The 55,323-nt window shown below is 74.1% G+C and carries 49 protein-coding genes and 2 pseudogenes (2 of these 51 only partly in view); 31 read left to right on the top strand and 20 right to left on the bottom strand.

The features are described 5' to 3' along the window. The 3 genes and pseudogenes from ACIHEJ_RS00250 to ACIHEJ_RS00260 form a co-directional block, all read left to right on the top strand. Positions 1 to 223 carry the 3' end of an MFS transporter gene (locus ACIHEJ_RS00250; protein ID WP_400130866.1) on the top strand. The gene continues 1,175 nt to the left of window position 1, outside the view, so 223 of the gene's 1,398 nt are visible here — the last part of the coding sequence; the start codon falls outside the window, past its left edge; it ends in the stop codon at positions 221 to 223. Between the two features lie 7 nt (positions 224 to 230). Continuing rightward, the gene (locus ACIHEJ_RS00255; RefSeq protein WP_400130867.1) at positions 231 to 815 is read left to right on the top strand and encodes a hydrolase; all 585 of its coding nucleotides are present in this window, start codon (positions 231 to 233) and stop codon (positions 813 to 815) included. A 124-nt stretch (positions 816 to 939) separates the two neighbouring features. Next, positions 940 to 1,402, top strand: a pseudogene (locus tag ACIHEJ_RS00260) (glycosyltransferase family 2 protein); the annotation flags it as partial. Here ACIHEJ_RS00260 and ACIHEJ_RS00265 read toward each other — a convergent pair. Both ACIHEJ_RS00265 and ACIHEJ_RS00270 read right to left on the bottom strand, forming a co-directional pair. Continuing rightward, the gene (locus tag ACIHEJ_RS00265; RefSeq protein WP_400130869.1) at positions 1,395 to 1,580 is read right to left on the bottom strand and encodes a hypothetical protein; all 186 of its coding nucleotides are present in this window, start codon (positions 1,578 to 1,580) and stop codon (positions 1,395 to 1,397) included. The pseudogene ACIHEJ_RS00260 and the gene ACIHEJ_RS00265 sit on opposite strands and share 8 nt — an antisense overlap. Before the next feature lie 118 nt (positions 1,581 to 1,698). Continuing rightward, positions 1,699 to 2,067 (bottom strand): DUF6479 family protein, encoded by a 369-nt coding sequence (locus tag ACIHEJ_RS00270; protein ID WP_400130871.1) that lies wholly within the window; start codon positions 2,065 to 2,067, stop codon positions 1,699 to 1,701. A 114-nt stretch (positions 2,068 to 2,181) separates the two neighbouring features. Between ACIHEJ_RS00270 and ctaD the strand changes: the two genes are divergently transcribed. Then, positions 2,182 to 3,846: a cytochrome c oxidase subunit I gene (gene ctaD, locus ACIHEJ_RS00275; protein WP_400131747.1), complete on the top strand. Its 1,665-nt coding sequence runs from the start codon at positions 2,182 to 2,184 to the stop codon at positions 3,844 to 3,846. Next, a complete protein-coding gene (locus ACIHEJ_RS00280; RefSeq protein ID WP_400130873.1) occupies positions 3,843 to 4,226 on the top strand; it encodes a cytochrome c oxidase subunit 4 in 384 nt (127 codons plus the stop codon). Before ctaD ends, ACIHEJ_RS00280 begins: the two co-directional genes overlap by 4 nt. Here ACIHEJ_RS00280 and ACIHEJ_RS00285 read toward each other — a convergent pair. From ACIHEJ_RS00285 to ACIHEJ_RS00295, 3 genes are all read right to left on the bottom strand, one after another. Further along, positions 4,162 to 5,592: a cytochrome bc complex cytochrome b subunit gene (locus tag ACIHEJ_RS00285; protein WP_400131749.1), complete on the bottom strand. Its 1,431-nt coding sequence runs from the start codon at positions 5,590 to 5,592 to the stop codon at positions 4,162 to 4,164. The genes ACIHEJ_RS00280 and ACIHEJ_RS00285 overlap by 65 nt on opposite strands. A gap of 71 nt (positions 5,593 to 5,663) precedes the next feature. Beyond that, a complete protein-coding gene (locus ACIHEJ_RS00290; protein WP_400130875.1) occupies positions 5,664 to 5,939 on the bottom strand; it encodes a hypothetical protein in 276 nt (91 codons plus the stop codon). A 69-nt stretch (positions 5,940 to 6,008) separates the two neighbouring features. Then, positions 6,009 to 8,471: a SpoIIE family protein phosphatase gene (locus ACIHEJ_RS00295; RefSeq protein ID WP_400130876.1), complete on the bottom strand. Its 2,463-nt coding sequence runs from the start codon at positions 8,469 to 8,471 to the stop codon at positions 6,009 to 6,011. Positions 8,472 to 8,682: 211 nt separating this feature from the next. Here ACIHEJ_RS00295 and lanKC point away from each other — a divergent pair, with 211 nt between their 5' ends. The 4 genes from lanKC (at position 8,683) to ACIHEJ_RS00315 (ending at position 15,215) form a co-directional block, all read left to right on the top strand. Beyond that, a complete protein-coding gene (gene lanKC / locus ACIHEJ_RS00300; RefSeq protein ID WP_400130878.1) occupies positions 8,683 to 11,283 on the top strand; it encodes a class III lanthionine synthetase LanKC in 2,601 nt (866 codons plus the stop codon). 49 nt (positions 11,284 to 11,332) lie between these two features. Continuing rightward, the gene (locus tag ACIHEJ_RS00305; RefSeq protein WP_400130880.1) at positions 11,333 to 11,446 is read left to right on the top strand and encodes a SapB/AmfS family lanthipeptide; all 114 of its coding nucleotides are present in this window, start codon (positions 11,333 to 11,335) and stop codon (positions 11,444 to 11,446) included. Between the two features lie 110 nt (positions 11,447 to 11,556). Continuing rightward, complete coding sequence (locus ACIHEJ_RS00310) at positions 11,557 to 13,356, top strand: ABC transporter ATP-binding protein (RefSeq protein ID WP_400130882.1); 1,800 nt, start codon at positions 11,557 to 11,559, stop codon at positions 13,354 to 13,356. A gap of 80 nt (positions 13,357 to 13,436) precedes the next feature. Further along, positions 13,437 to 15,215 carry an ATP-binding cassette domain-containing protein gene (locus tag ACIHEJ_RS00315; RefSeq protein ID WP_400131751.1) on the top strand — a complete coding sequence of 593 codons (1,779 nt, stop codon included), beginning with the start codon at positions 13,437 to 13,439 and terminating at the stop codon, positions 15,213 to 15,215. On the opposite strand, the gene ACIHEJ_RS00320 is transcribed toward ACIHEJ_RS00315, so the two are convergent. Continuing rightward, the gene (locus ACIHEJ_RS00320) at positions 15,216 to 15,824 is read right to left on the bottom strand and encodes a LuxR C-terminal-related transcriptional regulator (protein WP_400130884.1); all 609 of its coding nucleotides are present in this window, start codon (positions 15,822 to 15,824) and stop codon (positions 15,216 to 15,218) included. A gap of 317 nt (positions 15,825 to 16,141) precedes the next feature. Here ACIHEJ_RS00320 and ACIHEJ_RS00325 point away from each other — a divergent pair, with 317 nt between their 5' ends. Then, positions 16,142 to 18,292 (top strand): SpoIIE family protein phosphatase, encoded by a 2,151-nt coding sequence (locus tag ACIHEJ_RS00325; protein ID WP_400131753.1) that lies wholly within the window; start codon positions 16,142 to 16,144, stop codon positions 18,290 to 18,292. Between the two features lie 126 nt (positions 18,293 to 18,418). Here ACIHEJ_RS00325 and ACIHEJ_RS00330 read toward each other — a convergent pair whose 3' ends face one another. Beyond that, positions 18,419 to 19,861 carry a S1 family peptidase gene (locus tag ACIHEJ_RS00330; RefSeq protein WP_400131755.1) on the bottom strand — a complete coding sequence of 481 codons (1,443 nt, stop codon included), beginning with the start codon at positions 19,859 to 19,861 and terminating at the stop codon, positions 18,419 to 18,421. 199 nt (positions 19,862 to 20,060) lie between these two features. Here ACIHEJ_RS00330 and ACIHEJ_RS00335 point away from each other — a divergent pair, with 199 nt between their 5' ends. The 5 genes from ACIHEJ_RS00335 to ACIHEJ_RS00355 all read left to right on the top strand — a co-directional run bounded on the left by ACIHEJ_RS00335 (position 20,061) and on the right by ACIHEJ_RS00355 (position 27,068). Then, positions 20,061 to 20,474, top strand: coding sequence for a PaaI family thioesterase (locus ACIHEJ_RS00335; protein ID WP_400130885.1), 414 nt, complete (start codon positions 20,061 to 20,063; stop codon positions 20,472 to 20,474). A 427-nt stretch (positions 20,475 to 20,901) separates the two neighbouring features. Next, positions 20,902 to 21,117, top strand: coding sequence for a type A2 lantipeptide (locus ACIHEJ_RS00340; RefSeq protein ID WP_400130887.1), 216 nt, complete (start codon positions 20,902 to 20,904; stop codon positions 21,115 to 21,117). Between the two features lie 101 nt (positions 21,118 to 21,218). Continuing rightward, positions 21,219 to 22,025 carry an HlyD family efflux transporter periplasmic adaptor subunit gene (locus ACIHEJ_RS00345; protein ID WP_400130889.1) on the top strand — a complete coding sequence of 269 codons (807 nt, stop codon included), beginning with the start codon at positions 21,219 to 21,221 and terminating at the stop codon, positions 22,023 to 22,025. Continuing rightward, positions 22,022 to 24,241: an NHLP family bacteriocin export ABC transporter peptidase/permease/ATPase subunit gene (locus tag ACIHEJ_RS00350; RefSeq protein WP_400130891.1), complete on the top strand. Its 2,220-nt coding sequence runs from the start codon at positions 22,022 to 22,024 to the stop codon at positions 24,239 to 24,241. The genes ACIHEJ_RS00345 and ACIHEJ_RS00350 overlap by 4 nt, the downstream gene beginning before the upstream one ends. Before the next feature lies 1 nt (position 24,242). Then, positions 24,243 to 27,068 (top strand): NHLP bacteriocin export ABC transporter permease/ATPase subunit, encoded by a 2,826-nt coding sequence (locus tag ACIHEJ_RS00355; protein ID WP_400130893.1) that lies wholly within the window; start codon positions 24,243 to 24,245, stop codon positions 27,066 to 27,068. A 31-nt stretch (positions 27,069 to 27,099) separates the two neighbouring features. On the opposite strand, the gene ACIHEJ_RS00360 is transcribed toward ACIHEJ_RS00355, so the two are convergent. After that, positions 27,100 to 27,960, bottom strand: coding sequence for a ribonuclease BN (locus ACIHEJ_RS00360; RefSeq protein ID WP_400130894.1), 861 nt, complete (start codon positions 27,958 to 27,960; stop codon positions 27,100 to 27,102). 83 nt (positions 27,961 to 28,043) lie between these two features. Here ACIHEJ_RS00360 and ACIHEJ_RS00365 point away from each other — a divergent pair, with 83 nt between their 5' ends. Beyond that, on the top strand, positions 28,044 to 29,171 hold the full coding sequence (locus ACIHEJ_RS00365) for a galactosyldiacylglycerol synthase (RefSeq protein ID WP_400130896.1): 1,128 nt from the start codon (positions 28,044 to 28,046) through the stop codon (positions 29,169 to 29,171). Between the two features lie 41 nt (positions 29,172 to 29,212). Here the strand turns inward: ACIHEJ_RS00365 and ACIHEJ_RS00370 are convergent, their stop codons facing one another. The 3 genes from ACIHEJ_RS00370 to ACIHEJ_RS00380 are packed head-to-tail and all read right to left on the bottom strand — an operon-like array spanning position 29,213 to position 31,807. Continuing rightward, the gene (locus tag ACIHEJ_RS00370) at positions 29,213 to 29,992 is read right to left on the bottom strand and encodes a polysaccharide deacetylase family protein (protein ID WP_400130898.1); all 780 of its coding nucleotides are present in this window, start codon (positions 29,990 to 29,992) and stop codon (positions 29,213 to 29,215) included. A 33-nt stretch (positions 29,993 to 30,025) separates the two neighbouring features. After that, on the bottom strand, positions 30,026 to 30,952 hold the full coding sequence (locus ACIHEJ_RS00375) for a DMT family transporter (RefSeq protein ID WP_400130900.1): 927 nt from the start codon (positions 30,950 to 30,952) through the stop codon (positions 30,026 to 30,028). A gap of 6 nt (positions 30,953 to 30,958) precedes the next feature. After that, complete coding sequence (locus ACIHEJ_RS00380) at positions 30,959 to 31,807, bottom strand: SDR family NAD(P)-dependent oxidoreductase (RefSeq protein WP_400130902.1); 849 nt, start codon at positions 31,805 to 31,807, stop codon at positions 30,959 to 30,961. A 165-nt stretch (positions 31,808 to 31,972) separates the two neighbouring features. On the opposite strand from ACIHEJ_RS00380, the gene ACIHEJ_RS00385 reads away from it, so the two are divergent. Next, on the top strand, positions 31,973 to 32,266 hold the full coding sequence (locus ACIHEJ_RS00385) for a hypothetical protein (protein ID WP_400130904.1): 294 nt from the start codon (positions 31,973 to 31,975) through the stop codon (positions 32,264 to 32,266). Between the two features lie 89 nt (positions 32,267 to 32,355). Here the strand turns inward: ACIHEJ_RS00385 and ACIHEJ_RS00390 are convergent, their stop codons facing one another. After that, a complete protein-coding gene (locus ACIHEJ_RS00390; protein ID WP_400130906.1) occupies positions 32,356 to 32,883 on the bottom strand; it encodes an SRPBCC family protein in 528 nt (175 codons plus the stop codon). 53 nt (positions 32,884 to 32,936) lie between these two features. Further along, the gene (locus ACIHEJ_RS00395; RefSeq protein ID WP_400130908.1) at positions 32,937 to 33,257 is read right to left on the bottom strand and encodes an ArsR/SmtB family transcription factor; all 321 of its coding nucleotides are present in this window, start codon (positions 33,255 to 33,257) and stop codon (positions 32,937 to 32,939) included. Between the two features lie 203 nt (positions 33,258 to 33,460). Between ACIHEJ_RS00395 and ACIHEJ_RS00400 the strand changes: the two genes are divergently transcribed. The 5 genes from ACIHEJ_RS00400 (at position 33,461) to ACIHEJ_RS00420 (ending at position 37,266) form a co-directional block, all read left to right on the top strand. Further along, a complete protein-coding gene (locus ACIHEJ_RS00400; RefSeq protein WP_400130910.1) occupies positions 33,461 to 34,972 on the top strand; it encodes an MFS transporter in 1,512 nt (503 codons plus the stop codon). A gap of 145 nt (positions 34,973 to 35,117) precedes the next feature. Next, positions 35,118 to 35,294 carry a hypothetical protein gene (locus ACIHEJ_RS00405; protein WP_400130913.1) on the top strand — a complete coding sequence of 59 codons (177 nt, stop codon included), beginning with the start codon at positions 35,118 to 35,120 and terminating at the stop codon, positions 35,292 to 35,294. A 63-nt stretch (positions 35,295 to 35,357) separates the two neighbouring features. Beyond that, positions 35,358 to 36,401 (top strand): iron-containing redox enzyme family protein, encoded by a 1,044-nt coding sequence (locus ACIHEJ_RS00410; protein ID WP_400130915.1) that lies wholly within the window; start codon positions 35,358 to 35,360, stop codon positions 36,399 to 36,401. Beyond that, positions 36,402 to 37,076: a HemK2/MTQ2 family protein methyltransferase gene (locus tag ACIHEJ_RS00415; protein WP_400130917.1), complete on the top strand. Its 675-nt coding sequence runs from the start codon at positions 36,402 to 36,404 to the stop codon at positions 37,074 to 37,076. It abuts the gene before it with no gap. Beyond that, positions 37,057 to 37,266, top strand: coding sequence for a CDGSH iron-sulfur domain-containing protein (locus tag ACIHEJ_RS00420; protein ID WP_400130919.1), 210 nt, complete (start codon positions 37,057 to 37,059; stop codon positions 37,264 to 37,266). Before ACIHEJ_RS00415 ends, ACIHEJ_RS00420 begins: the two co-directional genes overlap by 20 nt. A gap of 195 nt (positions 37,267 to 37,461) precedes the next feature. Here ACIHEJ_RS00420 and ACIHEJ_RS00425 read toward each other — a convergent pair whose 3' ends face one another. Then, positions 37,462 to 37,896, bottom strand: coding sequence for a protease inhibitor (locus ACIHEJ_RS00425; protein WP_400130921.1), 435 nt, complete (start codon positions 37,894 to 37,896; stop codon positions 37,462 to 37,464). A gap of 414 nt (positions 37,897 to 38,310) precedes the next feature. Between ACIHEJ_RS00425 and ACIHEJ_RS00430 the strand changes: the two genes are divergently transcribed. Next, positions 38,311 to 39,006, top strand: a complete 696-nt coding sequence (locus ACIHEJ_RS00430; RefSeq protein WP_400130923.1) for an alpha/beta fold hydrolase — start codon at positions 38,311 to 38,313, stop codon at positions 39,004 to 39,006. A 60-nt stretch (positions 39,007 to 39,066) separates the two neighbouring features. Here ACIHEJ_RS00430 and ACIHEJ_RS00435 read toward each other — a convergent pair whose 3' ends face one another. From ACIHEJ_RS00435 to ACIHEJ_RS00445, 3 genes are all read right to left on the bottom strand, one after another. Continuing rightward, the gene (locus tag ACIHEJ_RS00435) at positions 39,067 to 40,791 is read right to left on the bottom strand and encodes a ricin-type beta-trefoil lectin domain protein (protein WP_400130926.1); all 1,725 of its coding nucleotides are present in this window, start codon (positions 40,789 to 40,791) and stop codon (positions 39,067 to 39,069) included. A gap of 468 nt (positions 40,792 to 41,259) precedes the next feature. Further along, positions 41,260 to 41,637, bottom strand: a complete 378-nt coding sequence (locus tag ACIHEJ_RS00440) for a toxin Doc (protein WP_400130928.1) — start codon at positions 41,635 to 41,637, stop codon at positions 41,260 to 41,262. A gap of 3 nt (positions 41,638 to 41,640) precedes the next feature. Further along, on the bottom strand, positions 41,641 to 41,880 hold the full coding sequence (locus ACIHEJ_RS00445; protein ID WP_366011577.1) for a hypothetical protein: 240 nt from the start codon (positions 41,878 to 41,880) through the stop codon (positions 41,641 to 41,643). Between the two features lie 165 nt (positions 41,881 to 42,045). Between ACIHEJ_RS00445 and ACIHEJ_RS00450 the strand changes: the two genes are divergently transcribed. Both ACIHEJ_RS00450 and ACIHEJ_RS00455 read left to right on the top strand, forming a co-directional pair. Further along, positions 42,046 to 42,555: a methylated-DNA--[protein]-cysteine S-methyltransferase gene (locus ACIHEJ_RS00450; protein ID WP_400130930.1), complete on the top strand. Its 510-nt coding sequence runs from the start codon at positions 42,046 to 42,048 to the stop codon at positions 42,553 to 42,555. 14 nt (positions 42,556 to 42,569) lie between these two features. Next, positions 42,570 to 43,292 carry a 2OG-Fe(II) oxygenase gene (locus tag ACIHEJ_RS00455; RefSeq protein WP_400130932.1) on the top strand — a complete coding sequence of 241 codons (723 nt, stop codon included), beginning with the start codon at positions 42,570 to 42,572 and terminating at the stop codon, positions 43,290 to 43,292. A 147-nt stretch (positions 43,293 to 43,439) separates the two neighbouring features. Here the strand turns inward: ACIHEJ_RS00455 and ACIHEJ_RS00460 are convergent. Further along, a pseudogene (locus tag ACIHEJ_RS00460) lies at positions 43,440 to 44,415 on the bottom strand (DUF4982 domain-containing protein); the annotation flags it as partial. 352 nt (positions 44,416 to 44,767) lie between these two features. On the opposite strand from ACIHEJ_RS00460, the gene ACIHEJ_RS00465 reads away from it, so the two are divergent. After that, a complete protein-coding gene (locus ACIHEJ_RS00465) occupies positions 44,768 to 47,149 on the top strand; it encodes a SpoIIE family protein phosphatase (RefSeq protein ID WP_400130933.1) in 2,382 nt (793 codons plus the stop codon). A 160-nt stretch (positions 47,150 to 47,309) separates the two neighbouring features. Here ACIHEJ_RS00465 and ACIHEJ_RS00470 read toward each other — a convergent pair whose 3' ends face one another. After that, positions 47,310 to 47,897 carry an RNA polymerase sigma factor gene (locus tag ACIHEJ_RS00470; RefSeq protein WP_400130935.1) on the bottom strand — a complete coding sequence of 196 codons (588 nt, stop codon included), beginning with the start codon at positions 47,895 to 47,897 and terminating at the stop codon, positions 47,310 to 47,312. Between the two features lie 9 nt (positions 47,898 to 47,906). On the opposite strand from ACIHEJ_RS00470, the gene ACIHEJ_RS00475 reads away from it, so the two are divergent. From ACIHEJ_RS00475 to ACIHEJ_RS00495, 5 genes are all read left to right on the top strand, one after another. Further along, positions 47,907 to 49,298: a serine/threonine-protein kinase gene (locus ACIHEJ_RS00475; RefSeq protein ID WP_400130937.1), complete on the top strand. Its 1,392-nt coding sequence runs from the start codon at positions 47,907 to 47,909 to the stop codon at positions 49,296 to 49,298. Positions 49,299 to 49,469: 171 nt separating this feature from the next. Then, on the top strand, positions 49,470 to 50,171 hold the full coding sequence (locus ACIHEJ_RS00480) for a DUF4232 domain-containing protein (RefSeq protein ID WP_400130939.1): 702 nt from the start codon (positions 49,470 to 49,472) through the stop codon (positions 50,169 to 50,171). 200 nt (positions 50,172 to 50,371) lie between these two features. Then, the gene (locus ACIHEJ_RS00485) at positions 50,372 to 51,610 is read left to right on the top strand and encodes a hypothetical protein (protein ID WP_400130941.1); all 1,239 of its coding nucleotides are present in this window, start codon (positions 50,372 to 50,374) and stop codon (positions 51,608 to 51,610) included. A gap of 63 nt (positions 51,611 to 51,673) precedes the next feature. Next, positions 51,674 to 52,927 (top strand): arsenic transporter, encoded by a 1,254-nt coding sequence (locus ACIHEJ_RS00490; RefSeq protein WP_400131757.1) that lies wholly within the window; start codon positions 51,674 to 51,676, stop codon positions 52,925 to 52,927. 29 nt (positions 52,928 to 52,956) lie between these two features. Beyond that, a complete protein-coding gene (locus tag ACIHEJ_RS00495; protein WP_400130943.1) occupies positions 52,957 to 53,448 on the top strand; it encodes a universal stress protein in 492 nt (163 codons plus the stop codon). A gap of 1 nt (position 53,449) precedes the next feature. On the opposite strand, the gene ACIHEJ_RS00500 is transcribed toward ACIHEJ_RS00495, so the two are convergent. Beyond that, positions 53,450 to 55,323: the 3' portion of an RICIN domain-containing protein gene (locus ACIHEJ_RS00500; protein WP_400130944.1), read on the bottom strand. The gene runs 199 nt beyond the window's last position; the window shows 1,874 of its 2,073 coding nt (coding positions 200–2,073); its start codon lies beyond the right edge, outside the window; its stop codon occupies positions 53,450 to 53,452.

Genomic DNA, 55,323 nt, shown 5'->3' on the forward strand with positions numbered 1-55,323 from the left:
GGAGCGCATCGCCTCCGCGGCCGGGCTGCTGCGCACCTTCATGTACCTCGGCGCGCTGGGCGCGTCCGCCGCCACGGCGGCGTTCTACCCGCACCGCGCCGACACGGCCGGGCTGCACGGCCTGGCCCTGTTCATGCTCGCCGGCTCCGCGTTGCTGCTGGCGGCGACCCTCCCCGACCGTTCCCTCGGCCGGAACACCCCCCGAACCCCTCGAAAGGCCTGACCGACCCATGTCGCTCACCACGCTCGCCCCCCGCACCGCCCTCGTCGCGATCGACCTGCAGAACGGCATCGCGGCGATGCCCGTCCAGCCGCACACGGCCCCCGACGTCATCTCCCGCACGGCGGAGCTCGCCGACGCCTTCCGCGCGCAGGGGCTGCCCGTGGTCCTGGTCCGCGTCTCCTTCGCCGCCGACGGCGCCGACGCCGTGCCCGGCCGCACCGAGCGCCAGGCCCGCGGCCTCGCCTTCCCCGAAGGCTGGGACGTCATCGTCGACGAACTGTCCGGCCACCCCGGCGACATCCACGTCACCAAGCACAACTGGAGCGCCTTCCACGGCACCGACCTGGACGTGCAGCTGCGCCGTCGCGGCATCACCCAGATCGTGCTGACCGGCATCGCCACCAGCATCGGCGTGGAGTCCACCGCCCGCGACGCCTACGCCCACGGCTACCACGTCACCCTCGCCACGGACGCCATGGCCGACGCCGACGCCGAGGCGCACGCGAACAGCGTCGAGCGGATCTTCCCGCGGCTCGGCGAGAGCGGCACGACCGCCGAGGTCCTGGAGCTGTTCGCCAAGACCCGCGACTGACCGGCAGGCCCGGCTCCCCATGCGCGGGTACCCGGCCCCTCGCGCGAGGGGCCGGGTCGGCATTCGGCCACGCGCACCGTGCCACCGAGGCAACGGCAAGCGAACAAAGGGGGCTTGGAGCCGGATGCCGGTCAAGGTCAGCGTCATCGTTGCCGTCCACAACCCCGGCCCGTACATCGAGGAGTGCGTCGCCTTGCTGCTGCGCCGGTCGCTGTCCCCCGGCGACTTCGAAGTGATCTTCGTGGACGACGGCTCCACGGACGCCACCCCGGCCCGGCCGGACGCGCTCGCCGCCGCGCACCCGCACGTCCGCGTCATCCACCAGGAGGACTCCGACTGGTCCGGCACGCCCCGCAACGTGGGCATCGAGGCCTCGCGCGGCGAGTTTCGTGATGTTCGTCGACAACGACGACCGGCTCGACGACGAGGCCCTGGAGCGGATGTACGACCACGGGGTGGCGTACAAGGCCGACGTGATCGTCGGCTGGACGGCCGGGAAGGGGCGTCCGGTGCCGGTGGAGCTGTTCCGCCCCGACCACCCGCACGCCACGGTCGCCGACGCGCCCGCCTCCCCGCCGCTCAGTCCTCGCCCCGGACGATGTTCTCCTCGGCCGGGATGCCTTCCTGCCGGTCGCCGGTGCCGTCCAGGACGGCGGGAAGGCAGGTGCGCACCCCGCGGTCCCGCCGTCGGCGAGCCTGGGCCCAACCGGTCTCGGTGCGGGACGGAGCGGGTTTCTCGCTGGACTGCGCGGTCACGTCCTTCATCTTCTTTCTGCGTCGTCCTGAGCCGGTCGGGGCCGGTCCGTCGGCCCCCGACCGGGCCCGTGTGCCTGCTGTGCCGGGCCGGGTCCCCGCGACGCCCGCCCGCAAACCCGGCGGCCCGTCAGGTCCGGCCGCCGCCTCCGCCGCCGAAGGAGCCACTGGACCCCGGTGACCAGCGGGGACGGCGCTGGTCGTCGGCGCGCTTGGTGCCGACGTTGCCGAGCTGGTGGGGCGTGAGCCGTTCGCTCTCGTCCGCGGCCCGGGGCACCTGGTCGGACTGACGCATCTCGCGGGTCTCGCGGACCGGACCGGACGGCGGCACGGTGGGCTGCTCATGGGGCCGCGGCGGCGCCGGTTCCCGCTCACGGACCTTGATGCCCAGCCGGAAGGCCCAGATCAGTCCCGCGACACAGGCCACTCCGGCGATCAGGATGAGGACGTATCCGAACACCTGGGCACCGGCGGCCGCTTCGTACGTGGCAGAAGTCATGAACGCCGGGTACCCGTCCGAGCGGCGGATACGACAGGCGGCGCGCAGGGCGTGGCGCGGGCGAGCCCCTGGTCACGGCGAGTAGCGTCGGCCGGGATGACCGAACTACCGAACATGCCGGAGACCCACGAGATCGTCGCACGGTACACGGCCCCCGCCCCGCGGCCCGGCCGTGCCCTGCTGCGCTGGGCCGGCACGACCGATCACAAGGTGATCGGCCGGCTGTACATGGTCACGGCGTTCTGCTTCTTCCTGCTCGCCGGGCTGCTGGCGCTCGGCATGCGCGCGGAACTGGCCCGGCCGGGACTGCAGTTCCTGAGCGAGCAGGGCTACGACGAGTTCTTCACGATCCACGGCACGATCATGATGCTGCTGTTCGCGACGCCGATGTTCGCCGGGTTCGCGAACGCGGTGATGCCGCTGCAGATCGGCGCGCCGGACCTGGCCCTGCCCCGGCTGAACGCCCTGTCGTACTGGATGTACCTGTTCGGCGGGCTGATGGTGGTGTCGGGGTTCCTGGTGCCGGGCGGTGCGGCGGCGTTCGGCTGGTTCGCGTACGCGCCGTTGAACAGCGCCTACTTCTCCCCCGGCGCGGGCGGTGACCTGTGGGCGATGGGCCTGGTGGTGAGCGGTGTGTCCACGACCCTGACCGCGGTCAACTTCATCACCACGATCGTGTCCCTGCGTGCCCCGGGCATGACCATGTTCCGGATGCCGATCTTCACCTGGAACGTGCTGTTCACCTCGATCCTGATCCTGCCCGCGTTCCCGGTGCTGGCGGGCGCGCTGCTGGCGCTGGAGGCGGACCGCAAGTTCGGGGCGCACATCTTCGACGCGGCGAACGGCGGGGCCCTGCTGTGGCAGCACCTGTTCTGGTTCTTCGGGCATCCGGAGGTCTACATCGTGGCGCTGCCGTTCTTCGGGATCGTCTCGGAGATCCTGCCGGTGTTCTCCCGCAAGCCCCTGTTCGGCTATCTGCCGATGATCGGGGCGACGATCGCGATCACCATGCTGTCGGCGGTGGTGTGGGCGCACCACATGTTCGCGACCGGCGCGGTGCTGCTGCCGTTCTTCTCCATCATGTCGTTCCTCATCGCGGTGCCCACGGGCATCAAGTTCTTCGCGTGGATCGGCACGACGTGGCACGGCTCGCTGTCGTTCGAGACGCCGATGCTGTGGTCGCTGGGTTTCCTGGTGTCCTTCCTCCTGGGCGGGCTCAGCGGGGTGCTGATCGCCTCGCCGCCGCTGGACTTCCATCTGACCGACAGCTACTTCATCGTGGCGCACCTGCACTACGTGCTGTTCGGCACGGTGGTGTTCGCGATGTTCGCCGGGTTCTACTTCTGGTGGCCGAAGTTCACCGGGAAGATGCTCGACGAGCGGCTCGGCAAGCTTCACTTCTGGCTGCTCTTCCCCGGCTTCCAGCTGACGTTCCTGGTGCAGCACTGGCTGGGTGAGGAGGGGATGCCGCGCCGGTACGCGGACTATCTGCCGACGGACGGCTTCACGTTGCTCAACAGCATCTCCTCCGCGGGCGCGTTGCTGCTCGGTGTCTCCACCCTTCCGTTCCTCTACAACGTCTGGCGCACGGCCGTCAGGGGCGAGAAGGTCACCACGGACGACCCGTGGGGGTGGGGGCGCGGCCTGGAGTGGGCGACGTCCTGTCCGCCGCCGCGGCACAACTTCGTGGCGCTGCCCCGGGTGCGCTCGGAGTCGCCCGCCTTCGACCTGCACCATCCGGAGGCCGAACAGCCGGCCGGGGAGGAGAGCGTCCGGTGAAGGCGGAGGCGATGCTGTTCGGCGGGGTGGCGCTGTTCTTCGGCGGGTCCGCCGCGCTGTACGGGGTGTGGTCGGGGGATCCGACGGGCACGGTCGCGCTGGTGGTCGCGTTCGGGATGGCGGCCCTGGTGTCGTTCTTCTGTCTGATCCAGTACCGGCGGCGGGGCACGCGCGCGCAGGACCGCACGGACGCGGAGGTGGCGGACGCGGCGGGGCCGGTGGCGTTCTTCCCCGACGAGAGCCCGTGGCCGATCGTCACCGCGCTGGGTTTCGCCGTGGCGGCCGGCGGGGTGGTCTTCGGGCTGTGGCTGTTCCTCATCGGCCTGGGGATTCTGGCTCGTGGGGTGTTCGGGATGGTGTTCCAGTACGCGCACCGGTGAGCGGCCGGCGCGGCGCACCGGGCCGGAAGCTCTCGACGGGCTCATGGGCGCTGTCGTAGCCGCCGCTGACGCTCTGCCGGATCTCGCCGCTCGGCACGCCCTCGGAGAGGCGTTCGCGTTCGGCCTCGGTCAGGGCCCGGCACAGCCACCGGGTCACCAGGAAGGCGAGGACGGGGGCGACGACGAGCGCGATGCGCAGCACCCAGGTGATGGCGTTGACGGAGATGCGGAAGGTCTGCGCGATGATGTCGTTGCCGCCGGCCAGCAGCAGCACGCCGTAGAACACCGTGCCCGCCACGCCGAGCCCGGTGCGGACCGGGCGTTCGCGCGGCCGGTCGCACAGGTGCTGCTCGTGGTGCCACTCACCGGTCAGCCGCTGCTCGGCGAAGGGGTAGACGTACAGGACGGCGAAGAGCAGGCCGGGCAGGACGACGGCCGGGAGCAGCACGTTCCACATGAGGGTGTGCCCGGCGACGTTCGTCTCGAAGGGCGGGACCATCCGCAGCGCGCCCTCGAGGAAGCCGACGTACCAGTCCGGCTGGGAGGCGGTGGAGACCACGTCGGAGCGGTAGGGGCCGTAGGTCCAGATCGGGTTGACCTGGGCGATGCCCGCGAGCAGCACCAGGACGCCGAAGACGGTGAGGGACAGACCGGCGGAGGAGGCGGCGAACTGCGGGACGAGGGGCTTGCCGAGGACGTTGCGGTTGCTGCGGCCGGGGCCGCGCCACTGGGTGTGTTTGAGGTGGAAGACCAGGATCAGATGCACCGTGACCAAGGCGATCAGGGCGCCCGGGAGCAGCAGGATGTGCAGCGGGTACAGGCGGGTGATGATGTCGTGGCTGGGATACTGGCCGCCGAAGGCGAAGAACGCCACGTACGTGCCGACCACCGGCAGGGACAGCATGATGCCCTGGGCGATGCGCAGCCCGGTCCCGGACAGCAGGTCGTCGGGGAGCGAGTAGCCGGCGAAGCCCTCGGCGAGGGAGACCACGAAGAGGGTGAGCCCGATCGCCCAGTTCAGCTCGCGGGGCCGGCGGAAGGCGCCGGTGAAGAAGATCCGCAGCATGTGCAGGCCGATCGCGGCGACGAAGACCAGCGCGGCCCAGTGGTGGGTCTGCCGCATCAGCAGCCCGCCGCGCACGTCGAAGCTGATGCGCAGGGTGGAGTCGAACGCCTCGGACATCCGCACCCCGCGCAGCGGAGCGTAGGAGCCCGCGTAGACGACCTCCCGCATCTCCGGCTCGAAGAACAGGGTCAGCCACACCCCGGTGAGGATCAGCACGACGAGGCTGTAGAGGGCGAGTTCGCCGAGCAGGAAGGACCAGTGCTCGGGGAAGGCCTTGCGCAGCAGCGAGCCGCCCTCCATGAGCGGCAGCCGCGCGTCGACGGCCCGGGCGAGACGCTCGGCGCGGCGTTCCCCGCGGCGGCCGGCGCTCGTCACGTCTCGTCCGGGGCCGCGGCTGCGCGTTCCACCTCCGCCTCGACCTCGGCACGGGGCCGGCCGCTCTCCTTGGCGTACTCGCTGACCGCGGTCTGCACCTCGCGGGCCAGGTCCCGCCAGGCGCGCAGCGCGGTCTCGTAGGTGCCCGACTGGGCGCCGGTCATGCGCCGTTCGGCCGGCGGGCCGTAGGTCTGCCGCAGGTCGTCGACCGTGGTGTGCGCCGCCTCGGCCGCCCGCTGCTTCTGCACCAGTTCTTCGAAGGTGTGAGCCACACCAATCGACCCTAGGCACCCGGTTCGGGATGCGCCCGTCGAATCCGCCGCGAAGCACCCGTGTGGCGGTCAGCCGCCGGACACGAGGTCCGCCCAGACCTGTTTTCCGCCGCTGACCGGGATCGTGCCCCAGGCCACCGACACCGCCTCCACCAGCAGGATGCCCCGGCCGCCGGTGGCCTCCCAGCCGATGCTGGCGGGTTTGACGGGGCTGCGCGGCGAGGAGTCGGCCACGCCGAGCCGCAGCCGGTGGTTGACCAGGCTGAGGTCGAGGCGGACCGGGCCGCCGGTGTGCACGAGGGCGTTGGTGACGAGCTCGGAGACGACCAGCAGGGCCGCGTCGAAGGTGTCCTGCGGGACGCCCCAGGTGCGCAGCGTGCGGCGGGTGAAGCGGCGGGCGTGCCGGACCGCCTCGGGCACCCGCCACACGGTCCAGCTCTCGCGCAGCGGACGCACCGCCATGCCGTCGTAGCGCAGCAGCAGCAGGGCGACGTCGTCGGCGCGGTGAGCGCCGGTGAGCAGGGCGTCGGCGACCAGCCCGAGGTGCGCGGGGTCGGCGGCGGACAGCTCGCGGGCGAGCCGGTCCATGCCGGCGTCGATGTCGGCTCCGGGGGCCTCCACCAGGCCGTCGGTGGTCAGCGCGAGCACCGTGCCGGGCGCCAGCCGGAGCGGGGTCATCGGGAAGTCGGCCTGGCCGAGCACACCGAGCGGCGGGCCGCCCTCGGCCTGCACGATCTCCGCGCTGCCGTCCGGGTGGCGCAGCACGGGCTGCAGATGACCGGCGCGCACGCACCAGGCGGTGCCCAGCTCCATGTCGACGTCGACGTAGGCGCAGGTGGCGAAGAGGTCGGTCTCCATCTCCAGCAGCAGCCGGTTGGCGTGGGCGACGACCACGTCGGGGGGGTGTCCCTCGGCCGCGTAGGCGCGCAGCGCGGTGCGCATCTGGCCCATCAGGGTGGCGGCGCCCGCGTTGTGGCCCTGGACGTCGCCGATGACGAAGGCGACGTGGTTGTCGGCGAGCGGGATCACGTCGTACCAGTCGCCGCCTACCTCCAGTCCGGCGGTGGTGGGCAGGTAGCGGGCGACGGCGATCCCGCCGGGCAGCCGGGGCAGCCGGCGCGGCAGCAGGGTGCGCTGGAGCATGCCGACGAGTTCGTGCTCGGCGTCGAAGGCGTGGGCGCGCAGCAGGGCCTGGCCGGTCAGGCCGGCGCAGGCGGTGAGCAGGGCGCGCTCGTCGGCGGCGAACTCGTGCGGGCGGTCCCAGCCGATCAGGCAGGCGCCGGCCATCCGGCCGCCGGCGGGCAGCGGCAGTACGGCGAGGCCGCCGGGGCCGACCTCGGCCAGGGGCGGCTCCAGCGGGCTGCCGGCCGGCCAGATCCGGGCGCGGCCCTCGCGCAGCGCGGCGGCGAGGGTGGGCATGGCGCGCACCGGCGCGTCGGGCCACTCGGTGCGCCACTCGCTGCGCCACACCTCGGGCCAGGCCTCGGGTTGGGGCGGGTCGAGGACGGTGACGACGAGCCGGTCGTTCTCCAGTTCGGCGAGCGCGATCCGGTCGGCCTGCAGCGGGCCGCGCAGGGCGGCGACGACCGCCTGGCCGACGTCCTTGACGGTGCCGGCGGTGGCGAGGGCGGCGGCCAGCCGCTGGACGCGGGCGACGTCGGTGACGTCGGTGCGCAGCGTGGAGGCGTCGGCGACGGTGCCGACGAGCCGGGCCGGGCCGCCCTCCGTGCCGGGCAGCAGCCGGCCCCGCAGCCGCAGCCACTTCGGCGGGCCGGACGGCTGCAGGACGCGGAACTCCAGTTCACGGTCGCCGATGGACATGTGGTCGGCCTCGACGACGGACATCAGCGCGGGCAGGTCCTCGGGCACGGTGAGCCCGAGCAGGCTCTCCACGCGGCCGTCGAACTCCTCACGGGGGATCCCGAACAGCCGCAGGATCCCGTCGCCGACCTCGACCCGGCCGGTGTCCATGGCCAGGCTGAAGGCGTGCGGGGCCAGTTCCGCGGTGTCCGGGGCGTTGCCGGTGCCGGACGGGGCGGGGACGGCGATCGCGCGGGCGATCAGCTCCAGGCAGGCCCGGTCGTCGGCGCCGAAGCCGCCGGGGTGCTCGCTGACGGCCAGCAGGCAGCCGCCGCCCGCGGGGCCGAGCGGCAGGGCGGCCAGGCAGAAGTCCGGGGACGGGGTCCGCCGGGCCTCGGGGAAGCCCGCCAGTTCCTCGGGGCCGAGCCAGCGCGTCCGTCCGGTGCGGTGGGTCTCGGCGACCGGGGAGGCGCCCGCCGCCGGGTAGCCGTCGCGCAGCCCGTACAGGGTGCGCGGCAGGCCCGCAGACTCGGCCAGGCCCAGGCGGGAGGGATCGTCGCCGGGCAGGTACACACCGGCGAAGGCCGCGCCGGCGAACACGAGCGCCAGTTCCAGGATCCGGCGGAGCCGGTCCGGCGTTGCGGACGACGCGGTGAGCGTGTCGAGGGCCGCTTCGGCACGCTCCGCTCTCGTTCTGCTGATCGCAGCGCCCTCACTCACCACGTTCGCCATTACAGCGCGTGCGAGCCGCCCACGCAGCCCCTGTGACCGCCCCGGGTACGGCGGGCGTCCGCCGGACACCGGCCACCTGTCACTCGAAAGCCCCCGAACACATCTTGACGCGTGAGTTCCGCACAACGATCTCGTGACAGACATGACTGTCCGCGACCGCCCGGCTCCTGCGAGTGTCGAACCCGTCAACCGGATCGAGGGGCGGAGGCGCATGGACAAGCGCTACGAGGTGTACGCGCTCGCCGACGGACACTTCTACGACACGCCCGACCGGCTCCCGGGGGCGGACGGCGAGTCCGCGCCGCTGTTCGAGACGGCGTGTCGCACCGTGCCGGAGGGCTGGCACGCGGCGCGCACCGGCGACTGGCTCATGCTGACCCCGCTCGGCGCGGACGGCGCGCCGCTGCCGGCGCCGGCGCAGGGCTGGAAGATCCACTCCTCGGCGACCGCGGCGAACGCGGAACGCGTCGCCGGCATCGTGTGGGACTACTGCGTGCCGCGCCGCATCCCGTTCAAGTTCGTGCCGGGCCCGCATCTGCTGCATCTGCGCAACGCCAAGTACGCGGGCCGCGACACCAGCGGGAAGTTCGTCACGGTCTACCCGGCCGACGAGGAGCAGCTGCACGTCGTCCTGCGCGAACTGGGCGCGCTGCTGGAGGGGTTCGAGGGTCCGTACATCCTCACCGACCTGCGCTGGCAGGACGGACCGCTCTACGTACGCTACGGCGCCTTCGCCCGCCGGTTCGTCGTCGACGACCGCGGTTCGCTCGTCCCGGCGGTCACCGACGGCACGGGGACGCTGGTCCCCGACCGGCGGGCGCCGTCCTTCCAGGTGCCCGAGTGGGTGACGCTGCCGGAGTTCCTGCGGCCGCATCTCGAGGCCCGCAACACCACGACGGTCGGGGAGTTGCCGTACCGCATCGAGAAGGCGCTGCACTTCTCCAACGGCGGCGGGGTGTACGTCGGCACGGACACCCGTGACGGGCGCCGGGTGGTGCTGAAGGAGGCCCGCCCGCACGCCGGTCTCGCGGCCGACGGGGCGGACGCGGTGGCCCGGCTGGAGCGGGAGAAGGCGGCGCTGGAACGGGTCGCCGGCACCGGGGTGGTGCCGGAGGTGCGGGACTGGTTCACGCTGGGCGAGCACCGGTTCCTGGTCATGGACCACCTGGCGGGCCGCACGCTCAACTCCTTCTTCGCCGAACGGCATCCGCTGCTCACCCCCGACCCCGACCCGGCGAAGGTCGCCGCGTACACGGCGTGGGCGCTGCGGATCCACGCGGCGGTGGAGCGGTCGGTCGCGGCCGTGCACGCGCGCGGGCTGGTCTTCAACGACCTGCATGTCTTCAACATCATGGTGGCCGAGGACGAACAGTCCGTGTTCCTCATCGACTTCGAGGCCGCCGCCCCCGCCGCGGAGAACGCCCGGCAGACCGTCGCGCACCCCGGCTTCTTCGCCCCGCCGGACCGGCGCGGCACGGACGTAGACCGCTATGCGCTGGCCTGTCTGCGGCTGGCTCTGTTCCTGCCGGTGACGACCCTGTTCGTGGTGGACCGGGGCAAGGCCGCGCACCTCGCGGAGGTGATCGCGGAGCAGTTCCCGGACGTGCCGCGCGGCTTCCTGGACGAGGCGGTCGAGGAGATCACCCGGGACGCGGCCGGCCGGTCCCGCCGGTCCGCGCCGCCGGTGGTGCCGGGCGACTGGCCGTACAGCCGGGACTCGATGGTGAAGGCGATCCTCGCCTCCGCCACCCCGGAACGCGACGACCGGCTCTTCCCCGGTGACATCGACCAGTTCTCGGACGGCGGTGGTCTCGGGCTCGCGCACGGCGCCGCCGGGGTGCTGTACGCACTGGAGGCGGCCGGGGCCGCCCGCTACGACGAGGGCGAGCGCTGGCTGCTGGACCACACCGCCCCGCCGCCGCCCGGCACCCCGCTCGGCCTGTACGACGGTCTGGCGGGCGTGGCCCTGGTGCTGGACCGGCTCGGCCACCGGCAGCGGGCGTCGGAACTGGTCGCCGGCATCCTGCGGGAGAACTGGCGGAGCCTCTCCTCCGACCTGCACGGCGGCCTGGCCGGCCTCGGTCTGGTCCTCGGCCGGCTCGCGGACACGACCGGCGAACCGGAACTCGCCGCGCGGGCCGCCGAGGCCGCCGACATCCTGGTGCGGCGCCTTTCCGAACCCGTGCCCGACACCCCGCGCCGGCGCGCCGGGCTGCTGCGCGGCGCGAGCGGCCCCGCCCTGTTCCTGCTGCGACGGTACGAGGAGACCGGTGACGACCGCTTCCTGGACGCGGCGGCCGAGGCGCTCCGCCGCGATCTGGACTGCTGCGTGCTGCAGGAGGCGGGCGGCGGCCTGGAGGTGAACGAGGGCTGGCGGACGCTGCCCTACCTCGGCGGCGGCAGCGCGGGCATCGGCCTGGTCCTCGACGACTACCTGGCGCACGCAGGCAGCGAGGAGTTCGAGCGGGCCCGGGCCGGCATCCTCACCGCCGCCACTTCCCGGTTCTACGCCCAGCCCGGCCTCTTCCAGGGCCGTGCCGGCCTGATCCTGCACCTCGCCCGCAGCTCCGCGCCGGGCACCGGCCCACAGCGGCTGGAGCAGCAGATCGCGGGGCTGGGCTGGTTCGCGATGGACTACCAGGGCCAACTGGCCTTCCCCGGAAACCAGATGATGCGGCTGTCGATGGACCTCGCCACCGGTACGGCAGGCTGCCTGCTCGCGCTCGCCGCGGCCCGCGACGCCGGGCGCGACGCGCACCTGCCCTTCCTCCCGCCGCCCCAGGCGGCCCTCACACGCGGCTCCGCGAACTGACGGAGTCGTGACACAACCCCCGTCCCCGATAAAGGGAAAGGACACCACCATGGCACTTCTCGACCTGCAGACCCTCGAGTCCGACGAGCACAACGGCGGCGGCGCGAGCACCGCGAGCCTGCTCTCCTGCGTCTCCGCGGCGAGCGTGCTCATCTGTCTCTGACCGGGACTGTGAGTCCACGGCTCCGGACGGCTCCCTCCCGACGGGAGGGGGCTGCCCGGAGCCTTCCCGTTTCCCGCCTTCCCCGCCGGAGCCGAGCGAGGCGAGCACCGATGCCCGACCGCCCTGAAGCCGCCCGTCGTCTTGCCCAGCAGGTCCTGCGGCACACCGGCGCCCGCGTCGCCGCGCTCGCCGCCGTGAGCACCACCGCCACGGCGGCGGGTCTGGTGCTGCCCGCCCTGCTCGGCCACACCCTGGACCTGCTGCTGGCCCGCGCCCCGGCCACCCGCTGGATCGCCTGCTGTGCCGGTGTCGTGCTGCTGCTCACCGTGCTGGACGCCTGCGCGGGCTATGTCACCGGCACGGCCGACGCGCACGCCACGGCATGGCTGCGCCGCCGGGTCACCGGGCACGTCCTCTCGCTCGGTCCGCGCGCGGCGGCCCGGTTCGGCGCCGGGGACCTGGTGGCGCGGCTGGTCGGCAGCGCCGCGCAGGCCGGGACGGCGCCGGGCGCGCTGGCCGCGCTGCTCGCAGCGCTGGCCGGACCGGTCGGGGGTGTGGTGGCGCTCGCCCTCCTCGACCCGTGGCTGGCGGCCGTGTTCCTCGCCGGGGCACCGGTCCTGGCGCTGCTGCTGCGCGCCGTCGCCCGCGACACCTCCTCCTGCGCGGCCGACTACCAGCGGGTGCAGGGCAGGATCGCCGCGGCCCTCGCGGAGGCGGTCGGCGGCCACCGGACGATCCGTGCGGCGGGCGCCGAGGACCGGGAGACGGCACGGATCCTCGCGCCGCTGCCCGAACTGTCCGGCGCCGGGCACCGCATGTGGCGGGTGCAGGGGCGGGCCGCCGCGCGGGCGGTCACCGTGGCACCGCTGCTGAACCTGGGGGTGCTGGCGGTGGCCGGACTGCTGCTCGCCCGGCACCGCCTGTCGGTGGGCGAGGTGCTGGCCGCCTCCCGGTACGCGGCACTCGCCACCGGCGTCGGCGTGCTGGTGGGACAGCTGGCCGCACTCGCCCGGGCCCGCGCGGCGGCCGGGCGGCTGGCCGAGGTCCGGGCCGAGCAGGCGCCCGGGCACGGCACCCGCCGCCTGCCCCCGGGCCCCGGCCGGCTGGAGCTGCGGGGCGTGACCGCCCGGCGGGGCGGCCGCACCGTGCTGGACGGCATCGACCTGGTGGTGCCGGGCGGCACGACCCTGGCGGTCGTCGGCCGCTCCGGCACCGGCAAGTCGCTGCTCGCGGAGGTGGCCGGGCGGCTCGCCGACCCGGAAGCGGGCGAGGTCCTCCTCGACGGCGTCCCGCTGACCGACCTCACCCACGACGCCCTGCGCGGCGCCGTCGCCTGTGCCTTCGAACGCCCGGCCCTGCTGGGCACGACCATCGAGGACACCATCGCCTTCGGGCTCACGGCCCCCTCTCCCGCCGAGGTCCGTTCGGCGGCCCGCCTCGCCCACGCCGACGACTTCGTGCGCCGCCTCCCCGACGGCTACGCGACCCGCCGCACCGACGCGCCCCGCTCCGGCGGCGAGACCCAGCGCCTCGGCCTCGCCCGCGCCTTCGCGCACGGAGGCCGGCTGCTGATCCTCGACGACGCCCTGTCCAGCCTCGACACGGTCACGGAGCACCGGATCGCCGCATCCCTGCTGGCCCCCGGCACGGGCCGGACCCGCCTCCTGATCGCCCACCGCACGACGACGGCGGCCCGCGCGGACGCGGTCGCATGGCTGGACGGGGGCCGCGTACGGGCGGTGGGAGCGCACCGGGAGCTGTGGCGGGACGCGGAGTACCGGGCGGTGTTCGGGGACGAAGGGACGGAGCGAGCGGAGGCGACGGAGGGAGCGGAGGTGACGGGGTGGGAGCCCGGGGTGGCGGCGCAGGCCACGGCCGAAGGGGCCGGAACGGAGGCCCGGGGCCGGTGAACGCGGGGCCGGGGCACACCGGGCGGCAGCGAGGGCACCTGCGCCGGCGGGCGTACCGGTTCCTCCGCACGCGCGGGCGGGTGCTGACCCGGCTCGGCGTCTGGTCCGTGCTGGAGGCGGGGCAGACCTTCGTCGTCGGCTTCGGCCTCGCGCGGGCGCTGGACGCCGGGTTCCTGGCCGGGGACACGCGGACGGGCCTGCTGTGGCTGGGTGCCGCGGGGCTCGCGGTGTGCGCCGGCGCGTACGGCACCGGGCGGGTGTACGGCGTGGTCGCCGCACTGGTCGAACCGGTCCGGGACCGGCTGGTGGCGGGGGTGGTCGCGCGCGGGGTCCGGAAGGCGGACGCGGGCGCGTTGTCCCAGCTCACTCAGCAGGTGGAGATCGCCCGGGACACGTTCGCCGGGGTGGTGCTGGTGTCCCGCTCGTTCCTGTTCACCGCGGCCGGCGCGTTGGTCGGCCTGTTCTCGCTGGCGCCTCTGCTGCTGGCGGTCGTGCTGCCTCCGTTAGTGGCCGGGGTGGCCCTGTTCGCGGCCGCGCTGCGGCCGCTGGCGCGCCGTCAGGAGGTGTTCCTCGCGGCGGACGAGGCGCTGGCGCACGAGCTGGGCGAGGTCTGCCCGGGGCTGCGGGACGTCACGGCGGCCGGGGCGGAGGCGCGGGTGGCCGCCGCGATCGGGGAACGGATCGAGGCCGAGCTGGCCGCGGCCCGCGCCCTGGCCCGCTGGAGCGTGGCCCGGGTGACGGCCCTGGCGGTGGGGGGTGAGCTGCCGGTGGTCCTGCTGCTCGTCGCCACCCCCTGGCTGCTGGGTCACGGCGTCACCCCAGGGGCCCTGGTCGGCGCGCTGGCCTACGTCACCCAGTCCCTCCTGCCCGCCCTGCACAACCTGGTCCACGGCCTCGGCACGAGCGGCGCCCGCCTCACGACGGTCCTGCGCCGCCTGGCGCCCCCGGAAGCCGCGGGGCCGGCGGCCGACGGGGGACCGATCGGCCCGCCGGCCATCCCGGGCCCATGCACCGGACGGACACCGGTCACACCACAACCGGCCGAGCAGACGGCTCAGATCCGGGAACCGACCCCACCCAGCCCGAGGTCCCGCCCCGCACCGACACCCCGTGGAGCGGCACACACCCCCGCCCCCGCCCTCGCCCTCGCCTCCGTCACCTTCGCCTACGGCCCCGCGAGTGCGCCCGTGGTGGACGGGCTGGATCTCGTCGTTCCGGACGGCGGGCATCTGGCCGTCGTGGGTCCGAGCGGGGTCGGGAAGTCGACGCTCGCCGGGCTCGTCGCGGGGCTGATCCGGCCGGGCTCGGGCACGGTCCGCGTCTACGGCCATGCCGTACCGGCGCCGCAGGCGGCCGCGCTGCGGGTGCTGATCCCGCAGGAGGCGTACGTCCACGGGGGCACCCTCGCCGAGAACCTGGCCCTGTTCCGTCCGGACCCGGTGCCCGAGGCGGAGCTGCTGGCGGCCGCCGAGGCGGTCGGGCTGGAGCCGCTGCTGCGGGCGTTGGGCGGGCTCGGCGGACGGGTCGACCCGGCGGCGCTCTCCGCGGGCGAGCGGCAACTGGTCGCGCTGACCCGGGCCTACCTCTCCCCCGCCCCGCTCGCCCTGCTCGACGAGGCGACCTGCCATCTCGACCCAGCGGCGGAGGCGCGCGCGGAGCGGGCCTTCGCCGCGCGCCCGGGCGGCACCCTGGTCGTCGTCGCCCACCGGATCAGCTCGGCCCGGCGCGCCGACCGGATCCTGGTGATGGACGGCGCGCGCACCCGCTGCGGCACGCACGACGAACTGCTGCGGGCCTCCCCCCTGTACCGGGACCTGGTCGGCGGCTGGGCGGCACCGAGTGCGCCGGTGCGCGGCTAGTCACAGCCACCCTTCGCCGCGGGATATCCGGATCGCGTCTATCCGGTTGCGTGCGCCGGTCTTGCGGGTGATCGACGCCATGTAGTTGCGGACGGTGCCGTGGGACAGGTGCAGGCTGCCGGCGATCTCCGCTATGGACGCGCCGCCGGCCGCCAGCGACAGCACGCTCAGCTCACGTCTGGTCAGGGGCATCTGGGCCGCCTTGAGGAAGTCGAAGCCCAGCGTGGCATCGACGAAACGTTCCCTCGCCGCGACGCTGCGGATGGCGTGCACCAGCCGGTCGGGCGCGCCCGCCTTGTCGACGAAGCCCAGGGCACCCGCCTCCGCGGCCTGCTTCAGCAGGCCCGGCCGGTTGGCATGGGCCAGCACCACGACCGCCGGCGGCCTGCCACCGCCGCGCGGCGGGCACAGCTCGCCGAGCGGCGGCGCCCCGTGGCCGTCGGCGCAGTCCAGGTCCGCCGCGCACACGTCCGGGCATAAGGACCGCAGCCGCCCGGCCGCGCCGCGCCACGGCGTGTCGTCGACGGCGAAGCCGGGTTCCCGGCGCAGCCAGTCCGCCAGAACCGATCGCACCAGACACGCATCGTGCACCAGAAGCACCCGGATCACTTCCCGCCCCTTAGGTTGATGGCCGTCTCTCGTCCTCGCCGTACCCCGTACGTTCCGCCGGCGCGATGAGCGCGTGCCCATTCTTGGGCCCGGCCATCGTTCGCGGGCGCGGAGATTCGGCCATCGAGGTGCGCGGGGGCGCACACGTGGTGCCTCGTACGCCGCCCACGCTTCCGTTGCACAGGCATGTGTCCGAGCTGACGGGGTAATCGGGGGCACCCTCCGCGGGCGGCCCTGACCGTGGGTGCTCGCCGTGCACGGGCCGCCCCCGCGAGGGAGTCTTGACCCCGGGATGTGACGCGCGGCCGGGCGAGGAGGTGGTCGGCGTGTCCGACGGGCCAGGGCCGGAGCGGACACCGGTGGCCGACGGGCCGCCGGTGTCCCAGCCCGTGCTGTCGCTGGCGCTGGCCACCCTGCTGGAGGAGGTGCGGGCACACTCCGGCGCGGTGTATCTGCTCAGTCCCGACGAGCCGGTCCTGGAGATGGCGGTGCACGCCGGCATGCCTCGGGCGTTCGCGGCGCCCTGGCAGCGGGTCGGGCTGAGCGCGCCGATCCCGATCGCCGACGCGGCGCGCGAGCGGCGGCTGGTGTGGGTGGGCGGCGAGGAGCAGATGGCCCGCTGCTATCCACGGATCGCGGTGGTGCTGCCGTACCCGTTCGCCCTCGCCGCGGTGCCCGTGGCGACCGCGCGCCGGGTGTACGGAGCGGTGTTCGTGACCTTCCCCGGTGCGCATCCGCCGGAGCTGTCCGGCCCGGAGCGCGAGCAGCTGACGACGGCCTGCGACCGGCTGGCGCTGCGGCTGGAAAGGGCCGAGGAGGAGAACCGGCCGATCGGGCACGAGGCCGACGTGCTGGGGGTGCCGGTCTCGGGCGTGGCCGCCACGCTCGGCTCCGTGGAGGCGGTGCGGATGGTGTCCCGGCTGCCGTACGGGCTGGTGTCACTGGATCTGCACGGCCGGATCGGGTTCGTGAACTCGGCCGCCGCCGAGCTGCTCGGCAGACCTGCCGGGGAGCTCCTGGGCACGGTGCCCTGGGTGTCGGTGCCCTGGCTGAACGACCCGATGTACGAGGACCGTTACCGGGCGGCGCTGCTCAGCCAGCAGGTGACGTCGTTCGTGGCACTGCGCCCGCCGGGCGACTGGCTGTCGTTCCGGCTCTACCCGAGCACGACGGGGCTGAGTGTGCGCATCAGCCGGGCCCGGGCGGTGACGGAGCTGGCCCGGGGCGCGCCGCAGTCGGGCGGCAGTCCGGCCCGGCTGGTGACCATCTCGCAGGTGCTGAGCCTGGCGAGCGCCCTGACCGAGGCGGCGGGGGTGCAGGACGTGGTGCAGCTGGTGTGGGACGAGATCGCCCCGGCGGTCGGCAGCCGGGCCATGGTGATCCTCGGCTCGCAGGGCGGCCGACTGCATGTGCTGGGGCACCGGGGATACGAGAACCCGCACGTCGTGGAGCGGTTCGACGGGCTGCCGCTGACCGAGCGCACCCCGGGCACACAGGCACTCGGCAGCGGGGTGCCGGGATTCTTCGAGTCGCAGGAGCAGCTCGAGCGGTTGTATCCACGCCGGCACGGGACCCCGGACGGCTTCGCGGCCTGGGCGTACCTGCCGCTGATCGCGTCCGGGCGCCTGGTGGGCACGTGTGTGCTGGCGTACGCCGAGCCGCATGTCTTCCCCGCCGACGAGCGGGCCGTGCTGACCTCGCTCGGCGGGCTGATCGCGCAGGCCCTGGAGCGGGCCCAGCTGTACGACGCCAAGCACCGGCTGGCGCACGGGCTGCAGCAGGCGCTGCTGCCCGACACGCTGGCGCCGCCGCCCGGCATCGAGGCGGCGGCCCGCTATCTGCCGGCCACGCACGGCATGGAGATCGGCGGCGACTTCTACGACCTGGTGCCGACCCGGCCGCTGGCGGCGGCGGTGATCGGGGACGTGCAGGGGCACAACGTGACCGCGGCGGGGCTGATGGGGCAGATCCGCACCGGGGTGCGCGCGTACACCACGGTCGGGCAGGCGCCGCACGAGGTGATGGGAAGCACCAACCGGCTGCTCATCGACCTCGGTGCGGACCTGTTCGCCAGCTGCCTGTACCTGCGGCTGGACCCCGCGCGCGGAGCGGCCGTGATGGCGCGCGCGGGGCATCCGCCGCCGCTGCTGCGACGGCCGGACGGGCGGGTGCGGGTGCTGGACCTGGCCGGGGGTCCGCTGCTCGGCATCGACGCCTCGGCGGCGTATCCGACGACCGAGGTGTCCCTCGCCCCCGGCTCCGTGCTCGTGCTGTACACCGACGGACTGGTGGAGTCCCCCGGTGTCGACATCGAGGACGCACTGGCCGACCTGGGTGAGCTGCTCACCGAGATCGGTGACCGGCCCCTGGAGGACCTGGCGGACCAGGTCGTCCGGCGCAGTGCGGCGGCCCAGCGGCGGACGGACGACGTGGCGGTGCTGCTGTTGCGGGCCCGCCAGGACGGCTGACCGGGCGTGGTCCGGCCCTCCCGCCGGAGGGCCGGACCGTTCCCTGCCCGCCGGAACCGCGGTGAGGCCGGCAGGGGGTCGGGGGGAATCCGTCTCGCCGGGGGTCCGCCTCGCGGGGGATCCGGCTCAGTTGGTGCCGGTGAGGGACGACCCGTTGTCCGACGAACCGCTGCCGGACTGGTCACCCGTACCACTGCCGGACTGGTCACCCGTACCACTGCCGGACTGGTCACCCGTACCGCTGCCGGACTGGTCACCGGCCGAGGCGGACGGGTCGGCGCCCGCGCCGGACTGGTCGTCGCCCGCGCCCGCCTGGTCACCGGAGCCGCTGCCCGACTGGTCGCCCGCGGAGGCCGACGGGTCGGCGGAACCCGACTGGTCGCCCGCGCCGTTGCCGCCGTTGGCGTCAGCACCGCCGTTGCCGCCGTTGCCGCCGTTGCCGAGCGTCGCGCCGGTGGCCTGGAGCGCCGCGGTGACCGGCTGGAAGAAGGTCTCACCGCCGCTGGTGCAGTCGCCGCTGCCGCCGGAGGTCAGACCGACCGCGCCGCCGTCCTGGGTGAACAGGGAGCCTCCGCTGTCACCGGGCTCGGCGCACACGTTCGTCTGGATGAGGCCATTGACCGTGTCGACGCCGTTCGGGTCCGTCTCGCTCTGGAAGTTGACGGTGGCGTCGAGACCGGTGACCTGGCCGTCGTGCAGACCGGTGGTTGAGCCCATCCGGAACACCGTCTCGCCGACGGTGGCGTCCGCGGCCTGGGTGATCTGCACGGTCTGGCCGTTGCCGGTGTTGACCTCGCTGGGCGCCTGGGTGCCCGCGTCGTTGTACTTGACGAGCGAGAAGTCGTTGCCGGGGAACTTCGCCTGGTCGACGGTGGCGATCGGCTGGCCGTTCTGCGAGTCCGACCAGTCCTTGGCGGCGACCCCGCAGTGACCGGCCGTCAGGAAGGCCGGACTGCCGTCGGAGGCGGTGACGTTGAAGCCGAGGGAGCAGCGCACGCCGCCGCCCTGGACCTGGGAGAAGATGGCGTCGCCGCCGGAGACGAAGGTCTTGAAGGTGCCGGCGGACTTCTTCAGGGTGGCCATGCCGGAACCGAGGCTCTGCACGGTCGACTGCAGTCTGTCCCACTTGGCGCCGGTGACGGTGGAGTCGGCGGTGACCAGGACCTTGTCGGTGCGCGGGTCGACGGCCCAGGACGTGCCGGGGATGGTCGCCTTCGTCTTCAGCGTCCCGGCGGCGGCCTTGAGGTCGCGGGTGCTGTTCTTCACCTGGCGGACGACCGCGCCCGCCTTCTTCGCCTGGACGATGGTGTTGCTGTCGCCGTTGACGACGTTGACGACCAGCTTCTGCCGGCCGCTGTCGTAGTAGGAGCCCGCGAAGGCGTCGCCGAGGGCCTTCTGCAGGCGCGCGGCGAGGTCGGAGGCCTGCGTGGCCTTCAGGGTCCTCGCGGTGCCGGCGCCGTCCGCGGCCTGGTCCTTGTCCTGGGAAGCGTTGGCGTTGGGCAGCAGGAGGGCCGCCGCTCCGAGCGCCGCGACACCGCCCACCGCTATCGCCGCCTTGCGCTTGGGCATTCGCTTGTGACTCAAACTTCTCGACCTCCTGGGGACGGGGGTCTGCCGCTCACGGGCAGTTCGTATCGGGGCGCCTGGATGGCCGTGAGTACGCACCGGCCGCGCGGTGTGTTCAATTCCGTTTCCCAACGGCCGTACCGGAACGGTGAATCGGCCACGTTCCGCGTGTCCGGGCGGGCGGCCGGGAACAATCACCCATATGACGATGACCCCCGCCGAAGCCGACAAGATCCTCTCCGACCGCTTCGCCCCCTGGGTGCTCGACCTCGGACTCTCCGTCGAGTCGCTCGGCGAGGACCGGGCCGTCCTGCGTCTGCCCTGGTCGGAACGGCTGGCCCGGGACGGCGGGGGCCTGTCGGGGCAGGCCCTGATGGCGGCGGCCGACACGGCGACGGTCATCGCGGTGTCCGCCGCGCGGGGCGGGTTCGTGCCGATGACGACGGTGCAGCAGTCGACGTCGTTCCAGCGCGCGGTGACCGGATCCGATGTCCTGATCGAGGCGGTGCTGACGAAGCTGGGCCGCCGGACGGCGTTCGCCGACATCACTCTCAGCGACGCCGGTTCGGGCGCGCTCGCGGCCCGCGCGAGCACGGTCTACGCGATCCTGGGCTGACACGCTCGGCTACCGGTCGGTGACGGTCTGCTGCGGACACAGACCGGAATCCCTGCTTCAGGGAATCTGCACATTGAATACTCAACCAAGTCACCGCCGTCAGCGGATCTGCACAATCGCGCGCCCCTGGTACGCCTTTGGCGCGGAGTGCCGGATTCGCCGCGCGCCGGACAAGAGGCCGTGCGCGACGATGCCGTGCGGCATGTGAAGGAGTCGCCGACGAGTCGTGCACACGCCTGCACGGATGAGTCGCTGCGGCGGACAAGTGCCCTGGTGAGAGCCCTGGTTGATTGGAAGAGCGCCCCGCGTGCGTGCTTTGATCCATCGCACCGCAGGGGTCGCCCCCCGGCGGTCGCGGCGGTCCGTCTGTCCCCAGAGGGGGCCGCTCTCCCCCTTGTGAAATATCCATACGAAGGGAAGTTCCACCATGAACTCCACCCCCCAGGTCGAGACCGTCGAGATCTCGGACGCCGAGCTGGACAACGTCTCCGGCGGTCTGTCCGTGAACGCCCTCAACTCCGTGACCGGTGCGGTCAACGGTGTTGCCCCGGTCTCCGGCGCGCTGGACACGGCCATCGGCACCGTCGAGGGTGTCACCGGCCTGAACGTCGCCCCGGTCACCAACCTGGTCGCCGGTCTCTGATCGCCCTTGGGCGTCACCGAGGTCCCGGAGCCGTCCCGCGGCTCCGGGGCTCTCGGATGCCCTGAAACACCAGCGTCTCTCCCACAGGTGAGGGAAGTTCCGTGCAGTTCCGCCAACAGGCCCTCGCCAAGCTCCAGTCGCCGGAGGAGCTGGACCTCCCCGTGCGGCTCGCCCGCCCCCAGGGCTGGCTCGCGCTCGGCATCACCGTCGTCGTCATGGCGGCGGCCTCCGTGTGGGCGGTGACCGGTTCGGTCGCCTCCACGGTGAGCGCGCAGGCCGTCCTCACGCACGGGCAGGGCAGCTATCTGCTGCAGAGCCCGGTGGCCGGCCAGGTCACGGCCGTCCTCGCCCGGCAGGGCGAGCGGCTGCCCGCGAACGCCCCGGTCCTCAAGGTCCGTACGAGCCAGGGCGACTCGGTCGTCCGCACGGTCGCCGCGGGCCGCGTCACCACCCTCGCCGCCACCATCGGGCAGATCATCCAGACCGGCACGAACGTCGCCGCGGTGGAGCGGGTCGCCCACGCCTCCGACCCGCTGTACGCGACCGTGTACGTCCCCGCCGAGAACGCCGCCGCCATCCCGGCGCACGCCTCCGTGGACCTCACCGTCTCCTCGGTCCCGGCGCAGCGGTACGGCGTGCTGCGCGGCCGCGTGAAGTCGGTGGACCGCACCGCGCAGTCCGCCCAGTCGATCTCCGCGTTCCTTGGCGACAGCCAGCTCGGCGAGCAGTTCACCCGCAAGGGCCGGCCCGTGGCCGTCCTGGTGGAGCTGGACCGTTCGAAGGCGACGAGGAGCGGCTACCGGTGGTCCACCACCGACGGGCCGCCGTTCGGGCTCGACTCGATGACCTTCGCCACCGGTTCCGTCCGGCTCGCCGACCAGCGTCCCGTCGATTGGCTGCTCCCGTGACCACCACGCAGGAAAACCGCCGCAGACGGGCCGCCCCGGCCAAGCGGCCGGTCCCCAAGTCCCGTGCCGGGACGGTCCGTACGCCCACCGTGCTCCAGATGGAGGCCGTCGAGTGCGGCGCCGCCTCCCTCGCCATGGTGCTAGGCCACTACGGCCGGCACGTGCCGCTGGAGGAACTGCGCATCGCCTGCGGTGTCTCCCGCGACGGCTCACGCGCCTCCAACCTGCTGAAGGCGGCCCGCAGTTACGGCCTGACCGCCAAGGGCATGCAGATGGACCTGGCCGCCCTCGCCGAGGTGCAGGTCCCGGCCATCCTGTTCTGGGAGTTCAACCACTACGTCGTCTACGACGGCATGGGCCGCCGCTTCGGCCGCCGGGGCGTCCACATCAACGATCCCGCCAAGGGCCGCCGGTTCGTGCCCATGGAGGAGTTCGACGGCAGCTTCACCGGTGTCGTGCTGGTGCTGGAGCCCGGCGAGGGCTTCAGCAGGGGCGGGCGCCGCCCCGGTGTGCTCGGCGCGATGCCGGCCCGGCTGCGCGGCACCGCCGGCACCCTGCCCGCCGCCGTCCTGGCCAGCCTGCTGCTGGTCGCGGTCGGCGCGGCCGTACCGGCGCTGAGCCGTACCTACATCGACACCTTCCTGATCGGCGGGCAGACCTCGCTGCTGAGCGTGCTGTTCGCGTCGATGGCGACCTGTGTGCTGCTCACCCTGGTGCTGACCTGGCTGCAGCAGGCCAACCTGCTGCACAGCCGGATCATCTCCTCCACGCTGTCCAGCGCGCGGTTCCTGCGCCATCTGCTGCGCCTGCCGGTGACGTTCTTCGCCCAGCGCTCCCCCGCCGACCTGGTGCAGCGGCTGCAGTCCAACGACCAGGTCGCCGAGACCCTGGCCCGGGACCTCGCCGCGGCGGGCGTGGACGCGATCGTGGTCGTGCTGTACGCGATTCTGCTCTACACCTACGACCCGCAGCTGACCTTCCTCGGCATCGGCGTGGCCCTGCTGAACGTGGTCGCCATGCGCCTGGTCGTCCGGCTGCGCGCGACCCGCACGGCGAAGCTGCGCGCGGACACGGCCCGGCTGACCAACACCTCGTACACCGGTCTCCAGCTGATCGAGACGATGAAGGCGACCGGCGGCGAGGACGGCTACTTCCGCAAGTGGGCCGGGCAGCACGCCACCACCCTGGAGGAGCAGCAGCGGCTCGGCGTGCCGAGCGCCTGGCTCGGCGTGGTCGCCCCGACCCTCGCCACCTTCAACAGCGCGCTGATCCTGTGGATCGGCGGTCTGCGCGCGGTCGAGGGGCACATCTCGGTCGGTCTGCTGGTCGCGTTCCAGGCACTGGTCACCCGCTTCACCGCGCCGCTGACCCGGCTCAACGGTGTGGCGGGCCGCATCCAGGACTTCGCGGCCGACGTGGCCCGGCTCAAGGACGTGGAGAACTTCCAGGCCGACCCGCTCTACGCCCGCCCCGGCGGCGGTGACTCCACGCGCCGGCTGCACGGGCACGTCGAGCTGGAGAACGTCACCTTCGGCTACAGCCCGCTGGACCAGCCGCTGCTGAGCGGCTTCGACCTGACCGTCGGGCCCGGTCAGCAGGTGGCGCTGGTCGGCGGCTCCGGCAGCGGCAAGTCCACGGTGTCCCGGCTGATCTCGGGCCTGTACGCGCCGTGGGACGGGGTGATCCGCATCGACGGCCGCCGGCTCGAGGACATCCCACGTGGCGCGCTCGCGGCCTCCGTCTCCTTCGTCGACCAGGACGTGTTCCTCTTCGAGGGCTCCATCCGCGACAACGTGGCCCTGTGGGACCCCTCGATCCCGGACGAGGCGGTCGTCGAGGCGCTGAAGGACGCGGCGCTGTACGACGTGGTGATGCGCAGGCCCGGCGGCATCCACAGCAGGGTCGAGCAGGACGGCCGCAACTTCTCCGGCGGGCAGCGCCAACGCCTGGAGATCGCCCGGGCGCTGGTGCGCCGGCCCAGCATCCTGGTGCTGGACGAGGTGACCAGCGCGCTGGACGCGGAGACCGAGCTGGTCGTGATGGACAACCTGCGCCGGCGCGGCTGTGCCTGCGTGGTGATCGCGCACCGGCTGAGCACCGTCCGGGACAGCGACGAGATCGTCGTCCTGCAGCACGGCACGGTGGTCGAGCGCGGGCGGCACGAGGAGCTGGTGGCACGCGGCGGCGCGTACGCGGCGCTGGTCAGGGAGCGATGAGATGAGTTCCGTTCAGGAGGGACACGACGGCGACCTCGTGCTCGGTGCGCTGGGGTCCCTGGGATCGCGCGTGGACTGCGCCGGTTTCAACCGTCTCGACCTCGAAGGCCCGCAGGTGCTGTGGCTGGTCGCGGCCGGGGCCCTGGACCTGTTCGCGGTGGACGCCGTCCAGCAGGGCCACTGGCACCACCTGGGCCGGCTGGAGGCGGGCGCGCTGCTGCTCGGCCCGGTCGCCGGGCCCCAGCACACCCTGGTGGCCCGCCCGGTCCGGGACTGTGTGGTGCACCGCGTCAACCTGCGAGAGCTCTACCAGCCCGCGAACACCCAGACCTGGTCGTACGACGAGTACGGCACCCCGCAGTACGTGCCGCCCGCCACCAGCCCGCTGGAGTACGCGGTGGCGCTCGGCGTCGGCCGGGGCCTGTCCGTGCTGTTCCAGGCACCGATGGCCGAGGAGCGGGCGCAGGCGCCCACCGACGACGACGTGTTCTGGATGCAGGTCCCGCCGGGCAGCGTCCAGTACGGCTCCCTGTACGGCGATCAGGCCGCCGCCGACCTGCTGATGGACCCGGCGCTGTGGCAGTCGATGGTCGACCAGCAGTACCGGCTGCTGACGGCGCTGGACCGGTGGATCGAGCAGCTGGAGCGCACCCACGAGACGCGCACGGCCGCCGGGATCAAGGCCGGTGAGGCCGTGCGCGCCCAGGCCGACCAGACCCTGCTGGCCTCCATCGGCAAGCGCTCGGCCCGCCGGACGACGGCCGCCGACGCCGACGCCGGTTACGCGGCCTGCAAGCTGGTCGCCGAGGCGGCCGGGATCACCCTGGCCGAGCCCGCGCAGAGCGGCACCGAGAGCGACCGGCTCGACCCGGTGGAGCGGGTGGCGCTGGCCTCCCGGGTGCGCGCCCGGGGGGTCCGGCTGGACGGGAACTGGTGGCGGGAGAACGTGGGCCCGCTGGTCGGCCACCGGGCGCTGTCCGGGGCGCCCGTGGCGCTGCTGTGGCGGCGCGGCGGCTATGTCGCCGTCCACCCGGGCACCGGACGCGAGACGCCGATCGAGAAGGCGAACGCGGAGGAGTTCGAGCCGCGCGCGGTGATGTTCTACCGGCCGCTGCCCGACAAGCGGCTCTCACCGCTCGGCCTGCTGCGGTTCAGCCTGTACGGCACGCGCGGCGACATGCTGAACCTGCTCCTCGCGGGTCTGGTGACGGTGGTGATCGGCGCGCTGGTGCCGGTCGCCACGGGCCGGGTGCTCGGCGAGTACGTGCCCCGGGCGCAGACGGGCCTGATCGTCCAGGTGTGCCTGGCCGTGATGGTGAGCGGGGTGGTGGCGGCGGCGTTCACGCTGCTGGAGAACCTGTCCATCCTGCGGCTGGAGGGCAGGATCGAGGCGGCGCTCCAGCCGGCCGTCTGGGACCGGCTGCTGCGGCTGCCCACCCGGTTCTTCACCCAGCGCTCGACCGGGGAACTCGCCAGCGCGGCGATGGGCATCAGCGCGATCCGCCGGCTGCTCGCGGGCGTCGGCCCGGTGGTCGCGCAGTCGGTGACGATCGGCGCGATGAACCTCGGTCTGCTGTTCTGGTACAGCGTGCCGATGGCCATGGCGGCGCTCGGCATGCTCGTCGTCATCGCGGCCGTGTTCCTGGGGCTCGGGCTGTGGCAGGTGCGCTGGCAGCGGAAGCTGACGGTGCTCGGCAACAAGCTGAACAACCAGGCGTTCCAGACCCTGCGCGGCCTGCCCAAGCTGCGGGTGGCGGCGGCCGAGAACTACGCGTACGCGGCCTGGGCGCGGGAGTTCGCGCGCAGCCGGGAGCTGCAGCAGAAGGTCGGCCGGATCAAGAACCTGACCACCGTGCTCGGCGCCGTCTATCTGCCGGTGTGCACGCTGCTGATGTTCATGCTGCTGGCGGGCCCGGCGAAGGGCGCGATGTCGGCGGCGGACTTCCTGACCTTCAACACCTCGGTGACGATGGTGCTGACCTCGGTCACCCAGCTCACCAGCTCCTTCGTCTCGGCGGTGGCCGCGCTGCCGCTGTTCGAGGAGATCAGGCCGGTCTTCGAGGCGACCCCCGAGGTGCGCACGTCGAGCACCCGGCCGGGACCGCTGTCGGGCGCGATCGAGGCCCGGCGGCTGTCCTTCCGGTACGCCGACGACGGTCCGCTCGTCCTGGACGACGTGTCCTTCGCGATCCGTCCGGGCGAGTTCGTGGCGGTCGTCGGCCCGAGCGGCTGCGGCAAGTCCACGCTGCTGCGACTGCTCATCGGCTTCGACAAACCGGTCTCCGGCAGCGTCCTGTACGACGGCCAGGACCTGGCAGCCCTCGACCAGTCGGCGGTGCGCCGGCAGTGCGGGGTCGTGCTGCAGCACGCGCAGCCCTTCACCGGCTCCATCCTGGACGTCATCTGCGGCACCGAGCCGTACACGCCGGAGGAGGCGATGGCGGCGGCCGAGATGGCGGGGCTCGCGGAGGACATCCAGCGGATGCCGATGGGCCTGCACACCATCGTGGCCGGCAGCGGCGCGATCTCCGGCGGCCAGCGGCAGCGGCTGATGATCGCCCAGGCGCTGATCCGGCGCCCCCGCGTCCTGTTCTTCGACGAGGCGACCAGCGCGCTGGACAACGACACCCAGCGGATCGTCATCGAGAGCACCCGCAAGCTGAACGCCACCCGGGTGGTCATCGCGCACCGGCTGTCCACGGTGCTCGACGCCGACCGGGTGATCGTGATGGAGGACGGCAAGGTCGTCCAGCAGGGCACCCCGGCCCAGCTGCTCGCCGACACCGGGGGCCGGCTGCACGAGCTGGTACGCAGGCAGCTGGCCTAGGCCGGTTCCTTCGGCTCGTCGCCCGGGCCGCCTAGCCGGACTCCTCCTCGTCGTCCCGGTGGTCGTGGGTCGGCGTCCAGTGGTGATCGGTGAACCAGCGGCCGAACAGGGCACCGCCGTAGATGACGAACCCGACGCCGATGAGCCAGGACTCGACGACGAGCACGGTGCCCACCGCGCCGTAGCTGAGCGCGTTGGTGACGATCAGCGGGGTGAAGACGAGGTGGGAGAAGGCCCGCAGGCCGGCCAGGCCGAGGACGGTGGCGAGCGCGCCCGGCAGCAGCGAGCGCCAGTGGACCTGGCCGCCCAGCAGGAACCGCTGCCCCCACCAGAAGAACGCCACGCCGCTCAGGGTGGACAGCGTGATCCGCTGGCCCCCGTGCAGTGCGTTCTTCGTCGCCACCTCCTGGTAGAGGTACGCGGTGAGCGCCACCAGCCAGGTCGCCTGCCGCCAGACCCGGTGCCAGGGGCCTGAGGCCAGGCCCCAGATGCGTTCGTAGGCGTTCTGCACGCTGCCGCCGAAGGACACGCCGAACACGGCGAGCAGGACGCCGCTCCAGACGCTGGTGGTGCCGATGACCTTGCGCGGCGGACTGATGACGTCGGTGATCACACGGGCGGAGCGGCCGGAGAGCCCCATGCCGTCCGTGAGCCACGAGGCGAAACCGCCCCGCACCAGGGGATCGGCCGCGGCGACCACGATGAGCAGCGGCGCCAGCGTGACGAGGGCCAGCGTGGCGAAACCCATGGCCCGGTGCATCAGCTCCAGTTCCCGCCCGTGGGCGAACAGGGCACCGACCCTGAGCCACTCCCATGCGCGGTGCAGGCCGCGCCGCCACCGCTTCACGGCTCCTCCCGTGCTCGCCGCCCACACTCCTCTGTGCCGATTCATCCACCCCGGTGCGGACCGGGCAACTCACGACACGGCCGATGGGTGCCCGGTTTGCGTGCCGTGGCACCGGAGAATAGGAACCCGTGCGTACTCCTGCCGAGGTTCCCCGGCCCGAACAGGCTCCGCCGAGCGGCCGCCGCCGCACGCTGATCGTGAGCGCGAGCATGGGGGCCGGCCATGACACGGTCGCCGGCGAACTCGCGCGGCGCGCCGGGGCGCAGGGGTACGAGCCGCACGTGGTCGACGTCCTGCAGCTGCTGCCGTACGGCCTGGGCACCGGACTGCGCCGCTCCTACCAGGCCTCCGTCCGGCACGCCCCCTGGGTGTACGCGGGCGTCTACGGCGCGTTCCTGCGCGGCGGCACCGGTCCCCGCCCCAGCGGGGTGCCGCTGGCCCGGTTGGCCGCCGGCCGGCTGACCGGCCTCGTGGACCGCCTGGACATCGACGCCGTCGTGTCCGTCTTCCATCTGTCCGCGCAGCTCACCGGCCATCTCCGGGCCTGCGGACGGCTCCGGGTGCCGAGCACGGTGTTCCTGCTGGACTTCGCCGTGCACCGGCAGTGGCTGCATCCCGGCAACGACCGGTACCTGTGCCTCACGGACACGGCCGCGTCCCAGGTGCGCCGGGTCCTGGGCACACCGGCCGTGACGACCGGCCCGGCGGTCGCACCGGAGTTCCTCGCGCCGGCCCCGGCCGCGGCCGGGTGGCGGGAGCTCTTCCGCGGGCACGCGCCGGGGCGGCCCGCGGTGCTGCTCTCGGCGGGCGCGTGGGGTGCGGCGTCCCGTCCGGAGGACACCGCCCGGCTGCTGGCGGGCGCCGGCTACCTGCCGGTGGTGCTGTGCGGCCGCAACGCACGGCTGCGGGCCCGGGTGTCCCGGGTGCCCGAGGCGCTCGCCCTGGACTGGGTGGACGACATGCCCGGGCTGCTGGCCGCCTCGTACGCCCTGCTGGACAACGCGGCGGGCCAGACCGCCGTACAGGCCCTGGCCACCGGCCTGCCGGTGGTGGGTTACCGGCCCCTTCCCGGTCACGGGGTGGAGGGGGTACGGCAGATGGCCGACCACGGGCTCTCGGAGTACGCCGGGACCGGCCCGCGACTGCTCCGCGCGCTCGGCCGGCTCTCGGAGGCGGGAGGAGTGCGCGCGGAGCGGGCGGCGCGGGGGCGGGCGCTCTTCCGGGGGGACGTGGTGGGCCAGGTGGCCGGGTTGTGAGGCGGGGACCCGTCGCGGACGCCGCCCCGCCGACGCCGTCGTCAACCGGCCGGCGCCGGGTCCCGCCCACCTGACGGGGCGGAGGCACGGGGGTGTCCGTGCTCGCGCAGGGGGCCCACCGTCAGGCCCGACTCGCGGCAGCCGGTCACGAGGGCGGGGAGGGCGCCGAGGGCCGAGCGCCAGCAGCCGGGGGCCGCGTACCGGTCCGAGTCGTGCAGCAGGACGGTGCCGCCGCCGCGCAGGTCCGCCGCGACCCGGGCCCGCACGGACGCCGGGGTGGCGTCGGGGGTCCAGTCCCTGCCCCAGGCGGACCACAGCACGGTCCGCAGCCCGGCCCGGCGGGCGGCCAGCCAGCGTCCGGAGGTGAGGATCCCGTACGGGGGCCGGTACCAGTGCGGGCGGTGTCCGCAGAGGTCGTGCAGCGCGCGCACGGTGCGGGCGACCTCCTCGGCGTCCCGGCCGGGGGCGGGGCGCCAGGGGCGGTCGTGCGTCCAGCCGTGCACCGCGAGTTCGTGACCGCGCCGGACCGTCTCCCGCAGCAGCGCGGGATGCCGGACCGCGTTCTCACCGAGCACGAAGAAGGTCGCCCGCACCTCCAGCCGGTCCAGGGCGTCGAGGAAGAGGGGTGTCGCGGCCGGGTCGGGGCCGTCGTCGAAGGTGAGCGCGACGTGCTGCCGGCCGCCGGTTCCGGCGAGGCCGGGGAAGAGCGTCTGCCGTACGCCCGGCAGCCAGGTGGCCGCCGGGCCGATGTGGGCCGCCGTGACGGCGGCGGGCAGCAGCAGGGCCGCTCGCCGCCACGCGCGGCCGGGGAGGAGGGACATCGGTGTGCTGTCTCCTTGCCTGGTGTGCCGGGGTCAGTTTCCGCGGGGCTCGGCTACGGGTTCCCCGCCGCGGCTCGGTGGGCGGCCCTGCCCGGAGGTGTCCCACTGCTGCCCGACGGCCGACGCGTGGGCCAGGCCCAGGCTGCCCGCCCCGATCAGCACGATGCCCAGCACCTCGGGGATCACTCGCAGCCCGAGGTGGATCACCTCGTCGAACAGGACCCAGCCGAGGATCACACTGGTGACGGCGTCGCCGAGGGTGAGCGCGGGCTGGGAGGCGGTCAGCGACCCGGCGGCCAGCGCGCTCTGCAGCAGCAGGAAGGCGACGAGCCCGGCGACCCCCGTGGCGTACGGCGACCAGTGCGCGAGCATCGCGCCCGGACCGTGTCCGAGCCGCCCCACGGCCTCCTTGAGCAGCGCGGCGGTCGTCGCGAAGGACACCGCGGAGGCGAGGCCGAGCAGCGCGGCCCGGGCCATGCCCCGGGTCGGGCGCGCGACCGCCACGAGCAGCACGACGACCCCGAGCACCGCGGCGCCGCCCAAGAGCCAGGCGCGGGGCGAGGCGGTGGGCAGGCCGGCGGACGGCGCCGCGGCCAGCAGGAAGAGGGCCAGCCCGGCGGCCAGGGCGAGGAAGGCCAGCCAGGTCCGGCGGTCCGGCCGGCGCCGGAACACGAGGCCGCCGACGACCAGGGTGAACAGCAGTTCGGAGGCGAGCAGGGGCTGCACCAGGGACAGGCTGCCGGTGGCCAGGGCCCCGGCCTGCAACAGCCCCGAGAGTGCCAGCAGTCCGGTGCCCGCCAGCCAGTGGGGGCGCCGCAGCAGCTGGGCGAGCCGACGCACGGCGGGCCCGGCTCCCCCGCGCTTCTCCGGCTCCTGCACGGCGGCCCGGCGCTGCAGCACCGAGGCGGAGGCGTTGGAGAGCGCGGCGAGCAGGGCGAGCACCACCGAGACGGCGAGCATGACCGTTCACCCGAAGTGGGCGGCGAGCCGCCGGTAGAGCCCGGGCGCGGCGCCGCGCACCCGGGCGGGCAGCCGCAGCCAGCCGGGGACGTAGACCTCGTCCCTGTCGTGCCGGACGGCGCTCCACACCGCGTCGGCGACCCGCTCCGGGGCCACGGGCCGCGGCCACGACCGTGTGTAGGGGGCGCCGCGCCGGTCGAAGAAGGGGGTGTCGACCGCGCCGGGGATCACATGGCTGACGCCCACCCCGGTGCGGCGCAGTTCGTAGCGCAGGGCGTCGGCGAAGGCGGCCAGGGCGGCCTTCGCCGCGGAGTACACGGCCTCGCCCCGCACGCCGATCCCGGCGACGGAGCCGATGAGCACGATCCGGCCCGACCCGGCCGCGACCATGTGGGGCAGCAGGGCACGCACCAGGTGCACGGTGGCCAGCAGATCGACGCCGAAGACCTCGTCGATCCGGGCGCGCGGCATCCCGGTGAAATCCCCGGACCAGCCCACGCCGGCGCCCGCCACCAACAGGTCCAGCCGGCCCAGGTGGTCCAGGGCGAGATCGGTCACCCGGCGGTCGGCGCCGGGCCGGGTCAGGTCCGCGGGCACCGCCAGCGCGGAGGCCTCGGCGGCCACCTGCTCCAGACGGGTGACGTCCCGCCCGTTCACGACCAGGCGCCAGCCCCCCTCGGCGGCCAGCCGGCGGGCCACGGCCGCGCCGATCCCCGAGGAGGCGCCCGTCACCAGCGCCGTACCGCCGGGCCCCGGCCGGCCCGCGAGCCGGGCCCTCGCGTCCGCTCCCGGGACGGGGCCCGTCACCGGCAGCGCACGGCTGGACGATCCTGCAGGGGAAGGAGCATGGGACATGTCGACCGACCTCACTGCGACGGCGTACGCGGACTGCGACATCGGGGCCGAACCCTCGCGGTGTATCCAGGGCGCCACATGCCGAAACACCGCGCACGGCGGAGCCCCGGGTCGGCCCCCGCCGCCACTCGAACGAGTGGGCCGCGCGGGGCCCGGAGGGTGACCATGGTCCGAGCGAACCACGGCCATGTGCCCCGGGCCACGGCGGGAGAACCGTACGACCGGCACCGGCGGGCTGATCGCGGGGCGGGCCCGGCCGGCCCGACCGCCGCCCTGGACCGGCGCGGGCGGGGGTCGGCTGCCGGCTGGTCGACCGGTTGCCTGGCCCGGCTGCCGTACGCCGAGGCCGTCGGCAGCCGGCCATGGACGTTCGAGCCGGGGGACCGGATGGGCGTGGCCCGCGCGGCCCTGGACGCCGCGCCGCCGACGCGCGGCCGGCCGCCGGCCGACCTCACGTGAACGGCTCCGAACAGGGGCGGGCCAAGCTGACGCTGCCCGCGGAGAGTGCCCTGCGGTTCCGCGTGTCTGCCGCGGACCGGGGCGCCCGGTCAGTCCAGGCCCGGCACGGGGGCGCCCGAGGGCACGCCGGCGCCGACGTAGCCGTCGTAGAACTCCTTCCAGGCCGCGCCGGCCCCGGCGTGCGGGCCGTCGGAGGCCTCGTCCCGCGCCGCCGCGTCCAGGGCGGCCAGGCACACCTCCCAGCCGGCACCGTTGCGGGCGGCGGTGTCCGCCGCGCCGAGGACGTCGGTCAGCGTGAACCGGGTGCGCCGCTCGCCCAGGGGTTCCAGGTCGAAGTGGAGTTCGTCGCCGCCCCACGCGAAGGACAGGTGCCGGGGCGGGTCGACGGCGAGCACCCGGCCGGTGGACTCGGGCATGTTCGGGTCGCCGCTGAAGCGGATGGTGCCACCGGGGCGCAGCTCCATCTCGGCACGGGAGGGGAACCACCGGGAGAGTTCGCCGGGATCGGTGACGAACCGCCAGACGCGCTCCACGGGGTGGTCGTAGGTGCGGCTGAAGCGGACGGCGGGGCGGCCGTCGTCCAGCGTGAGGTAGGTGCCGGTGAGGTCGACGGACATGGTGCTCCGGTCCTTTCGACGGTGGGGGTCAGGTGTCGTCTCGACGGTGGGGGTCAGATGTCGTCCGACGTCTCGTCGAGGCGGCGGCCCAGGGCGTCCAGGCTGCGGTTCCACAGCCTGCGGTAGGGCTCCAGCCAGGCGTCGAGGGCGGCGATCGGTGCCGGGTCGAGGGCGTAGACGCGCCGTTGGGCGTCCTGCCGGACCCGGACCAGGCCCGCCTCCCGGAGCACCTTCAGGTGTTTGGAGGTGCTCGGCTGGCTCAGCCCGGAGGCTTCGACGATCTCCCCCACGGGGCGGGGGCGTTCCAGGAGGAGCGCCACGATGGCCCGTCGGTGCGGATCGGCGAGTGCGGCCCAGAGGGCGGCGTCGGACATGCATTGAATATGCCGCAGCAGTTATATGCCAGTCAAGGAATGTGAGCCACACCCCTCCCCACCCTCCAGCGAAACGTTGCCGTTTCGCGAATAGTGGGTCTATCGTCGATGCGTACGAAACGGTTTCGTTTAGGCGGGCCGTGCTCCGCGTACCTCCGCACCCGAACGGCTTCCCCCGGACGACTTCCCTGGAGTGGTTCTTCATGTCCCAGAAGACCCTGGCCGACGGCTCCCCCGCCGGAGCCGTCGCGATCGAACACGGCGAGGCGGTGGCTTCGCCCCGGCGGTGGTGGATCCTCGGGGTCGTCGCCGTCGCGCAGCTGATGGTCGTGCTCGACGCCACGATCGTGAACATCGCCCTGCCGTCCGCCCAGACCGACCTCGGCTTCTCCGACGGCAACCGGCAGTGGATCGTCACCGCGTACGCGCTGGCCTTCGCCTCGCTGCTGCTGCTCGGCGGCCGGATCGCCGACCTGTTCGGCCGCAAGCCCGCCTTCCTCGTCGGCGTCGTCGGCTTCGCCGCGGCGTCCGCGCTCGGCGGCGCCGCGAACGGCTTCACCATGCTGGTGGTCGCCCGCGCCCTGCAGGGTGCCTTCGGCGCGCTCCTGGCGCCCGCCGCGCTGTCCCTGCTCAACACCACGTTCACCGACGCCCGGGAACGGGCGCGTGCGTTCAGCGTGTACGGCGCCATCGCCGGCGCCGGCGGCGCGGTGGGCCTGCTGCTCGGCGGTGTGCTGACCGACGCGCTCGACTGGCGCTGGACCCTGTACGTGAACGTGGCCATCGCCGTCGTCGCCTTCGCGGGCGGCTGGATCCTGCTGGGCAACCACCGCGACGCGGCGAACGCCAGGCTCGACGTGCCGGGCACGGTCCTGGTCGCCACCGGACTGTTCTCCCTGGTGTACGGCTTCTCCAACGCCGAGACCCACCACTGGGGGTCCCCGCTGACCTGGGGCTTCCTGATCGCGGGCGGCCTGCTGCTGGTGGCCTTCGCCTGGTGGCAGACCCGGGCCGCGCACCCGCTGCTGCCGCTGCGCATCCTGCTCGACCGCGACCGCGCCGCCTCCTACCTCGCGGTGCTGATCACCGGCGCGGGCATGTTCGGCGTCTTCCTCTTCCTCACCTACTACCTGCAGCTCGACCTCGGCTTCAGCCCCACGAAGACCGGTGTGGCGTTCCTGCCGATGGTCGGCGCGCTGATGGTGACCGCGCAGCTCGGCACCACGGTGCTGCTGCCCCGGATCGGCCCGAAGGCGGTCATCCCGCTGGGCTTCGCCGTCGCCACGGCCGGTATGGCCTGGCTGACCGGCATCGGCATCGGCTCGCACTACCTGAGCGCGGTGCTGCCGCAGCTGATCGTGATCGGTGTGGGCCTCGGCCTGGTCATGCCGCCGGCCATGCAGCTGGCCACCGGCGGAGTCGCGGCCGAGGACGCGGGCGTGGCGTCCGCGACCGTCAACGCGATGCAGCAGGTGGGCGGCTCGGTCGGTACGGCCCTGCTGAACACCCTCGCCGCGAGCGCCGCCACGGACTACGTGGCCGGCCGGGACGCCACCAGCAAGCTGGTCCGGGCACAGGCGACGATCGAGAGCTACACGACCGCCTTCTGGTGGTCCGCGGGCTTCTTCGCCGCGGGCGCGGTGATCGCCTTCGCGCTCCACCGTCGCGGGGTGCCGCGGCAGGACGCGGGCGCCGCTCCGGTCGTCCACATGTGACAGCCACCGGACGCACCCATCCGAGGGGCCGCCGTCAGCAGGGAGACGGCGGCCCCTCGCCGTGCCCCCGTACGCCCCGACCGGGGCGCTTGGGACGGCGACGGCGGGTAACCCGCAGGGGCGAGGACGAAGGAAGGAGATCACCATGCCGGGAGGCAACGACCACGAGGACCGGCCTGAGACGGCCCTGGAGGAAGTGCTCCGGGAGGTCGAGCGGGCCGAGAAGCGCGACGAGGACCGCACCGGCGGGGGCGAGGCCGGCGACGCCATCACGCCGAACGCCGGTGCGCAGGAGCAGGCGGAGGGCGATGGACACGACTGACCGGACGAGGCCGGCGGGACAGCCGTCACCGGTGCCTGCGCGCGGGGCGGGTACCCGAGCCCCATGAACCACCATCTGCGAGGACCTCAGCTGCCCCCGCCCCGCGGACCGCTGTCCGCCGCGGTCACCGCGTACCTGCGCGGCACCGGTCCGCTCCCCCGCCCCGAGGACGCCGAGAACGCGGACCCCTACGGCGACGATCTGCACCTCGCACTGTATCTGTGCTACGAGCTGCACTACCGGGGCTTCGCCGGTGTCGGACCGCGGTTCGAGTGGGACCCGGGGCTGCTGGCCGTGCGCGCCGCGCTGGAGCAGCGCTTCCTGTCCGCGCTGCGCGCCGACACGCCGGTGCACGCGAGCCTGGACGACGCGCTCGGCGCCCTCCTCGTCGAACCGGTCGAGGGCACCGGCGTCACCCATTTCCTGCGCGACTCGGGCGAGTTGTGGCAGCTGCGGGAGTACGCGGCCCAGCGCTCCCTGTACCACCTGAAGGAGGCCGACCCGCACGCCTGGGTGCTGCCCCGGCTGTGGGGGCGGGCCAAGGCGGCGATGGCGGCGGTGGAGTACGACGAGTTCGGCGGCGGCCGGGCCGAGCGGGTGCACGCGCGGCTGTTCGCCGACCTGATGACGGACCTGGGCCTGGACACCGGCTACGGCCACTACCTGGACGCGGCCCCGGCGGAGATGCTGGCGGTCGTCAACCTGATGTCCCTGTTCGGCCTGCACCGCGAGCTGCGCGGCGCGCTGGTGGGCCACTTCGCCGAAGTGGAGATCACCTCCTCACCCGGCTCCCGCCGGCTGGCCGAGGCGATGCGCCGCACCGGCGCCGGACCGGCCGCGGAGTTCTTCTACGACGAGCACGTCGAGGCGGACGCGGTGCACGAACAGGTCGTCCGCCATGACGTGATCGGCGGCCTGCTCGACGAAGAACCGGAGCTCGCGGCGGACATCACCTTCGGGATCGACGCCACCGAGTACCTGGAGGACCGGCTGGCCCGGCGGCTGCTCGCACACTGGCACGCGGGACGGTCGTCCCTGCGCACCCCGCTCGAGCGGGAACCCGTGCAGCAGCAACCCCTTGAGCAGGAAATACCCCATACATCCTGAATGTCGGGGTACCCGCGCGAGGTGATCGCTGTGACATTTCCGGGCGTGTACGCCCCCCAGGACGACACGGAGTTGCTCGCCGAGGCCCTCCGCGAGGAAGCGCCGCGCCCGGGTGCCCGGGTGCTGGACGTCGGCACGGGATCCGGCGCGCTGGCCCTGGCCGCCGCCCGGCAGGGTGCCGAGGTGACCGCGGTGGACGTGTCCCGGCTGGCGGTGTGGACGGCCCGGCTGAACGCCTGGCTGACCCGGTTGCCGGTCCGGACACGGCGCGGCAACCTGTTCGGGCCGGTCCGCGGCCGGACGTACGACGTCATCCTCGCGAACCCGCCGTACGTGCCGGCGCCCGAGACCGGGAGCGGGCCGCGCGGCCGGGCCCGGGCCTGGGACGCGGGACACGACGGGCGTCTGCTGCTGGACCGGATCTGCCGGGACGCGCCGCCCTTGCTGTGCCCGGGAGGCGTCCTGCTGATCGTGCACTCCGCGCTCAGCGACCCCGACCGCACGCTGGAACTGCTGCGTGCGGCGGGCCTGAAGGCCGCGGTGGTGCGGCGGCGCTGGATCCCCTTCGGTCCGGTGCTGCGCTCCCGCGCGAACTGGCTGCGCCTGCGCGGTCTGCTCGCGCCCTCCGCCGACAGGGAAGAGCTGGTGGTCATCCGTGCCGAACGACCGTGCTGACCGGGCCCGCCGGATCACGATGGCGCGGCAGGGGCCGCTGCTGGTGGAGGGGCCGGTCGAGATCGAACTCGAGGACGGGACGACGGTCTCCTCGGACCGGTTCCGTGTCGCTCTGTGTACCTGCCGGCGCAGTCGTCGCTACCCCTGGTGCGACACGAGTCACCGGCACAAGGCCAAGGACACCGGTTGAAACCGGTGGTTTTTCGCCGCTCCCCGGAAGGCCCCCCACGGGCCTGCCCGGGGAGCGGCTGTGTGCCCGGAGACCGGCGGGCGGCCCCACTCCGCCCGTCGGCTCCGGTGCGAGATCGCAGGTTCCCCGTCCCAGAGGCCGCACTCCCCAGTTGCGAACCTGATCCGGAGTACACGGGGCTCATGCGATCCCGGTCTAGAACGCGAAGAGGCTGCCGCCGACGGCATCCCTCATGCACGTGTTCCCGAAGGTGCGCTCGTAGGAGACGCGCTTGCCCTGCCAGACACCCTCGACGGTGACGACGACGGGGTCGTAGAGCTTGGTGCACCACACGTCCCCGGAGGCCTTCAGGGCGTTGAGGTCGCCGCCGACCCCCCGCAGTTCGGCGCAGGCGTCGGCCGCGGCCGGGTGGGTGCCCGAGGAGGTGGGGGCGCAGGTCAGGGTGACGGCGCGCTCCGGGGTGGCCGTGGCCGCGTCGCTGCCGTGGCCGGTGGTGAGCACCAGTGCCGAGGGCGCGTAGAGCGACGACGGTGCGGCGCCCGGTGCAGCGACGGCGGCCCCGGTCAGGGGTCCGCAGACGGCGGCGGCCGTCAGGCCGAGGGCCGCTGCCCAGCGCGCGGTGTAACGCATTGTGTGCATCCTTCCGCTCGATCAGGTCGGGTGCCGCCCGGGGTCCGGTCGGACACCGGAGCGGCGAGCGCCACTCTGCCGAGTCCTCGGTCGAAACTCACATCGAACCCACGGGTTTCAGTAACCTTTCGTGTTGAATCAGTGGCGTGAAGTCACGGAAATCGAACGCCGTGACCGCGGAACCATGGGGGTCCGGCCCCTCTGACGCCGCCGGATGGCTGAAAATCAGCTCTTCGTTAATCGTCCTGAAACATTCCGGCTCTGCCCGCTTCAAGCCCCGTCATGACTCCCCGTGTTCATGAAGTGATCACCGAGGGCCGTCCTGCCGCCGGGCCGAGGGGGTGGAATCGCATCGAACCACAACGGGCTTGTACGCCAAGGGCGTTGACACAGCCGTGGGCTAGATTGACCGCCATGACTCACTTCGTACTGGTGGCGGGCGCGTGGCTGGGAGCCTGGGCGTGGGACGAGGTGACGCCCGATCTGCGCGCCGCCGGACACGACGTGCACGCCCTGACGCTGTCCGGGCTCGCCGAGAAACGGCACCTGCCGGTGGGGCAGCGGACACACGTCGAGGACATCGTGCGCGAGGTCGACCGGCTGGGCCTCCGGGACGTCGTGCTGGTCGGGCACAGCTACTCCGGGGTGCCCGTCGGGCAGGCGGCCGAGCGGATCGGCGACCGGCTGCGCCGGGTGGTGTTCGTCGACTCCAACGTTCCGGCGGACGGCGTGTCGTTCCTCGACGGCTTCCCCAGCGACCACATCCGCGAGGCCCTCGCCGCACACGGCGACGTGTGGCCGCTTCTGCCCCCGGCCGCCTACGCGAACCAGGACCTCACGGACGAGCAGATCGGCCGACTGCTCACCGAGGGCACCCCGCACCCGGCCGCCACGCTGACCGAACCGGCCGTCCTCGAGCGGCCGTTGGGCGAGCTGCCCGCGACCTACGTCAAGTGCGTGCTGGACGGCCGCGACCCGTTGCCCGCCGTCACCGAGGCGCTGCGGGGCGGGCACTGGGAGCTGGTGGAACTGCGCACCGGCCACTGGCCGATGTTCTCCACGCCCGGAGAACTGGCCCGCATCCTGAACGAGGCGGCCACCCGTGGCTGAGCGTCCCGGCGCCGGCGGCGGGCAGCCCGCCACCGGCGCTGTCCCACGCTCCCCGCCGCCTCACGTGTCCTTGCCGAGCAGTTCCGCCGGCCTCGCGGACGGACCGTCCGGGCCGGTGATCGACAGGGAACCGGGGCTCGCCGACGGCGTGTCGGTCACCCAGCGCTGTGCGGCGGAGTGGTCCCGGACCGTGACGACGAGGTCGGCGCCGGACTTGTCGCCGGCGCCGGCGAGGGCGAGGGTCGGGTCCCAGCGGGGCAGCAACTCGCCCCGCACGGTGAGGTCGTAGCGCACGTCGTCGCCCCGCGCGCCACCGGCGTCCGCGCAGGTGCCGAGGATCACCACCCCGGCGTCGGCGTGCGAGTCCAGGCACAGGCCCGAGTCGGCCGCGGTGCGCAGCAGCCCGTCGGCGTCGTACGTCCACTGCTGCGTCGGCGCCGAGGAACACGCGGCGAGGACCGCGCTCGCCCCGGCCTTCGGCTCGCCCGCGATATCCAGGCACAGATCGGACGCGGCGTTGCGCAGCCGGGCCGGCCGGCCGGCGGTGGGCAGTCTCGCGGTGCCGGGCGTGCCCGCCGAGGCGGGCGGCGACGGGGTGGTGGTGCCGGGGACGGTGGAGGCGACCGGGCCGGTGCCGTCGCCCCCGTCCGGCCACACGCTGAGCGTCACGACGGTCGCGAGCAGCACCGCCGAGGCCACGCCGACTCCGGTGAGCAGGGTCCGCGAGGACCACGCGGGGAACGGGGCCCGGGGCTGTGGGAGCCGGGCGAGCGGCCCGGGCGCGCCGCCGTGGCGCCGGCCCGGCGGCACGGCGCCCTGCGGCGGGGGTCCCCCGTCGGCGCGCCGCCGGGGACCGGACAGGCCGGCACGGGCGAGCAGTCCCGGCCTGTCGCCGCCGCGCCGGCGTCCGCCGGAGCGCCGGGAGCCGCCCCGGTTACGCGCGGGGCCCGGGCGGCGGCCGGGGCGCGAGTCGAGATAGCGGCGGGCGCCCCAGCCGAGCACGGCTTCGGCGAGCAGCACGCCCAGGGCGGCCTCGGCCTGGCCCAGTTGCTCGGCCGCGTGCCGGCAGTGGGCGCAGCCGGCCAGGTGTTCCTGGACGTCGGGCAGCAGGGCGCCGCCCCGGCGGATGGGGACGTCGAGCAGGCGGTTGTGGTAGCGGCAGTCCTGGCCGGGCGCGAGTTCCCGATGGGCGCGCACCAGGCCTTCCCGGAATTTCTCCCGCGCCTGTTCGAGTGCGGCGCTCGCGCTTTCGGCATCGATTCCGATCAGTCCGGCGGGGACGTTCACCGGTTCCGCCTCGACCTCGGTGTGCCACAGCAGCGCCTGTTCCGGCCGCGGCAGGGCGTGGAAGGAGTGGTCGGACAGGGCGCGGTTCTCCGGTACGAGCGTTTTCGCGGCGCGCATTCCGCGGCCCCCGGCTGGTTTTCCGAGTCCGGGCAGTACGGCGGTGATCCGGTCGGTGGCCGCCCAGTTCACGACCGTGTCCCGGACGGCCAGCAGCAGGCGGGGCCGCAGCGCGTCGGCGGGCTCGCCGAGCGCCAGCCTGGCGAGGACCTGGTGGAAGGCGGTGGCGGTGACCATGTGGGCGAGCGGCCCCGGCGCGGCCAGGCAGATGACCGCGTAGTCCTGTACGGGTTGCCAGTGCCGGGCCATCAGGAGGGCGGCGGACCGGGAGCCCTCCGCGTCGGAACCTGCGCGCAGCGGGCCGGCGAGGGACTCGTCCGACTCCGCCGGGCCGGTGCCCGGTGGTGGATAGGGGGGACGTGGGGGGTGGGGGGTGGGCACGGAGTGAAATCCTTTGGTGCGTGACGCGTCGGCGCGTTTCTGCGGGGCGCGCGCGGCGCGGAATGCACCGCCGCCCGGCCGGTCGCGTTCCTCAACCACCGATGGAATCCCGGCTTTTACCCCCGCACGGTCATTGCAACCCTTGCACAACTTCCACACGCGCAACAAGGCGCCCGTAGGACATCGGCAGTTTGAAAGAAAGTCAGAATTACGGCGCGGCCTCTGGTCCGGACCGAGTCTTCCGGTTTTTCACGCGCCCCGTGTGAACCGTGCGCACGCACCGCCCGGCCGCGCACGCTCCCGGCCCGCGCGGCCCGGTGGTGGACTGGGAACCGGCCCTCTCGAAAGGCCCCGCGCAGAACGGCGGCTCTCCTGCGCGCGACCGGCCGCCGGCCCCGTTCCTCCCGCCCTCGGCCGGCGGCCCCGGCGGCTTCCCCCGCCCGCTGAGGACGGGTCGGGCCCGGTCGGTCAGATCTGCCAGGAGCGGAGCCGGTCGGCGGCGCCGTACACGTCGGTCTTGCCGGAGATCAGGTCGCGGGCGAGGTCGACCAGCGCGCCGTAGGGCGGGTCGATGCCGACGCCGCTGACGAACATGTAGGCCACGGCGGTCGCACAGGCGAAACGGGCGTTGGCCGCGGGCAGCGGCTTGAGCAGGGCGAGGGTGTGCAGCAGGGCCGCGGCGCGCCAGGCCGGGTCGGAGTCGACGCCGAGCCGGGGCGGGTCGACGCGGTGCCGGGCGACGGCGGCGACCAGGGCGGAGAAGTCGTCGACCGCGGGCTGGTCGGGCATGACCTCCTCGTGGCGCTGCAGCAGCCAGGGGACGTCGATGTGAAGGACGGAGGGCATCGCTCAGGCGGCCTCGCCCCTGGCGGGGGGCTCGTCGTCGGGAAAGGCGGCCGCGAACTCCTCGGCGTGGGCGGAGAAGAAGCGCCGGAAGGCCTCGGCGCCCTCCTGCAACGCGCGGTGCCGGGCTATGTCCGCGGCGGCGGCCTCCCGCACGAGGGCCTTCATGGACGTCCCCCGCTCCTTGGCGATCTGCCGCAGGTCCTCGAGTTCCCGATCGCTGAACTCCACGTTGAGAGCTGGCATGTCCCTCACGGTACCGCGCGGGTACTCACCCGTAAATACCCCCAGGTCAGAGTGCACATCGAGCGGTACCTTCGGCCTCCGAGGCGCCATGTCCGATTCCCGCCGGTCCCCCGGCGGGCGACTCGGCAGACTCGACAGGGAAAGGCAGCGCCCCGAGGAGAACCGATGAGCACGCGCACCGTCCACACCGTCCACCCCAGCCCACTGGGCGACCTGCTGCTGACCGCCGCCGTCTCCCCCGCCAGCCCCATGCTCACCTCGCTGTCCCTGCCTGGGCAGTCCGGCGCGCCGGCCGTCCGGGCCGAGGACCTCGACGACCGGCCCTTCATCGAGGCGCACCGGCAGCTGGACGCGTACTTCGCGGGCCGCCGGACCCGCTTCGACCTGCCGCTCGCCGCCACCGGCAGCCCCTTCCAGCAGGCGGTGTGGCAGGCCCTCGACTCCGTCCCGTACGGCACCACGGCCACCTACGGCGCGCTGGCCGCCCGCCTGGGCGTGCCGCGCGCCGAACTGCGCGCGGTCGGCCGGGCCCTCGGCGCCAATCCGCTGCTCGTCTTACGCCCCTGTCACCGGGTGATCGGCGCCGACGGCTCGATGCGCGGGTACGCGGGTGGCGTCGAGCGCAAGCGGTGGCTGCTCACGCACGAGGGCGCGCTGCAGCCGACCCTGGTGTGACGGGAGGAGGAGTCATGGAGCCGACCACGGCCGAGGCCCGCCGGAGGGTGGCCGACACGGACTGGGCCGCGCTCGCGGCCGAGCTGGACGAGCACGGCAGCGCCCCCACCGGCCCGCTGCTCTCCCCCGTCGAGTGCGCCGCCCTGGCCGCCCTGTACGACGAGCCGGAGCTGTTCCGGACCACCGTCGACCTGGCCCGTCACCGGTTCGGTTCCGGCGAGTACCGCTACTTCACCCACGACCTGCCCGCCCCGGTGGCCGCGCTGCGCGCCGCGCTCTATCCGCGGCTGCTGCCGGTCGCCCGGGACTGGGCGGCCCGTCTGGACCGTCCGGCCCCCTGGCCCGACGCGCTCGACGAGTGGCTGGAGCGCTGCCACGCGGCAGGCCAGGACCGGTCGGCGCAGATCCTGCTCAGCTACGGGCCGGGCGACTGGAACGCCCTGCACCGGGACGTGTTCGGTGAGCTGGTCTTCCCGCTCCAGGTGGTGATCGCCCTGGACGAGTACGGCACCGACTACACCGGCGGCGAGTTCCTCATGGTCGAGCAGCGTCCCCGCGCGCAGTCCCGGGGGACGGCGACGGCCCTGCGGCAGGGGCACGGCCTGGTGTTCACGACCCGGGACCATCCCGTGCGCACGCGCCGTGGCTGGTCGGCCGGGGCGATGCGGCACGGGGTGAGCACCGTGCGGTCCGGTCGGCGGCGGACCCTGGGGCTGGTGTTCCACGACGCCGCCTGACCGGACCGTGCGTCGGTGCCGCCGACGAGGGTGCCGTCGCGGGTCCGGGGGCGAATCCAGTCCACCAGGACGTGGTCCCCGGACCCGATCGCGCCGTCCCGTCCCGGCGACCGCCCCGTCCGTACGCGGCTCCCGGCCGATCCCTCGCACGTCGAGCCGGCTGATGCGCACCGCCCCCTTCGCCGTGCCCGGGGAGGCGATCGTGAGCGTCAGCCGTATCCGCGAGCCGCGGACCGCGTCGAAGGTGATGACCGTCGGGCTGTCGGACGCGGTGGCCCACTCGGTCCTCGCGCCGGTCACCGGCGCGTACGCCCGGCCGTCCCACACCGCCACCTCGGCCTCGGCCGGCAGCGCGTGCGTGGTGTCGGCGTGAAGGAGACCGTCAGCCGGTCGACGGTCCGGGTGCGCCCAAAGTCCACCGATACCCCGTCCTGCGCGCGGGCGCCGGCGAAGGCGGGCAGCAGGGAGGTGGCCGACTTGCTGAAGGCGTTGGACCAGCCGGTGGCGGGGTCGCCGTCCAGCATGGCGGCGGGCAGGGTGTCCGGGCGGCCGGAGCAACTGGCGTCGGCATGCGGGTGGTCGACGGGCGCCGGACGGTCGGGGCCGAAGTCCGTGGGCACGGTGCGCACGGTGTCCCGGGCCTGGGTGGCCCGCAGGCGCACCGTCCCCGTCCGCAGGCCGGCCACGCGCGCCGTGACCTCCACGGTGCCCGGCGCGTGCCGGAGCGGACGACGGCGAGGGCCTTGCCGTGGAAGGCGGTACGGGTGCTCGCCCGGTAGCGCTCGGCGCTCTCCTCGCGGCCGTTGTCGACGCCGGCCAGGGAGCCGCCGGCCACGTCGAAGGCGATCAGGTGCTCGGCGCCGGGCACCACCACGCCATGTGCGTCGACGATGTCCGCGGTGACGAAGGCCGGCGCGCGGCCGTCGGCGGCGAGGGAGGTGCGGTCGGCGGTCAGGCGTACGGCGTGCGGGGCACCGGCGGTGCGCAGCACGTCGGTGGCGACCGTCCTCCCGTCCTTGCGGGCCACGGCCTTCAGCTCGCCCGGCCGGTAGGGCACGTGCCAGGTCAGGTGCAGCGTGCCCGCGCTGCCGTCGGGGCTGGTGCAACTGCCGGGGTGGGAACCGGTCCAGGAGGCGAGGTTGTTGTCGTAGGAGGAGACCTCCCGCCGGCCCGGCGTGCGGTTCTCGCCGGTGTTGAGTCACAACTGATCGCGAGCAAACAGATTCTGACGTCCTGCCACATGCGGTCGTCAAGGGTGCAGAACCGGGCGCTCGCCGACGTGCACCGGTCCGCCGGTTTTCTCCCCTGGTCATGTTCCAAGCGGCTTCGTATCGGCTTCCGACCGGCTTCTGATCATGTTCGACCTACCGGGCGGCCTGCCGGACGTCGGCGTTCGCAGGAGGGGGTGAAGCACTACGCTGGAACACGAGTGGTGCCACCTGTTCACTGTGAGTGTGCGCTTGGGAGCGGCGACGATGAGCCGGGTCTATCCGTTCGACGACGCGGTGACGGCCCGGGCCGTCATCGACGACGACGGGACGCTGGTGGAGTGGAGCGAGGGCGCCCGGCGCCTGCTCGGCCACCCCGCCGAGGCCGTCGTGGGCCGCCCGGCAGCCGGCCTGCTGGCCGACGACGGCGTCCCGGACACCCCGGCCGGACCGCGCTGGGACGGCACGGTCTCCCTGCGCCACCGGGACGGCCGCACCGTCCCGGTGTGGGTGCTCGCCCATCGCCGGCCGGCCCGCGAGGACCGCCCGGCCGACTGGCTCGTCGTCACTCCGCTGAAGGACGACGCGCCCGCCCTCGCCGACGACCCGCTGGCCTCGGCCACCCTGATGCAGTCCCCGTGTGCCATGGCCCTGTACGACGAGCGGCTGCGGCTGCGTCGGCAGAACGACGCGATGGACGACGTGGTCGGCCTGCCCGAGCACCGCGTCCGCGGGCTCAGACCGTCCGAGATCGGCGGGAAACCGCAGAGCGAGGAGCTGGAACGGCATCTGTCCGAGGTGCTCGCCACCGGCCGCCCCCAGGAAGTCCGGACGTCCATGCGCACCGGCGGCGAGCAGCACGCGCACGCCTGGCTGGCCCAGATGGCCCCGGTCACCGGCCCGGACGGCCGGGTGTGCGGGGTGAGCATGGCCGCGCACGACCTCACCGAGAACCATCTGGCCCGGGAGCGGCTGCAGCTGGTCAACGAGGCGAGCATGCGCATCGGCAGCACCCTCGACGTCACCCGTACCGCCCAGGAACTGGCCGATGTGTGCGTGCCGGGGCTCGCCGACTTCGTCAGCGTCGACCTGCTGGAGGAGCAGGAGCACGGTGGGGAGCCGCCCGCACGGATCACCACGCCGGTCACCCTGCTCCGGGCAGCACACCGGTCCGTGCTGCCCGGTGCTCCCGACGTGGTGATCGAACTCGGTTCCATGGCGAGCTATCCCGCATGCTCCCCGCAGGCCGACTCCCTCACCACGGGGCGCACGATCATCGGCAGGGCGGCCTCCGGCGAGCTGCGGCCGTGGCTCGAGGCGAACCCCCGGCGTGCGAGGTGGGTGCGCGAATTCGGCGTCCACTCACTGATGTCGGTGCCGATCCGGGCGCGCGGCCTGACCCTGGGGGTGGCCGTGCTCACCCGGCACCGGCGGCCCGACCCGTTCACCGCGGACGACATGCTGCTGGCCGAGGAGATCACCGCCCGCGCCGCCGTGTGCATCGACAACGCCCGCCGCTACTCGCGCGAGCGGGAGACCGCCCTCGCGCTGCAGCGCAGCCTGCTGCCGCGCACGCTTCCGCGCACGGCCGCGCTGGAGGCCTGCTCCCGCTATCTGCCGGCCGCCCGGACCGGGGTGGGCGGCGACTGGTTCGACGTGATCCCGCTGTCCGGGATGCGGGTCGCCATGGTCGTCGGGGACGTCGTCGGGCACGGCGTCCAGGCCTCGGCGACCATGGGCCGGCTACGCACCGCCGTCCGTACCCTCGCCGACATCGACCTGGCACCGGACGAGCTGCTCACCCACCTGGACGACCTGGTGGTCCGGCTGTCGGAGGAGTCCGGCGGCGACGGCGGCACCGGCGAGGTCGGCGCCACCTGTCTGTACGCCGTGTACGACCCCGTGTCCCGGCGCTGCACCCTGGCCCGCGCCGGGCATCCCCCGCCCGTGCTGCTGCGGCCCGGCGGGCGCCCCCGGCTGCTCGACCTGCCCGCCGGCCCCCCGCTGGGCCTCGGCGGGCTGCCCTTCGAGTCCGTCGAGATGGATCTGCCCGAGGGCACCGTCCTCGCCCTGTACACCGACGGCCTGGTGCACTCCCGGGACCGGGAGGGGGAGGCCGGCCGGGAGCTGCTGTACGGGGCGCTTCAGGGGTACACGGGATCCCTGGACGTGACCTGCGACAGCATCCTGCGGGCTCTGCTCCCGGCCGGCGGTGCCGCCGCCGACGACGTGGCGCTGCTGCTCGCCCGCACCCTGGGCCTGCCCGCCACGCAGGTGTCGACCTGGGACATCCCGGCCGACCCCGCGCTGGTCGCGCCGATCCGCAAGCAGGTCGTGGAGCAGCTGGACACCTGGGGGCTGGCCGAAGCCGCGTTCACGACGGAGCTGGTGGTCAGCGAGCTGGTCACGAACGCGATCCGGTACGGCTCCCGCCCGATCCGGCTCCGCCTGATCCACGACGCGACCACCCTGATCTGCGAGGTGTCGGACACCAGCCACACCGCCCCGCACCTGCGCCGGGCCAAGACCTTCGACGAGGGCGGCCGCGGCCTGCTCCTGGTCGCCCAGCTCACCCAGCGCTGGGGCAGCCGGCACACCCCGGAGGGCAAGACGATCTGGGCGGAGCTGCCGCTGTACGAGGAGGAGTAGCGCCAGGGCGCCGGCGCCCGCCGGCGGAACGGGCAGCCCCCGGGGGCGTCCTGTTCCTGGTCGCCTCCGCCGCCGTCGCGGTCGCCCACCGTCGCCCCGAGGCCCGTCACCGGCCGCCGTCGGCGTCGGGCCGGGGAGCAGATGAGCCTCGCCGGGGTCCTCAGCCGCCGGCCAGCCAGGGCCGCACCTGCTTGCGGGCCTCGTGCAGCCGGGACTTGAGCGTGCCCAGCGGGATGCCGACGCGCTCGGCGACCTCCGCGTACTCCAGCTGGCATATGTCGCGGTAGACCAGCGGTGCCACCAGGTGCGGATGCGTCCGCTCCAGCCGCTCCAGGGCCTCCAGCAGGTCCACCCGGGAGCCGGCGATGACACTGGTGGTGCGCGGATCGACGGCGTACGACGGTTCGATGGCGGCAGGCTGTTCCGCGGCCCGCCGTTTCAGCTCGCGGTACTTCTGCCGGGAGCAGTTGGCGACCACCGTGTACAGCCAGGTGCCGAAGCGGCTGCGGCCCTCGAAGGCGGTGATGTGCCGGGCCACCTGGAGCAGCACGTCCTGGGCGGCCTCCTCGGCGTCCTCCCGGCAGGGCAGGAAGCGCCCGCAGCGGCGCAGCACCTCGGGCCGGATCTCCGTCAGCAGCCGGTCCAGAGCCGTGCTGTCGCCCGCGGCGGCCCGCCGGGCGAGGTCTTCCATCGGCGCCTGGTCCAGCACGGAAAGGGCCCTCCTCCAAGTCGATCTCAGGGCAGGCATGATAGTCGTATGCACTCCCTGGAGCGGATCGGCCGCTACCGTCTCGAACGGCCGCTGGGCACCGGCGCCTTCGCCACCGTGTGGCTCGCCCACGATCCCGAGCTGCAGGCACCGGTCGCGGTGAAGGTCCTCGCCGAGAACTGGGCGCACCGGCTGGACATCAGGGACCGCTTCCTGTCCGAGGCGCGGCTGCTGCGCCGGGCCGGCTCCAGCCGGGTGGTGCAGGTCTACGACATCGGTGAACTGCCCGACGGCAGGCCGTACTTCGTGATGGAGTACGCCGCCGGCGGCACGCTCGCCGACCTGCTGGCGGCCGGTCCGCTGCCGGTGGCGGACGCGCTCGCGCTGACCGCCGAGGCCGCGCGCAGCGCCGCCGCGCTGCACGAGGCGGGCATCGTGCACCGTGACATCAAGCCGACCAACGTGCTGCTGCACACCGCCCCGGACGGCACCCGGCGGGTGCTGCTGGCCGACCTGGGCCTGGCCAAGAGCCTGGCGCAGGCCTCGGTGCTCACCCTGGCGGCCGGCTCGGCGGGCTACCAGCCTCCGGAGCAGGCCGAGCCCGGCGAGGGCATCGACGAGCGGGCCGACGTCTACAGCCTGGGCGCCGTCGGCTACGAACTGGTGACCGGGACCGTGCCGGGCCCGCCGGGAAAGGTCGTACCGCCCCGGCGGCTGCGGCCGGACCTCGGCGAGGACGTGGAGCGGGCGCTGCTGCGCGCGCTGGAGCCGGACCGGGCGCGGCGCTGGCCGGGTGCGCAGGCGTTCGCGCACGAGCTGGACCGGCTGGCGGCGGGGCTCGGCACCCGGCGCGCGCGGCGGCTGGACGGTGTCCGCGGCAGGCTCAACCTCGTGACGCTGTCCGCGGCCGGGGTCCTCGCCGCCGCGGCGGCCGCGGTCACGGTGACCGTGGTGTTCCACCACGACGGCACGCCGGAGCAGACGCTGCGGGTGTCCGACGCCACCGGGCGGGTGGTCCTCCAGGTGCCCGCGGGCTGGGGCCGCGAGATCCGGGACAGGGGCTGGGACCCGCGGGCCCTCGGCCTGAAGGCGGGGCACGAGCCCGGTCTGGTGGTCGCCGACGACCTGTCCCGCTGGCCCGACCTGAAGGCCGCGGTGGACGGCGTGTTCGTCGGCGTCAGCGAGCACGGGGACGTCGGCGCGAAGGTGCGGGACGTCGCCCACTCCGGCTGCCGCTACTCCGGCCGGCGCACCTTCAGCAGCGCCCACTGGCACGGCACGGTCCGGGCGTGGAGCGGCTGCCCGGACGGCGGCTCGGTCACCGAGTCCGCGCTGACCCCGGCGGGCGGAAATACGCGGCCCCAGCTCTATGTGCAGGTGCGCCAGCGGGGCGCGGGGGACGCGACCGAGGAGATACTGCGCTCCCTGCGGGTGACGTGAGCGCGCTGCCGGGGGTGAGTTCGGGGGATCCGGTGGTCGAAGCGGGGAAAGGATTGCTGAGTGTTCCGAACTTTTCCGCCGGGCCGCGCATCGGAGTGTACTGACGGCGCACCCGGCGCCGAGGGCACGCGTTCCGTCGCGTGCCGTGAAGAACCAGGAGTGTTGAGCGACATGGTGTACACCCCCCGGTCCGCGCGGCACGGGGCCCTGCTCGTGGGCACGGTCGCCGTGCTGGGCCTCCTGACCGCCTGCGGCAACGGCAACGACGTCCACAGCAGTCCGCCGGTCACGGCCTCCGGTACGGCCGCACCGGCCACGGACGCCACGAAGACCCCGGCGTCCCCGACGTCCGCCGGGACGTCGGCGGCGCCCAGCGGCGCGGCCTCGTCCCGCCCCGCGACGCGGAAGGCGACCCCGTCCTCGGGCGGCGGCTCCGCGACGACACCGGCGGCGTCCTCCCGGTGCCACACCTCCGAACTGCGCGCCGCAGTGGGCCGTAACGACCCGGGCGCCGGCCAGGAGAACTTCCCCGTCGTGCTCACCAACGGCTCCGCCCGGACGTGCACCCTGCACGGCTTTCCCGGCGCGGCCTTCGTGAACGCCTCCGGCACCCAGCTCGGCCCGGACCCCAAGCGTGAGCCGGGTTCCCCGGCGACGATCACGCTGAAGCCGGGACAGAGCGCCTGGGCGGGCCTGACCTTCTCCAACCCCGGGGTGAGCGGCGCGGGGACGGCCACCCCGGCCGCGCTGCTGGTGACCCCGCCGGACGAGCGCGACCACCTGAAGGTGACCTGGACGGGCGGGGCGGTGCCCGTCTCCGGGAACTCCTCGTCCGTGTTCCTGTCGGCGTTCAGCCCCGGCACCGGCCCCTGACCGACCCGACGCAACCCGTCCCCCGAACCCCGCCGCCCGTACGCCGGGCGGCGGGGTTCGTCATGGCCGCGCCACAACTGTCACAGGACGGCAACAGGCGCCGTCGGCCGCGATCTTTCCCCGGACGCCCCTCATCGAACCCGTCGACCGCACAGCGAGCAGGCCCCGCCAAGGGGCCGTGACGAGGAATCGGGGAGACGATGAGCGGGATCTCACGCAGGCGGGTGCTGACGGCGGGCGCGGCGGCGGGCGCCCTGGGCGCGCTGGCCGCGTGCTCCTCCGGCACCGGCCTCTCGGTCGGCGGACCGGGCGGCGGCAAGGGCACCGAGCAGGCCCGGCCCGGGAAGCCGATCGGTGACGGCTCCACCGCCGACACCGGCCCCCAGCCGCACCAGCCGAAGCCCGAGCGGCTGAAGCCGGGCCAGAAGCCCCCGCAGTTCGTGGTGTTCTCCTGGGACGGCGCGGGGGAGCTGAGCAACAGTCTGTTCTCCCGCTTCCGGAAGGTGGCCGCCGACCACGGCGCCAAGATGACCTTCTTCCTCAGCGGCATCTACACGCTGCCCGAGTCCAAGAAGCACCTGTACCACCCGCCGCAGCACCCGGTCGGCGCCTCCGCGATCGGCTACCTCGCCGACCGGCACATCCACGCCACCCTCCAGCAGGTACGGGCCGCCTGGCTGGAGGGCCACGAGATCGGCACGCACTTCAACGGGCACTTCTGCGGGGCGACCGGCGTGCGCAACTGGTCCCCGGCCGAGTGGCGCAGCGAGATCGACCAGGCGGTCGGCTTCGTGACGAAGTGGAGGACCAACACCGGCTTCACCGATCTGGAGCCGCTCCCCTTCGACTACCGCAAGGAGCTGATCGGCGGCCGTACCCCCTGTCTGGAGGGCCAGGCCAACCTGCTGCCCACCGCCGCCGCGCTCGGCTGGAAGTACGACGCCAGTTCCCCCGGCGGGCTGCAGATCTGGCCGGGCAAGGTGCAGGGCGGCAGGATCTGGGACTTCCCTCTGCAGTCCATACCCTTCCCCGGGCACTCCTTCCAGGTGCTGTCGATGGACTACAACATGATGTTCAACCAGTCGGGCGGCAACCCGAACGGCGACCGCGGCCGGTACGACGCCTGGCGTGCCCAGGCCCGTGACGCCTATGTCGCCGGGTTCCGGCGGGCGTACGACACCAACCGCGCCCCCTTCTTCATCGGCAACCACTTCGAGCGCTGGAACGGCGGCATCTACATGGACGCCGTCGAGGAGGCCGTCGGGAAGATGGCCGCGCACGGCGACGACGTGCGGTTCGTGTCCTTCAAGCAGCTCGTGGCCTGGCTGGAGGCGCAGGACCCGGCGGTGCTGCGCACCCTGCGGACGCTCCCGCCGGGGCAGGCCCCGGCGGGCGGTTGGGAGGAGTTCCTGGGCGCGGCGGGGACCCACAGCTCGTAACCCTCTCGGGATCGTCTGTTTTCATGGGCGGGCACCACATGATCGACCCGGGAAGGACCCGCCCTGAACACGCCGCTCGCCGAGGCACTGTCCGCCGTCCTGCTCGTCGCCGTCCTCGCCTGGGCCGTGGTACGGCCCTTCGGATGGCCGGAGGCGGTGATGGCCGTGCCCGCCGCCGGCATCGCGGTCGCCACCGGCGCGATCTCCCTCGACCAGGCCCGCGCCGAGGCCGAACGGCTCGGCCCGGTCGTCGGGTTCCTGGCCGCGGTGCTGGTGCTCGCCCACTTCTGTGACGTGGAGGGGCTGTTCCAGGCGTGCGGGGCGTGGACGGCCGACTGGTCGCGGGGCCGTCCGGCGCGGCTGCTGACCGCGGTCTTCGCGCTGGCGTCCGTCATCACCGCCGTCCTCAGCCTGGACGCCACCATCGTGCTGCTCACCCCGGTCGTCTTCGCCACGGCGGCGCGGACCGGCGTACGGCCCAAGCCGCATGTGTACGCGTGTACGCATCTGTCGAACACCGCGTCGCTGCTGCTGCCGGTCTCCAACCTGACGAACCTGCTCGCGTTCGCGGCGAGCGGGCTGAGCTTCACCCGGTTCGCGGCGCTGATGGCGCTGCCGTGGCTGGGGGCGATCGGCGTCGAGTACGGGGTGTTCCGGCGGTTCTTCGCGCGGGACCTCGCGGCGGCGGCCCCGGCGGGCCGGGACACCGGCCAGGCGCCGCGGCTGCCGCTGTTCGCGCTGGTGACGGTGGGCTGCACCCTGGCCGGGTTCGTGGTGGCGTCGGCGTTCGGCGTGGAGCCGGCCTGGGTCGCCGCGGCCGGGGCGCTGGTCCTGGCCGGGCGGGCGCTGCTGCGCCGCAGGGCGTCCCCGCTGACCGTGGTACGGGCGGCGGCCCCCGCCTTCCTCGCCTTCGTGCTGGCGCTCGGGATCGTGGTGCGGGCGGTGGTGGACAACGGGCTCGCGGACGCGCTCGGGCACGTGCTGCCGGGCGGCACCGGGCTGCCCGCGCTGCTGGGGATCGCCGCGCTGGCCGCCGTGCTGGCGAACCTGATCAACAATCTGCCCGCGGTGCTCGTCCTGCTGCCGCTGGCGGCACCGGCCGGTCCGGGCGCCGTGCTCGCGGTGCTGCTCGGGGTGAACATCGGCCCGAACCTGACCTACGCGGGGTCGCTGGCGACGCTGCTGTGGCGGCGGATCGTGCACCAGCACGAACACGGCGTGAACCTGTGGGAGTTCACACGGCTGGGCCTGCTCGCCGTGCCGTCGTCCCTCGCGGTCGCGGTGGTGGCACTGTGGGGGTCGCTGCGGATTCTCTGACCGCGCGTGCGCCGAGGGAGGCCGACCGGATGCGTGTGATCGCCTGGCTCGTCGAGGGCACCTGGCCCGCCTGCGTGGACGCCGTGCGCGTCCACGCGCCCGCGGACTGCGAGGTGGTGCTGCTGCACGTCAGCGGGCCGGACGTGCCCGGGGTGGCGCACGGGGCGTTCGCCGGGCTGCTCGGGCGGGGCCACCCCGAGCGGGATCCGGGCGCGGTGCTGGAGACGCTGGGCGGGACGTCGGCGGCCGAGCTGCTGGACGCGGCGGCCGAGCGGCTGGGCCGGCCCTGCGCCCGCGAGGAGCGGCAGGGCCGGGTCGAACGGGAGGTGGTGGCCGCCGCCGAGGGAGCCGATCTGCTGGTGCTGGCCCGGGACGGGGACCGCTCCCGGCTCGGGCCGAAGAGCCTCGGCCCGGACGTGCGGTTCGCCGTGGACCACGCGCCCTGTCCGGTGCTGCTGGTGTGGCCGGAACCGGCGCCGGGTCTGGCGACGATGCCTCCCCCGCCGCCGCACCACCCGTGAGTCACCGGTGGTGGTGTCGCGGGCCCCCGTACCCTCCGTCGCCGTTGCAGTAGTACCCGTAGGCGGTGCAGGGGTCGAAGGTGGCGGACGGCGAGGGTGCGGGACCGGACGGGCCGGCCGTCGGGGTGGGGGTCGGCGACGGGGTCCTGGAGGCTTCGGGGGCGCGGGTGACGGGGGGCCGCCGGCTGGGGGCCGGGGACGCACTGGTGTCGCTGCCCCAGTTGACGTTCTGTATCTCCAGGTCGGGCTTGGCGGTGTCGACGCTCCAGCGCTGGTCGTCGCCGCGGGCGCGGTTCTTCAGGACCAGGGCGCCGGATCCGTCGGTGGCGGCCGGGGTGAGGGCGAGTTCCTGGTTCCAGCGGGGTATCAGGGCGCCCTGGAGGGTGAAGTCGTAGCGGATGGCGCGGGCGGACTTCCCGGTGGCCGTGCACGGGGCGAGGCGGACCGAGTAGCCGAGGGTGGAGTCCAGGCACAGGTCGGGCGCGGCGGCGTTGCGCAGCAGTCCGTCGGTCTCGTACGTCCACTGCTGGCTCGCTGTGGCGGAGCAGGTGAGGAGTTCGGTCTCGGCGCCCCGGACGGCCTTCTCGCCGACGACACCGACGCACAGACCGGAGGCGAGGTTGTGCAGCCGGCCGTGCAGGGCGCCCTGACCTGCGGCGTTCGCGGCGGCCCTGGACGCGCCCGGCGAGGCGGTGTCCTCACCCGGCGTGCGGCTGGGCGTGCGACCGCCGGCGGTGGCGGGGGCGTCTCCCGGACCGAGCACCGCCCACAGCACCAGCGGCAGGGCGACGAGCCCGCTGACGGTGGCGGCCGCCAGCGCGAGATGGCGCCGCCGGGCCCGACGGGCGGCGCGCAGCGCGGAGCGGCGGGAGGTGGCGGACGTGGCGGAGTCCGGCCGTGCGGTGCCGGGGCCCGTGTCCAGGGTGGGCGCTACCGGCTCGCCGGGGGCGGGGAACCCGCCGGCGGCGAAAGCCTCACCCGGCCCGCCGGAGCGGGTACGGGCCCTGCGCGCCCGGGGAGCTGTGGGGCGTGCCGTCTCTGCGGGTTCCGTGGGGACGGACGGCCCGTCGGAAGCGGGGGCGGTTGCGGCTGTGGACCGGGCACGGGGCCTGCGGGCCCGGGACGCGGCGGGTCCTTCCGCGCCGGCGGAGCCGGTGGCGGGGAGGGAGGGCACACCGAAGCCGGGGGCGGCTGCGGCTCCGTCCGGGGTGATGAAGGGCTCGCCCGCCACGGGCGCCGTCGGAGCCGCGGGCGGGCCCGGCACGGGCGGCTCCTCGGCGCTGCTCGCCCGTGACTCCAGATAGGCGCCGGCGCCCCAGCCGAGCACGCCCTCGGCGAGGGCGAGACCGAGTCCCTCGTTGAACCGGGCGAGCTGGTCCGCCGTCCGGCTGCAGTGCGTGCAGCCGGACAGGTGCCCGTGCAGATCCGGGTCGAGGTCCACGCCGCCACGCCGGAAGCTCACGTCGAGCATGCGCAGATACCGCCGGCACTCGTCCTCGGGGGCGAGTTCGCGGTGGGCCTGGAGACATTCCTCGCGCAGCCGTTCACGCGCCCGGCGCAGTTCGACCTGGGTGTCCTCCTCGTCCAGACCCAGCAACGCGGCGGGCACGGACAGGGGTTCGGCCTCGACCTCGGTGTGCCAGAGCACGGCTCGGGAGGCCTGGGGCAGCCGCTGGAAGGCGCGGGACAGCAGCCGACGGCCGGGCGGGGGCAGCAGACGGGCGGCGGCCCGTTCACCGGTGGCGGTGCCCGAACGCAGCGCCGGATGCAGAAGTTCCCGGCGCCCGTCGGTGTCCCACTCGGCCGCGATCCGGCGAACGGCGACCAGTACCTGGGGCCGCCAGGCGGCGGACGGGCCGGTCTGCCGGAGCGACT

The organism is Streptomyces sp. NPDC052301, from assembly GCF_044593395.1.
Classification (GTDB): domain Bacteria; phylum Actinomycetota; class Actinomycetes; order Streptomycetales; family Streptomycetaceae; genus Streptomyces.

Excerpts from the sequence above, each read along its gene's own strand:
- ACIHEJ_RS00255 (WP_400130867.1), top strand. The coding sequence starts at position 231 with ATGTCGCTCACCACGCTCGCCCCCCGCACCGCCCTCGTCGCGATCGAC.
- ACIHEJ_RS00265 (WP_400130869.1), bottom strand. The coding sequence starts at position 1,580 with ATGAAGGACGTGACCGCGCAGTCCAGCGAGAAACCCGCTCCGTCCCGC.
- ACIHEJ_RS00270 (WP_400130871.1), bottom strand. The coding sequence starts at position 2,067 with ATGACTTCTGCCACGTACGAAGCGGCCGCCGGTGCCCAGGTGTTCGGA.
- ctaD (WP_400131747.1), top strand. The coding sequence starts at position 2,182 with ATGCCGGAGACCCACGAGATCGTCGCACGGTACACGGCCCCCGCCCCG.
- ACIHEJ_RS00285 (WP_400131749.1), bottom strand. The coding sequence starts at position 5,592 with ATGGAGGGCGGCTCGCTGCTGCGCAAGGCCTTCCCCGAGCACTGGTCC.
- ACIHEJ_RS00295 (WP_400130876.1), bottom strand. The coding sequence starts at position 8,471 with ATGGCGAACGTGGTGAGTGAGGGCGCTGCGATCAGCAGAACGAGAGCG.
- lanKC (WP_400130878.1), top strand. The coding sequence starts at position 8,683 with ATGGACAAGCGCTACGAGGTGTACGCGCTCGCCGACGGACACTTCTAC.
- ACIHEJ_RS00305 (WP_400130880.1), top strand. The coding sequence starts at position 11,333 with ATGGCACTTCTCGACCTGCAGACCCTCGAGTCCGACGAGCACAACGGC.
- ACIHEJ_RS00310 (WP_400130882.1), top strand. The coding sequence starts at position 11,557 with ATGCCCGACCGCCCTGAAGCCGCCCGTCGTCTTGCCCAGCAGGTCCTG.
- ACIHEJ_RS00330 (WP_400131755.1), bottom strand. The coding sequence starts at position 19,861 with ATGCCCAAGCGCAAGGCGGCGATAGCGGTGGGCGGTGTCGCGGCGCTC.
- ACIHEJ_RS00335 (WP_400130885.1), top strand. The coding sequence starts at position 20,061 with ATGACGATGACCCCCGCCGAAGCCGACAAGATCCTCTCCGACCGCTTC.
- ACIHEJ_RS00340 (WP_400130887.1), top strand. The coding sequence starts at position 20,902 with ATGAACTCCACCCCCCAGGTCGAGACCGTCGAGATCTCGGACGCCGAG.
- ACIHEJ_RS00355 (WP_400130893.1), top strand. The coding sequence starts at position 24,243 with ATGAGTTCCGTTCAGGAGGGACACGACGGCGACCTCGTGCTCGGTGCG.
- ACIHEJ_RS00360 (WP_400130894.1), bottom strand. The coding sequence starts at position 27,960 with ATGAATCGGCACAGAGGAGTGTGGGCGGCGAGCACGGGAGGAGCCGTG.
- ACIHEJ_RS00370 (WP_400130898.1), bottom strand. The coding sequence starts at position 29,992 with ATGTCCCTCCTCCCCGGCCGCGCGTGGCGGCGAGCGGCCCTGCTGCTG.
- ACIHEJ_RS00375 (WP_400130900.1), bottom strand. The coding sequence starts at position 30,952 with ATGCTCGCCGTCTCGGTGGTGCTCGCCCTGCTCGCCGCGCTCTCCAAC.
- ACIHEJ_RS00380 (WP_400130902.1), bottom strand. The coding sequence starts at position 31,807 with ATGTCCCATGCTCCTTCCCCTGCAGGATCGTCCAGCCGTGCGCTGCCG.
- ACIHEJ_RS00385 (WP_400130904.1), top strand. The coding sequence starts at position 31,973 with ATGGTCCGAGCGAACCACGGCCATGTGCCCCGGGCCACGGCGGGAGAA.
- ACIHEJ_RS00390 (WP_400130906.1), bottom strand. The coding sequence starts at position 32,883 with ATGTCCGTCGACCTCACCGGCACCTACCTCACGCTGGACGACGGCCGC.
- ACIHEJ_RS00395 (WP_400130908.1), bottom strand. The coding sequence starts at position 33,257 with ATGTCCGACGCCGCCCTCTGGGCCGCACTCGCCGATCCGCACCGACGG.
- ACIHEJ_RS00400 (WP_400130910.1), top strand. The coding sequence starts at position 33,461 with ATGTCCCAGAAGACCCTGGCCGACGGCTCCCCCGCCGGAGCCGTCGCG.
- ACIHEJ_RS00405 (WP_400130913.1), top strand. The coding sequence starts at position 35,118 with ATGCCGGGAGGCAACGACCACGAGGACCGGCCTGAGACGGCCCTGGAG.
- ACIHEJ_RS00410 (WP_400130915.1), top strand. The coding sequence starts at position 35,358 with ATGAACCACCATCTGCGAGGACCTCAGCTGCCCCCGCCCCGCGGACCG.
- ACIHEJ_RS00415 (WP_400130917.1), top strand. The coding sequence starts at position 36,402 with ATGTCGGGGTACCCGCGCGAGGTGATCGCTGTGACATTTCCGGGCGTG.
- ACIHEJ_RS00425 (WP_400130921.1), bottom strand. The coding sequence starts at position 37,896 with ATGCGTTACACCGCGCGCTGGGCAGCGGCCCTCGGCCTGACGGCCGCC.
- ACIHEJ_RS00430 (WP_400130923.1), top strand. The coding sequence starts at position 38,311 with ATGACTCACTTCGTACTGGTGGCGGGCGCGTGGCTGGGAGCCTGGGCG.
- ACIHEJ_RS00440 (WP_400130928.1), bottom strand. The coding sequence starts at position 41,637 with ATGCCCTCCGTCCTTCACATCGACGTCCCCTGGCTGCTGCAGCGCCAC.
- ACIHEJ_RS00445 (WP_366011577.1), bottom strand. The coding sequence starts at position 41,880 with ATGCCAGCTCTCAACGTGGAGTTCAGCGATCGGGAACTCGAGGACCTG.
- ACIHEJ_RS00450 (WP_400130930.1), top strand. The coding sequence starts at position 42,046 with ATGAGCACGCGCACCGTCCACACCGTCCACCCCAGCCCACTGGGCGAC.
- ACIHEJ_RS00455 (WP_400130932.1), top strand. The coding sequence starts at position 42,570 with ATGGAGCCGACCACGGCCGAGGCCCGCCGGAGGGTGGCCGACACGGAC.
- ACIHEJ_RS00465 (WP_400130933.1), top strand. The coding sequence starts at position 44,768 with ATGAGCCGGGTCTATCCGTTCGACGACGCGGTGACGGCCCGGGCCGTC.
- ACIHEJ_RS00470 (WP_400130935.1), bottom strand. The coding sequence starts at position 47,897 with ATGCCTGCCCTGAGATCGACTTGGAGGAGGGCCCTTTCCGTGCTGGAC.
- ACIHEJ_RS00475 (WP_400130937.1), top strand. The coding sequence starts at position 47,907 with ATGCACTCCCTGGAGCGGATCGGCCGCTACCGTCTCGAACGGCCGCTG.
- ACIHEJ_RS00480 (WP_400130939.1), top strand. The coding sequence starts at position 49,470 with ATGGTGTACACCCCCCGGTCCGCGCGGCACGGGGCCCTGCTCGTGGGC.
- ACIHEJ_RS00485 (WP_400130941.1), top strand. The coding sequence starts at position 50,372 with ATGAGCGGGATCTCACGCAGGCGGGTGCTGACGGCGGGCGCGGCGGCG.
- ACIHEJ_RS00495 (WP_400130943.1), top strand. The coding sequence starts at position 52,957 with ATGCGTGTGATCGCCTGGCTCGTCGAGGGCACCTGGCCCGCCTGCGTG.